This window comes from Vibrio ichthyoenteri ATCC 700023, assembly GCF_000222605.1.
In the GTDB taxonomy this organism is placed as follows: Bacteria; Pseudomonadota; Gammaproteobacteria; order Enterobacterales; family Vibrionaceae; genus Vibrio; species Vibrio ichthyoenteri.
In genome coordinates this window covers 1-51,344 of record NZ_AFWF01000005.1, presented here as the reverse complement: position 1 = coordinate 51,344, position 51,344 = coordinate 1, and the positions used below count along the sequence as shown (strand labels likewise).

48 protein-coding genes are annotated in these 51,344 nt (G+C 46.0%); 10 read left to right on the top strand and 38 right to left on the bottom strand.

Features of this window, described 5'->3' with window-relative positions; genetic code table 11:
• Window positions 1–17: 17 nt before the first annotated feature.
• The 3 genes from RH85_RS00965 to RH85_RS00955 all read right to left on the bottom strand — a co-directional run bounded on the left by RH85_RS00965 (window position 18) and on the right by RH85_RS00955 (window position 3,442).
• The gene (locus tag RH85_RS00965; protein ID WP_006710308.1) at window positions 18–305 is read right to left on the bottom strand and encodes a SemiSWEET transporter; all 288 of its coding nucleotides are present in this window, start codon (window positions 303–305) and stop codon (window positions 18–20) included.
• Window positions 306–360: 55 nt separating this feature from the next.
• Window positions 361–1,698 carry a 6-phospho-alpha-glucosidase gene (locus tag RH85_RS00960; protein WP_006710307.1) on the bottom strand — a complete coding sequence of 446 codons (1,338 nt, stop codon included), beginning with the start codon at window positions 1,696–1,698 and terminating at the stop codon, window positions 361–363.
• Window positions 1,699–1,810: 112 nt separating this feature from the next.
• Window positions 1,811–3,442, bottom strand: coding sequence for an alpha-glucoside-specific PTS transporter subunit IIBC (locus RH85_RS00955; RefSeq protein WP_006710306.1), 1,632 nt, complete (start codon window positions 3,440–3,442; stop codon window positions 1,811–1,813).
• 411 nt (window positions 3,443–3,853) lie between these two features.
• On the opposite strand from RH85_RS00955, the gene RH85_RS00945 reads away from it, so the two are divergent.
• The 3 genes from RH85_RS00945 to RH85_RS00935 all read left to right on the top strand — a co-directional run bounded on the left by RH85_RS00945 (window position 3,854) and on the right by RH85_RS00935 (window position 6,163).
• A complete protein-coding gene (locus RH85_RS00945) occupies window positions 3,854–4,552 on the top strand; it encodes a GntR family transcriptional regulator (RefSeq protein WP_006710304.1) in 699 nt (232 codons plus the stop codon).
• A 180-nt stretch (window positions 4,553–4,732) separates the two neighbouring features.
• Entirely contained in the window at window positions 4,733–5,437 is a 705-nt protein-coding gene (gene aqpZ / locus RH85_RS00940) for an aquaporin Z (RefSeq protein ID WP_006710303.1), read from the top strand.
• 9 nt (window positions 5,438–5,446) lie between these two features.
• Entirely contained in the window at window positions 5,447–6,163 is a 717-nt protein-coding gene (locus RH85_RS00935; RefSeq protein ID WP_006710302.1) for a hypothetical protein, read from the top strand.
• Here RH85_RS00935 and recR read toward each other — a convergent pair.
• The 7 genes from recR to RH85_RS00900 all read right to left on the bottom strand — a co-directional run bounded on the left by recR (window position 6,137) and on the right by RH85_RS00900 (window position 12,134).
• On the bottom strand, window positions 6,137–6,736 hold the full coding sequence (gene recR / locus RH85_RS00930; protein ID WP_006710301.1) for a recombination mediator RecR: 600 nt from the start codon (window positions 6,734–6,736) through the stop codon (window positions 6,137–6,139). The genes RH85_RS00935 and recR overlap by 27 nt on opposite strands.
• Window positions 6,737–6,752: 16 nt before the next feature.
• Complete coding sequence (locus RH85_RS00925; RefSeq protein WP_005600207.1) at window positions 6,753–7,082, bottom strand: YbaB/EbfC family nucleoid-associated protein; 330 nt, start codon at window positions 7,080–7,082, stop codon at window positions 6,753–6,755.
• Window positions 7,083–7,247: 165 nt separating this feature from the next.
• Entirely contained in the window at window positions 7,248–9,425 is a 2,178-nt protein-coding gene (gene dnaX, locus RH85_RS00920) for a DNA polymerase III subunit gamma/tau (protein ID WP_006710300.1), read from the bottom strand.
• A 12-nt stretch (window positions 9,426–9,437) separates the two neighbouring features.
• On the bottom strand, window positions 9,438–9,983 hold the full coding sequence (gene apt, locus RH85_RS00915; RefSeq protein WP_005600209.1) for an adenine phosphoribosyltransferase: 546 nt from the start codon (window positions 9,981–9,983) through the stop codon (window positions 9,438–9,440).
• A gap of 150 nt (window positions 9,984–10,133) precedes the next feature.
• A complete protein-coding gene (locus tag RH85_RS00910; protein WP_050799169.1) occupies window positions 10,134–10,499 on the bottom strand; it encodes a YbaN family protein in 366 nt (121 codons plus the stop codon).
• 42 nt (window positions 10,500–10,541) lie between these two features.
• Window positions 10,542–10,676 (bottom strand): hypothetical protein, encoded by a 135-nt coding sequence (locus tag RH85_RS23585; RefSeq protein WP_005600211.1) that lies wholly within the window; start codon window positions 10,674–10,676, stop codon window positions 10,542–10,544.
• 351 nt (window positions 10,677–11,027) lie between these two features.
• Window positions 11,028–12,134, bottom strand: a complete 1,107-nt coding sequence (locus RH85_RS00900; RefSeq protein ID WP_006710291.1) for a response regulator — start codon at window positions 12,132–12,134, stop codon at window positions 11,028–11,030.
• Between the two features lie 246 nt (window positions 12,135–12,380).
• On the opposite strand from RH85_RS00900, the gene RH85_RS00895 reads away from it, so the two are divergent.
• Entirely contained in the window at window positions 12,381–13,256 is an 876-nt protein-coding gene (locus RH85_RS00895) for a LysR family transcriptional regulator (protein WP_006710289.1), read from the top strand.
• A 79-nt stretch (window positions 13,257–13,335) separates the two neighbouring features.
• On the opposite strand, the gene RH85_RS00890 is transcribed toward RH85_RS00895, so the two are convergent.
• The 4 genes from RH85_RS00890 to fadI form a co-directional block, all read right to left on the bottom strand.
• Window positions 13,336–13,884 (bottom strand): NAD(P)H nitroreductase, encoded by a 549-nt coding sequence (locus tag RH85_RS00890; protein ID WP_006710287.1) that lies wholly within the window; start codon window positions 13,882–13,884, stop codon window positions 13,336–13,338.
• A 129-nt stretch (window positions 13,885–14,013) separates the two neighbouring features.
• On the bottom strand, window positions 14,014–15,237 hold the full coding sequence (trpB, locus tag RH85_RS00885; protein WP_006710286.1) for a tryptophan synthase subunit beta: 1,224 nt from the start codon (window positions 15,235–15,237) through the stop codon (window positions 14,014–14,016).
• A gap of 210 nt (window positions 15,238–15,447) precedes the next feature.
• Complete coding sequence (gene fadJ, locus RH85_RS00880) at window positions 15,448–17,562, bottom strand: fatty acid oxidation complex subunit alpha FadJ (protein WP_006710285.1); 2,115 nt, start codon at window positions 17,560–17,562, stop codon at window positions 15,448–15,450.
• Complete coding sequence (fadI, locus tag RH85_RS00875) at window positions 17,562–18,869, bottom strand: acetyl-CoA C-acyltransferase FadI (RefSeq protein ID WP_006710284.1); 1,308 nt, start codon at window positions 18,867–18,869, stop codon at window positions 17,562–17,564. The genes fadJ and fadI overlap by 1 nt, the downstream gene beginning before the upstream one ends.
• 563 nt (window positions 18,870–19,432) lie before the next feature.
• Between fadI and RH85_RS00870 the strand changes: the two genes are divergently transcribed.
• The 4 genes from RH85_RS00870 (at window position 19,433) to RH85_RS00855 (ending at window position 23,975) form a co-directional block, all read left to right on the top strand.
• Window positions 19,433–20,008 carry a sigma-70 family RNA polymerase sigma factor gene (locus tag RH85_RS00870; RefSeq protein WP_241210343.1) on the top strand — a complete coding sequence of 192 codons (576 nt, stop codon included), beginning with the start codon at window positions 19,433–19,435 and terminating at the stop codon, window positions 20,006–20,008.
• Window positions 20,001–20,732 (top strand): DUF3379 domain-containing protein, encoded by a 732-nt coding sequence (locus tag RH85_RS00865; RefSeq protein WP_006710282.1) that lies wholly within the window; start codon window positions 20,001–20,003, stop codon window positions 20,730–20,732. The genes RH85_RS00870 and RH85_RS00865 overlap by 8 nt, the downstream gene beginning before the upstream one ends.
• Before the next feature lie 271 nt (window positions 20,733–21,003).
• Window positions 21,004–22,326, top strand: a complete 1,323-nt coding sequence (locus RH85_RS00860; RefSeq protein ID WP_006710281.1) for an outer membrane protein transport protein — start codon at window positions 21,004–21,006, stop codon at window positions 22,324–22,326.
• A 344-nt stretch (window positions 22,327–22,670) separates the two neighbouring features.
• Window positions 22,671–23,975 (top strand): outer membrane protein transport protein, encoded by a 1,305-nt coding sequence (locus RH85_RS00855; protein ID WP_006710280.1) that lies wholly within the window; start codon window positions 22,671–22,673, stop codon window positions 23,973–23,975.
• 94 nt (window positions 23,976–24,069) lie between these two features.
• On the opposite strand, the gene RH85_RS00850 is transcribed toward RH85_RS00855, so the two are convergent.
• From RH85_RS00850 to sixA, 23 genes are all read right to left on the bottom strand, one after another.
• Window positions 24,070–24,831 carry an MlaA family lipoprotein gene (locus RH85_RS00850; protein WP_006710279.1) on the bottom strand — a complete coding sequence of 254 codons (762 nt, stop codon included), beginning with the start codon at window positions 24,829–24,831 and terminating at the stop codon, window positions 24,070–24,072.
• A 63-nt stretch (window positions 24,832–24,894) separates the two neighbouring features.
• A complete protein-coding gene (ccmI, locus tag RH85_RS00845; protein WP_006710278.1) occupies window positions 24,895–26,115 on the bottom strand; it encodes a c-type cytochrome biogenesis protein CcmI in 1,221 nt (406 codons plus the stop codon).
• Entirely contained in the window at window positions 26,115–26,594 is a 480-nt protein-coding gene (locus tag RH85_RS00840) for a cytochrome c-type biogenesis protein (protein ID WP_006710277.1), read from the bottom strand. Before RH85_RS00840 ends, ccmI begins: the two co-directional genes overlap by 1 nt.
• Window positions 26,594–27,145 (bottom strand): DsbE family thiol:disulfide interchange protein, encoded by a 552-nt coding sequence (locus RH85_RS00835; protein WP_006710276.1) that lies wholly within the window; start codon window positions 27,143–27,145, stop codon window positions 26,594–26,596. Before RH85_RS00835 ends, RH85_RS00840 begins: the two co-directional genes overlap by 1 nt.
• Before the next feature lies 1 nt (window position 27,146).
• Window positions 27,147–29,105: a heme lyase CcmF/NrfE family subunit gene (locus RH85_RS00830; RefSeq protein ID WP_006710275.1), complete on the bottom strand. Its 1,959-nt coding sequence runs from the start codon at window positions 29,103–29,105 to the stop codon at window positions 27,147–27,149.
• Window positions 29,102–29,587 carry a cytochrome c maturation protein CcmE gene (ccmE, locus tag RH85_RS00825; RefSeq protein ID WP_006710274.1) on the bottom strand — a complete coding sequence of 162 codons (486 nt, stop codon included), beginning with the start codon at window positions 29,585–29,587 and terminating at the stop codon, window positions 29,102–29,104. The genes RH85_RS00830 and ccmE overlap by 4 nt, the downstream gene beginning before the upstream one ends.
• Window positions 29,584–29,790 carry a heme exporter protein CcmD gene (gene ccmD, locus RH85_RS00820; RefSeq protein ID WP_006710273.1) on the bottom strand — a complete coding sequence of 69 codons (207 nt, stop codon included), beginning with the start codon at window positions 29,788–29,790 and terminating at the stop codon, window positions 29,584–29,586. The genes ccmE and ccmD overlap by 4 nt, the downstream gene beginning before the upstream one ends.
• A gap of 2 nt (window positions 29,791–29,792) precedes the next feature.
• On the bottom strand, window positions 29,793–30,545 hold the full coding sequence (locus tag RH85_RS00815) for a heme ABC transporter permease (RefSeq protein ID WP_006710272.1): 753 nt from the start codon (window positions 30,543–30,545) through the stop codon (window positions 29,793–29,795).
• A gap of 107 nt (window positions 30,546–30,652) precedes the next feature.
• Window positions 30,653–31,309 carry a heme exporter protein CcmB gene (gene ccmB, locus RH85_RS00810; protein WP_039948320.1) on the bottom strand — a complete coding sequence of 219 codons (657 nt, stop codon included), beginning with the start codon at window positions 31,307–31,309 and terminating at the stop codon, window positions 30,653–30,655.
• 14 nt (window positions 31,310–31,323) lie between these two features.
• Window positions 31,324–31,944 carry a cytochrome c biogenesis heme-transporting ATPase CcmA gene (gene ccmA, locus RH85_RS00805; protein WP_006710270.1) on the bottom strand — a complete coding sequence of 207 codons (621 nt, stop codon included), beginning with the start codon at window positions 31,942–31,944 and terminating at the stop codon, window positions 31,324–31,326.
• A gap of 218 nt (window positions 31,945–32,162) precedes the next feature.
• The gene (locus RH85_RS00800) at window positions 32,163–32,663 is read right to left on the bottom strand and encodes a DUF2802 domain-containing protein (protein ID WP_006710269.1); all 501 of its coding nucleotides are present in this window, start codon (window positions 32,661–32,663) and stop codon (window positions 32,163–32,165) included.
• Window positions 32,663–33,157, bottom strand: a complete 495-nt coding sequence (locus RH85_RS00795; protein ID WP_006710268.1) for a chemotaxis protein CheW — start codon at window positions 33,155–33,157, stop codon at window positions 32,663–32,665. The genes RH85_RS00800 and RH85_RS00795 overlap by 1 nt, the downstream gene beginning before the upstream one ends.
• A gap of 36 nt (window positions 33,158–33,193) precedes the next feature.
• Complete coding sequence (locus RH85_RS00790) at window positions 33,194–34,294, bottom strand: chemotaxis protein CheW (protein ID WP_006710267.1); 1,101 nt, start codon at window positions 34,292–34,294, stop codon at window positions 33,194–33,196.
• Window positions 34,287–35,063, bottom strand: a complete 777-nt coding sequence (locus RH85_RS00785) for a ParA family protein (RefSeq protein ID WP_006710265.1) — start codon at window positions 35,061–35,063, stop codon at window positions 34,287–34,289. The genes RH85_RS00790 and RH85_RS00785 overlap by 8 nt, the downstream gene beginning before the upstream one ends.
• Window positions 35,064–35,073: 10 nt before the next feature.
• The gene (locus tag RH85_RS00780; protein WP_006710264.1) at window positions 35,074–36,207 is read right to left on the bottom strand and encodes a protein-glutamate methylesterase/protein-glutamine glutaminase; all 1,134 of its coding nucleotides are present in this window, start codon (window positions 36,205–36,207) and stop codon (window positions 35,074–35,076) included.
• A gap of 28 nt (window positions 36,208–36,235) precedes the next feature.
• Window positions 36,236–38,431 (bottom strand): chemotaxis protein CheA, encoded by a 2,196-nt coding sequence (locus RH85_RS00775; protein WP_006710263.1) that lies wholly within the window; start codon window positions 38,429–38,431, stop codon window positions 36,236–36,238.
• Window positions 38,432–38,440: 9 nt separating this feature from the next.
• On the bottom strand, window positions 38,441–39,163 hold the full coding sequence (locus tag RH85_RS00770; RefSeq protein ID WP_006710262.1) for a protein phosphatase CheZ: 723 nt from the start codon (window positions 39,161–39,163) through the stop codon (window positions 38,441–38,443).
• Window positions 39,164–39,208: 45 nt separating this feature from the next.
• The gene (gene cheY, locus RH85_RS00765) at window positions 39,209–39,577 is read right to left on the bottom strand and encodes a chemotaxis response regulator CheY (RefSeq protein ID WP_005600258.1); all 369 of its coding nucleotides are present in this window, start codon (window positions 39,575–39,577) and stop codon (window positions 39,209–39,211) included.
• 45 nt (window positions 39,578–39,622) lie between these two features.
• Entirely contained in the window at window positions 39,623–40,357 is a 735-nt protein-coding gene (locus RH85_RS00760; RefSeq protein WP_006710260.1) for an RNA polymerase sigma factor FliA, read from the bottom strand.
• Window positions 40,350–41,237 carry a MinD/ParA family protein gene (locus RH85_RS00755; protein ID WP_006710259.1) on the bottom strand — a complete coding sequence of 296 codons (888 nt, stop codon included), beginning with the start codon at window positions 41,235–41,237 and terminating at the stop codon, window positions 40,350–40,352. Before RH85_RS00755 ends, RH85_RS00760 begins: the two co-directional genes overlap by 8 nt.
• 12 nt (window positions 41,238–41,249) lie before the next feature.
• The gene (gene flhF / locus RH85_RS00750) at window positions 41,250–42,746 is read right to left on the bottom strand and encodes a flagellar biosynthesis GTPase FlhF (protein ID WP_006710258.1); all 1,497 of its coding nucleotides are present in this window, start codon (window positions 42,744–42,746) and stop codon (window positions 41,250–41,252) included.
• A gap of 30 nt (window positions 42,747–42,776) precedes the next feature.
• Window positions 42,777–44,873, bottom strand: coding sequence for a flagellar biosynthesis protein FlhA (gene flhA / locus RH85_RS00745; protein ID WP_006710257.1), 2,097 nt, complete (start codon window positions 44,871–44,873; stop codon window positions 42,777–42,779).
• A gap of 113 nt (window positions 44,874–44,986) precedes the next feature.
• Window positions 44,987–45,451, bottom strand: coding sequence for a phosphohistidine phosphatase SixA (sixA, locus tag RH85_RS00740; protein ID WP_006710256.1), 465 nt, complete (start codon window positions 45,449–45,451; stop codon window positions 44,987–44,989).
• Window positions 45,452–45,705: 254 nt separating this feature from the next.
• Here sixA and RH85_RS00735 point away from each other — a divergent pair, with 254 nt between their 5' ends.
• Window positions 45,706–48,480: an insulinase family protein gene (locus RH85_RS00735; RefSeq protein WP_006710255.1), complete on the top strand. Its 2,775-nt coding sequence runs from the start codon at window positions 45,706–45,708 to the stop codon at window positions 48,478–48,480.
• Here RH85_RS00735 and RH85_RS00730 read toward each other — a convergent pair.
• On the bottom strand, window positions 48,472–49,068 hold the full coding sequence (locus RH85_RS00730) for a VOC family protein (protein ID WP_006710254.1): 597 nt from the start codon (window positions 49,066–49,068) through the stop codon (window positions 48,472–48,474). The genes RH85_RS00735 and RH85_RS00730 overlap by 9 nt on opposite strands.
• A gap of 211 nt (window positions 49,069–49,279) precedes the next feature.
• Here RH85_RS00730 and argS point away from each other — a divergent pair, with 211 nt between their 5' ends.
• Window positions 49,280–51,013 (top strand): arginine--tRNA ligase, encoded by a 1,734-nt coding sequence (argS, locus tag RH85_RS00725; RefSeq protein ID WP_006710253.1) that lies wholly within the window; start codon window positions 49,280–49,282, stop codon window positions 51,011–51,013.
• Window positions 51,014–51,344 lie beyond the last annotated feature (331 nt).

Here is a 51,344-nt window from a genome sequence, read left to right as displayed (position 1 = left end):
GAACATAACCGCGTTAACTAGACGCTTAATTGAGGTGTTTTCCGCGCTCTGAGAACATCGCGGATTTTTAGCAACAGAATCATGCTCGCCAACATTAAGGTTATCGCATTGGCGATAATAATTGGCCAATCCTGCATCGCAATACCATAGATTAGCCACAGAAATACGCCCAGGACAAAACAACTGTACATCGCCAGTGAAATCGAAGCGGTATCGCCCGTTTTTAGAATATGCAGAACTTGAGGAACAAAGGAGCAAGTGGTACAAAAAGCGGCGATGTAGCCGAGAATAGTGACATCAATCATTATGTTATACCTATAAAAATGCCCCGCATATGCAGGGCATTGATCATCGATTAAACTATTTCATTTCTACCCAGAAATCTTTGTTCGCTTCAAGTAAGTCTTCTAGAATATCTTTTGCTACGCTTGCACTTGGAATGGTTGCCGATAGCGTTAGTGCTTGCCATAAACGTTGCTTAGAACCTTCAACGTGGGCTTTAACCACCAATTTCTCAACCGACACTTGTTGGCTCATCATACCTTTTTGGAACTCAGGGATTTCACCAATTTGTAATGGCTTCGCCCCCGTATTATCAACGATACATGGAATTTCAACCATCGCCGTTGGGTCAAAGTTACTGATCGCGCCATTGTTTGGCACGATAAGCAGCATGCGCTCTTTAGTATTGAAGGCAATCGCTGTCGCTAGGTCAACGATGTACGATGCATGCTCTTCTACTTCAATCGTAGTGTCACTGGCTGTGCCGTTGGCAATAATACGATGGCACTCAGTAAACACTTCTGCCTCACGGCCTTCCATCACTTCATTAGCACGAGTGAACTCTTTGTTTGAGTGCTCAACCACATAGTCTGGGTACATGTAGTATTTTAGGTATGTGTTTGGAATTGTTTCTGGGTCCAATGCATACACATCACGTACTTTGATAAAGGTTTCTTTCCATGATTCATCAGTATGCTGAGCACCACTCAACACGCTTGGTGGCAGGTAACCGTTATCTTTGATGTACTCTTTAATGCGTGGCATTAGATCTTCACCCGTTTTCGCATCTTTAAACTCTTTCCACCAGCCAAAGTGGTTCAAGCCGTAGTACATGATGTCGAACTGTTTACGATCTTCGTAACCCAAAATTTCAGCGATGCGAGTTTCGATACCAATCGGCATATCACAGATATTAAGCACTTTTGAGTTTGGACGCATCACGCGACAAGCTTCAGCTACAATTGCCGCTGGGTTTGAGTAGTTAAGCATCCAAGCATTTGGTGAGTATTTTTCCATGTAATCGATCATTTCGATAACCGCTGGGATAGAACGAAGACCATAAGCCATACCGCCCGCACCACACGTTTCTTGACCGACACAACCGTGGCGTAGTGGAATTTTCTCATCTTGCTCACGCATTGCGTACAAACCTGCACGAATGTGAGCCATACAGAAATCGATATCGGTGAATGCTTCTTCCGGATCGGTGGTGTATGAGAATTCAATATGCGGTGCACGTTCTTTTAGAAGAATTTTACATGCTTCTGCAATCGTTTCCTGACGTTGTGCAAAATTGTCATAAAACTTCAGTTTACGAATTGGAAAACGATCTTGGTTTTCAAGCAGCATCATCACGATACCAGGAGTGAAAGTTGAACCGCCGCCTGCAATAACTACTGAGAATTCTGTTTTCATAATAAGCCTCGTTTAAGGTAGGCGGGATTATTTCCGCCCGAATAAATTGGTTTTGAATATTGATATGTGTTACTAAATTTTTTTAAGCCGTTGTATCTCTATAACCGTTGTTTTAGTTTGCCGTACTGAGTGTTAGCTCTTCCGCCAATGCTTTTTGTTCTTCTTTGTAAGCACTGACGATCTTTTCACATTCTTCTCGAAGCTGAGGGACACTCAGACCGATAATCACTTGTACCGCTTTGCCGTTTTTCACTAAGTTCACCGCACCTGTACTCATGAAGTACTCCGCTGATTGAACTTTGTCTGGGTCAACAACAGTCACTCGTAAACGGGTCGCGCAGTTGCTCAAATCTTCAAGGTTTGCCACACCACCTAACCCTTCTAGTGTTTCAATCGCTTGAATTTGTAACGGGCTTGTACCTTGTTGACCTTTGCCAGTAATACCGTGCTTTTTATTGAAATCTTCTTTGTTATGTAGCTTCATTTCAGCATCACCGCGGCCAGCAATTGGCACATCAAATTTCACAATAAGGAATCTGAAGGTGAAGTAGTAAATAACGGTAAAACAAAGACCTATCGCTATTTGCGCCACAACCATACTGGTGTGATTACCAAGTAAAGGAATCCAGTTACCGGTAGCAAATTCAATCAAGCCGCCACCCATGTTTCCAACCACACCAAAGCTATACATCACCATTGCCATTGCACCAGCAAGGACAGCGTGAATTGCAAACAACCAAGGCGCTATGAATAGAAAAGTAAATTCAAGAGGTTCCGTAATACCCACTAAAACCGCAGTTAACGTTGCCGGGATGAGTAGCGCTGCTACTTTTTTACGGTTTTCCGGTTTTGCCGTGTGGTACATCGCCAAAGCAATACCAGTACAACCAAAGATTTTTGAGTTACCGTGCAGAGCAAACCCACCCGCAGGGAACAGATCTTTCATCGCTTGGCCAGATTGTGTGAAAGCTTCAAGGTTAGTAAACCAGTCCACTGCAATGCCGTTTGGCGTCGCAATATTGCCGTAAACAAAAGGCGCATACACAAAGTGGTGTAAACCAGTTGGTATAAGGATTCGCTCGAGGAAGGTATAAAGCCAAACACCAAACGAGCCTGATTCAACCATGAAAGTTTGTAGACCTAAGATGCCGTGTTGAATCGATGGCCATACGTATAGCGTTAACCACGCCGCCGGTAACATGGCGAAGAAAGAGATCATTGCAACATAAGAAGCGCCTTGGAAAATACCCAAATAGGAAGGCAATTGTTTCTCAAATGTGCGGTTATGAATCCAGGTCACTAAGCCTGAAATAATGATCGCGCCAAAAATACCGGTATCAATGGTCTTAATGCCCGCAATTTCAGTTAAACCCGAAGTACCGCCAATCGGCTGAGAGAAGTCCACGTTGAAGAACTCGCCCCAAAAACCCCCCATCGCACCAACGAAGTAGTTAAAAGTTAGGTATGAAACCATCACTACCATCACCGCTCGTGCATGAGCTGTTTTCGCAAGACCGATTGGTAAGCCAACCGCGAACAAAAGCGCCATGTTGCGGAAGATAGTCCAACCACCTTCTTCAATGACTTGTAACACTTGATAATACAATCCGTTTTTATCAGCAAGATCACCAACAAATACCGGGTTTTTAAGAACAATGGTTAAACCCACTAGTATCCCTACAAATGGAAACAGCAAAACTGGGGTAAACATTGCTCCGCCTAATCGTTGTATCGCACTCAACATGGCAGGGTCCTTAAATTTGTTATTAATATGTTCCAGAGTGTTCCGTCTTTCGACAGGATTTAAATTACTCATAAAAAACCAATAGGACAAATACATAATAAGCAAATCGTGATCGAGTACAAATTAAGGATGTTTAATGGGATTTAGCTCACCAAATAGGACATATTGATAACCTTTATTCGCAATAGAAAATATGATTTCGACTAAGATCAACAAAAGGTCATTGATTTGTTCTATTTTGAGTGCTAATTTTGCGTCATCATCACCCGTTCCTTGGGCTTGCTTGAATAAAGCAAATAGCAACGTGTACTTTGTTGTTATGAATAATTAAGTGAAATGATTGGTATCAGTGGGCGCACTCAATGGTGAACGTACCAGTGAGCAATAAGAGTGAGTTCAGAGAGGTTAATTATGTTGTATAAGAAAGTTATGCAAGAGCTGAAAAGCCGCATCGATTCAAATGAATTTACTATCGGCGACACGCTACCCACCGAAAAAGAGTTGATGGCACATTACGCCGTTAGCCGCATAACCATTCGTAACGCCATTGAAGAGCTGGTCAAATTAGGCATGGTGGAGAAACGTCAAGGCGCAGGCTCCACCATCATTGGCAAAACCATGGTCGGCTCAATGCTCAGTCTAAAAAGTACCAGTGAATATCTGATTGATACTGGTGCCAAGATCGAATACAAGATTTGCGAATTTACCCTAATGGATGCTGACGATGAGCTGGCAGAAATTCTCGAAATCACACCAGGTGAAAAGGTCTACTTTATTCGACGCTTTAAGTTGATCAATGACGCCCCATCGGTTTACGAAGATTCTTACATGCCAATGTCGATGTATCCAAAAATGAACGTCATGTCGATGGAAGGCTCAAAGTACCAATACCTTGAACAAGATCTTGGCTTTGAAATTGACGGCGCATTTCAAGATTTTGAAGCCATTATTCCCGACAAACACATGTGTGACATTCTCGGTGTCAGCCCGAGAAAGCCGCTAATCCAAGTTCTTTCGGTCGGTAAGCTCACGGATGGTCGCATCTTTGAATACACCAAGATTGTCTCAAAACCTGAAACCATAACCTATAAACACTACCTAAAACGTTAAATTTTCCAGCCCTAATCAAGGGAGTAGCAATGCGATTATATCTCTACGCGACTCCCTAAATTCTCTCTTTGCTCTGCCGCTATCAAGTGATTAATTTACGCCTTTCTTCAACTAAAATTACGCAAAGTCACCCATTCTTGGCTATGTTCAGCGAGTACTCTCACAGAGGATCTTGTGATTATGAACAAATTACTTGCCGAAGGTTTTGGCACATTTTGGTTAGTTTTAGGCGGCTGTGGTAGTGCCGTTCTTGCCGCAGGCTTTCCTGAATTAGGTATCGGTTTTGTTGGTGTTGCACTGGCATTTGGTTTGACCGTTATCACTATGGCCTACGCAATCGGTCATATTTCGGGCTGCCATTTGAACCCAGCCATCACCATTGGCCTTTGGGTTGGTGGCCGTTTTGAGGCGAGAGAAGTTGTGCCTTACATCATTGCACAAGTGATTGGTGGTATCGCGGCTGGCGGCGTGCTGTACATCATCGCAAGCGGGCAAGCTGGGTTTGACGTTACAGCCTCGGGGCTTGCATCCAATGGTTATGCCGAACATTCTCCCGGACAATACTCATTAACCGCCGCTTTGGTATGTGAAGTGGTCATGACCATGATGTTCTTGTTGGTTGTTATGGGTTCAACCGACTCAAGAGCGCCGCAAGGCTTTGCTCCCCTAGCTATTGGTCTTTGTCTAACACTGATTCACTTAATCTCCATTCCTGTCACTAACACCTCCGTCAACCCTGCTCGTAGTACCGGCGTCGCCGTCTATGTGGGTGACTGGGCAACCAGCCAGCTATGGCTATTTTGGGTCGCTCCCATCATTGGCGCGGTGATCGGTGCGCTGCTGTATAAAGTGATTGCCGGAGTGAAAGAGATCGAGAATAGCTGAGATTCGAGAATGAGCTTCGCTCTAAAGAACGCTTCGCTGCTAGATTCGAGAGATTCCCGATTGCGCTCCTTCGTCGCTTTCGGGAATGACGTAATTTCGATTCAGGGCTTTCACCGTCACCCTCAAGATCAAGGCACGAGCGAGTTGGGGATCTCTGCTATTTTCTCGATTCTCAAATCTCGATTCCCAGAGCCTTACTCTCCAAGCGAAGCGTTCTCTAAATCCTTCGTCGCTTTCGGGAATGACGTAATTTCGATTCAAGGCTTTCACCGTCACCCTCAAGATCAAGGCACGAGCGAGTTGGGGATCTCGACCACACAACATCTAAAGAAAGATTCCCGACTACGCTCCTTCGTCGCTTTCGGGAATGACGTAATTTCGATTCAGGGCTTTCACCGTCACCCTCAAGATCAAGGTACGAGCGAGTTGGGGATCTCGACCACACAACATCTAGAGAAAGATTCCCGACTGCGCTCCTTCGTCGCTTTCGGGAATGACGTAATTTCGATTCAGGGCTTTACCGTCATCCTCAAGAGCGAGGCACGAACGAGTTGGGGATCTCTGCTATTTTCTCGACTCTCAAATCTCGACTCCTCAATCTCTACTCCCGTATCTCGAAGCGAAGCGTTCTCTAATCGCCTTTCACATGCTCTGAAAACAAAAAAGCCGCTAAAAGCGGCTTTTATCATCAGGGACAAACTAGATTTTATGTCGACCAAGCAATGAGTGGGATAGCGTAGTGCCATCAACCAACTCAAGTTCACCACCAACAGGGACACCATGGGCGATGCGGCTTGCATCCACTTGATGTTCACGACAAAGCTCAGCAATATAATGCGCTGTCGCCTCCCCTTCTACTGTTGGGTTTGTGGCTAAAATCACTTCACTCACGTCACCTCGACGTAAGCGGTAATCCAGCACGTCTAAGCCAATGTCACTCGGTCCAATTCCGTCAAGCGGAGAAAGGTGTCCCATAAGAACAAAGTAACGACCAGAAAACTGGCCTGTGGCTTCGACAGCGGCAATGTCAGCAGGACTTTCCACTACACACATTTGACCATTCACCTGTCGTTTAGGGTTGGTACAAATATGGCAGACTTCTTCCTCTGTAAAAGTGCGGCATTCATTACAATGACCGATTTCTGTCATCGCCTGGCTCAGTGAATCAGCCAGCAATAAACCGCCTTTTCTATCTCGCTGTAACAAATGAAAGGCCATACGCTGCGCCGACTTGGGGCCAACCCCAGGTAGACAACGTAAGGCCTCCATCAATTGCTCCAGCATATGACTGGTGCGCATTAACTAACCTTGTCGATTAGAATGGCATTTTCATGCCTGGTGGTAGTTGCATACCGCCAGTCACTTGAGCCATTTTTTCTTTTTGAGTTTCTTCAACACGACGAGCGGCATCGTTAAATGCAGCTGCGATTAGATCTTCAAGCATCTCTTTGTCGTCTTGCATCAGGCTTTCATCGATATCAACTCGACGAACACTGTGGCTGCCAGTGATGGTGATTTTAACTAGACCTGCGCCTGATTCACCAGTCACTTCCATGATTGCGATTTCTTCTTGAAGCTTTTGCATGCGATCTTGCATTTGCTGGGCTTGCTTCATCAGATTGCCCATACCGCCTTTACCAAACATAGTTATCTCTCTGATTATGTTTACTCATACCGCCTAAATTTAGGTGGTAAAGTATTAGCTTGTGGTTACCTTCATAGATGGGGTCAAAAGCAATAACTTCAACCCTAATCCACGCCGACAGATTTTAAAAACGCGCTATCCAATCATCGCGTCCAATTGATATCGCTAAACCGGCCTTACGCTGTCGCTATCTAGCACAGCCGCAAAACGTGCTTCAATAAATTGTACATGAGGATCAGCTTCTAAACTGTCAAATGCTTGTTGTAATTTCCCTTGATAGAGCGCTTCACGCTGCTCCAAAGGCGTTTGGCCTTTGCTACCAATTTCTACGCTGAGATGACATTCTTCGCCCAATACCAAATTCAAGGCCGCCAGTAACTCAGCTTGCGCTCGGTCAGTGTTCAAATGCGCCTGTTCAGGACGTAATGTTAGCGAGATGGTTGAGTCGTTCTTCTCATAGTATGAATTCAACGCTAATTGCTCTGTTAACTTAGCTGTCGCCAGTTTTGCAATCAGTGCAGACCATGCATTTTGGGCGATCGATTCATCCGCTAATTTTTGCACCATCTCAGGTGTTTTTTCGTGCTCTAACGCCTGCTTGATTTGGGTTGGCGTTAGCTCTTTTTTCTCTTGCTTGTGCTCTTGAGGCGACGTCGGCTTCCACCGATAAGCTTCATCCTTTTGTTCCTCTACCGGAACTGCAGGTAAACCATTTTCAAGCGACGACACCTGCACAGAGCCCGCGTGTTTTTGAGCAACACGATCAAGCACCGATTCTTTTTTAGTAGCAGATGTCGCACTAGCCTTTTTTGAGTCACCGCCTTGGTTACTCGAGCTAGAGCGCTGAGAACGCAGCTGATGTCGCAAACCACCCAAAGAAGGACGAACGGCTGGTGCTGCTTGAGCGTCAGGTGCCGGTTGTGAAACGGGCGCTTGAGGCGTCGTATTCATTGGTGCGGGCGCGTTATCATACGTGTCGTAATACGCTTCCGGTGGCGCCATGTCATACTCTGGTGCCATATTATTCGGCATCGCATCAGAGCTAGGCGGCGCATTATATTGCGGTGCCATTGGCTGCGCTGGCATCGTTGGTGTCGCTGATGTACTTGGTTGAACACTTGGTGCAACTGTAGGTTGCATCGGTGCCACTGAGGACTGAACCTCCGCCGGAGGTGCAATTGGCGCTTGTGGAGCCGGCACTGGTGAGGCCGCTGGCGAAACTTGAGCCACTTCAGTTGAAATTACATTTGCCGTCGCCACTGCAGGTCGAAACGCCATCATACGCAGCACCACCATCTCTAAACCAATCCGTTCAGAAGGTGAAAATGGTAAGTCTTGACGGCCTTTCAAGGCAATTTGGTAATAAAGTTGTACATCTTGCGGCGACAACGCACGAGCCAATAACTCAACTTTTTCCGCATCTGGTTGTGCTTTATCTAGGGTTGATGGCAACGCCTGACATAACGCTATACGATGCAATTGAGCGGCAAGTTGATTAAGTAATCCATCCCACTCCACACCATTTTGAGCCAGATGATTCAAACTATCCATCGCTTGCTGCGGCTGCTTTGAGCTAATTGCTTCAAGTAGATGTAAAGCTTGATCGGTATCGAGCGTTCCCAACATATGGCGAACTAATTCCGCCTGAACTTGACCGTTACCCAGCGCGATAGCTTGGTCAGTTAAACTCAGCGCATCACGCATACTGCCGTCAGCTGCGTGAGAAATTAATCCTAACGCACGTTGTTCAAAATCGAGTTTTTCTTGGTTAAGAACATGCTCTAACTGTTGGTGAATATCATCAACACTGATCGGCTTTAGGTGGAACTGCAAACAACGTGACAATATCGTCACTGGCAGTTTTTGCGGATCGGTCGTCGCTAAGATGAATTTCACATACTCTGGCGGCTCTTCCAGCGTTTTCAACAACGCGTTAAAGCTGTGACGCGAGAGCATATGAACTTCATCGATTAGATAAACTTTGAATCGACCACGTGCCGGCTTGTACTGCACGTTATCGAGCAACTCACGGGTATCTTCTACTTTGGTACGCGAAGCCGCATCGATTTCCAGTAGATCAACAAAACGACCTTCATCGATTTCTCGGCAAGTATCGCACTCACCGCAAGGTGTTGCGGTAATGCCGGTTTCACAGTTTAAACCTTTAGCAAATAAACGACCGATCGTGGTTTTCCCCACACCTCGCGTACCACTAAACAGGTAAGCATGATGTAAGCGATTTTGTGCTAAAGCATTTTCTAAAGCTGTTAATACGTGGGCTTGACCAACCACTTCATTAAACTTGGTTGGTCGCCATTTTCGCGCTAAGGCAAGATAACTCATGAACCGTTCCGATTAGTGACCGTCAAACTCGCAGATGCTGTAAATATTCAGGCCTAATTTTTCTAGACGCTTATCACCACCAATTTCAGGTAGGTTGATAACGAATGCTGCGTGCTCAACTTCACCACCAAGTTGGCGAATTAGCTTTGTTGTGGCTTCAATCGTGCCGCCAGTTGCTAGTAGGTCGTCAACCACTAACACCTTGTCGCCAGCGTTGATTGCATCAACATGAATTTCAAGCGTATCAGTGCCGTACTCAAGCTCATAAGTTTGCGCTACCGTTTCGCGTGGCAACTTACCTGGTTTACGTACTGGAACAAAACCAAGGCCTAATTCTAGAGCCAATGGTGCACCAAACAGGAATCCGCGCGCTTCTGTACCAACCACTTTGGTGAAGCCCATGTCTTTATATTTATCAACCAGCAGTTGAATGGTTGCTTGATATGCTTGAGCGTCTTCTAGAAGGCTGGTTACATCACGAAATAGAATGCCTGGTTTTGGGTAATCAGCGATGCTTTTGATGCTCGCTTTGATCAATGAGATAGTTTCAGTCGTCATAACTCTTTACTTAAAATTGGCTACGCCATCGTAATCATTTTAGCTTACGGCGGGCGAAAATTGATTGTTTCAGCCCGCTATCGAGATAAAAATCGTAGGGGTGAAAAAACAAACGCCCACCAAAAAATGTGGGCACACTTCCCGCCAATCTTAGTGATTTTCTTCTTTATCAGCAAGGTGCTCTATCACAGGTAAGCGAATAAACCAGCTAAGTAAAGCCAACAGCATGATTAGCAGTGCAATCTTTAGCCAATCGTGTGGGACGATATAGATAGAAAAAGAAAAACTGGCGATCATAACCAATGCACCGCGCCATTTTACTTTTTGCGAAACCGCTCGATATTGATGCCAATTGGTAATAATCGGACCAAAAGTCTTATGCTCACTTAGCCAGCGATGAAATCTCGGACTGCTGCGCATGAAGCAGGCGCTTGCGAGCAAGACAAAGGGAGTAGTAGGAAGGATAGGAAGGAAAATGCCTAAGATACCTAGGCACAAGCTTAAGCCACCAATCAGGTTTAAGAAAAAATGACGAATAGCGATGGCTTTGCTCCAAATTTAATTGAAAACCGCGTAGCCATTAAAGACACGAATCCAAGTCAAGGTGGCTGGAAGCGTAGGAATTAAAAGCACTGCGATAAATCCAAGAAAGTAGTAAATATTATAAGGTTCTTTAAAATCTTTGTCTGCCATTGCTCACACTCTATTTTGTAAAAGAAAACTGCAATATCGTCATCACTAAGTCCATCCAAATAGCACTACATCGACAATTCTTGATCGTCTGAGTCGTTTGGAGGCTTAACTGGATACCATACCTCGCCATTACGTCACGGTTAACAAATGGCTGCCAATATATTTCATTATTGTTAACTGCAACTATAGCGTAATGTCATGGCGACAAACACCGATTAACTTTGTGGTTATTCGCTAGCTAGGTATCGCTTGCGCCTGATGTAGATAGGGAAAGAGAAAGAGAAATATAGTGACTAAAGCAAAAAGCAGCGTAAACGCTGCTTTAAAATATGGTAGGTATTGTTGTTCGGGTTACGATTTATTAACCAACTTTCTCGATAGATCCAAACTAAAGCTACTTGCCCCTAAGCGGCTCAAGCTGATGGAGCAACCTTGGTTAATATCGAGCTCTGTCGTGGTGAAATTTTTGACACATTTATCACCCAAACGCACACCGGCTTCAATTTTATGACTTTGATTAGCGCTACGATAAGTCGCTTCAAGGCCAGCGGGCAGTAAACGCATTGTACCTTCAGCAACATCCGCGACACCAAATATGGCTCGAATCGGCATAGCACAATCGGTACAACGAATCCCCTTCTCCAGCAACTCCGCAAGATCTTTTAAATCGGCATTAAAAGATTTCAAGTTGCGTAGATAGTCATGGAATAGTGCGCGCACCAACAGTGTACTAGCCGCGCCATGAGCATATTCACTATCTGAATCAACCAAATAAAACATAAACTGGCCATTCATTAGCCATGCATAGTCAAACACCAACGGCATAATATCGGCAGACTGCAGCAATCTGTAACTGCATTTCCAATCCCCTTGCGAGGTATCTTTCTCAGGAAGTAAAGCATGTAGCAGATCTTTAGCTGAGCTTGGGTTGTCTTCAAGATGACCCAAATGCCAATGAAGTTCTTGTTCTTCGGGCATATCACCACTATCAACGCGGAACCATTGGCTAGAAAAATCGCGCGTATCACCGACGTGACTATCAGAATCTTCTAAGGTGTTCTCAATTGCGTCAGTCAAATTAGTTGGATCGCTAATGGGCTTGGCGAGAAAATCTTTAATACCGAAACGCAGCGCCTTTGCGACATCTGACATCTCTTCTGTTGCTGAGACCACGATAATAGGTAAAGAGGGATACTCTAAACTCACCTCTTCGACGAATTCAATTCCGTTCAATACGGGCATCGCAAGATCACACAAAATTAAATCCGGCTCGAATGAACTCAACTGGCGCAACCCCTCTAGCCCATCTTCCGCTTCCAATACTTTGTAGCCTTGCGCACAAAGTATGGACGTCGTGATGCGACGAAAAATAGGGTCGTCGTCAACGAGTAACACACGCTTTTTCTGAGTTCCAGCCTGGCCGGATTGCAGGACCTGAGCCTCTGATATCTTATGCATGGAAATGCCTCATACAACTTCTTACAACGTAATAATTATGACTTATTGTTATATTTATAAGTAGAATGATCGAACTTCTTAAAAATAGTCGTGAACCTATATTTATACAAATATGCTGAACTCTCACTTTATTGCATACAATATGTATGAAATGCTAAAGATCGCATTACTTGTTGATGTGCCTCAATCTTTAAACGAGATGTTCAATATAAATTAACCCAATTCGTAAAAAAATGTGTCCAGATGATGAAATTAGATGATCTAAACCTGTTTCGACTGGTTGTCGAAAATGGGAGCTACACTGCAACGTCACGAAAAACCATGATTCCGGTTGCAACCATTACGCGACGCATTCAAGCTTTAGAAGATGCGTTGAATTTACGCTTGCTCAACCGCCACGCTCGTAAGCTATCACTCACCGAAGCTGGCGAACGCTTTTATGGTGAATGTTCACCTTTGTTACAGCGTTTGTCTTTTGTCACCGAAGAGATTTCCGACGAATGTCGCGGCGCAGCGGGAAAAATTCGAATTTCATCTCCATCAAACCTCACCAAGCGCATGATGATGCCGATGTTCAATGCCTTTATGCAGCAATTTCCTGATATCAGCATCGAGTTGAACACCAGTAATCACGCCGACCAACTTGATCCTACTGAGTGGGATGTTATTTTCCGAGTGGGTCCACAACGCGATTCAAGCTTAATCGCTCGTAAAATCAGTGCCGTAAAAGACATCCTCGTTGCAAGTCCTGAATATTTACGCGCTCATCACGCTCCAGTTCATGCCGAAGAATTGCATAACCACTCGCTATTGAAAGGTGACCCACTGAAGAAGTGGCAACTGATCAATGAAAGCGGTGAGACCGTCATCAACAATGATAATGGTCGCTTCCAAGCCAATGCGCTCAATGTGGTTCGCAGTGCTTGTTCAGATGGTCTTGGTATTACCCTGATGCCAGATGTGATGATCCGTGAGTTCATCGAAGATGGTAGCTTAATTCAGGTACTCAAAGATTGGAGCGCTAACCCGCGTGATATCTATATGCTTTATAATCATAAAGATCATCTACCGGAGAAAGTGCGTCTATTTATCGATTTTGTGATTGCTTACAATATTCACTAAGCCTTCCAATAAAAGAGCTTGGCTAGTCGCCAAGCTCTTTTTCTATTCAGGTCTGTATATCTCACCCATAACCGGGGAACTAGAGAAACTCGACAAACTTGGCTAAATCGCGTTCCGGTGCTTTCATCGGTGTGCAACCTGGTGTCCCTAAATACAGAAAGCCGACAATCTGGTCCTCTCCCTTCACACCAAATGCATCGCGTACTGAATCATGAAACATCCACTTGCCTGAGCGCCAAAAACCTTGAAAACCTTGCGCGACAGCGGCCATTTGCATCGCTTGTGCGGCGCAACCGGCAGATAAGTGCTGTTCAAAGGCTGGCACTTTTTCGTGTTCTGTTACTTTAGCAATCACAGTGATCACCATTGGCGCTCGAAAAGGTGCGTTACTCGCTTTATCAATCACCGCTTGGTCACTGTTATCAGCTTTCGCCGCTGCGGCCAAAATATCAGCCAGTTTTTGCAGCCCTGTCCCTTGAGCAATGACAAAGCGCCATGGCGTCAAACCGGCATGATCAGGCGCGCGCAAACCGGCACGAATAATGTTCTCTAATGCCTTCCCTTCTGGCGCTGGCGCTGAAAGCCGAGCGATTGAACGTCGGTTAAGCAGTAATTCTAGAGCATCCATAGCATTCCTTTATGTCACTGTACTTTATTTCATCATAACTGCGTTCTAGCCGATTCTGCAATTTCCTGAGTAAAAGTTGTGCATAAAAAAATCGAGCATCAAGCCCGATTTTTATCGCTATCCAATCGGTCATATCAAGGATTCGATACCGTAATCTTTGCCATAGTTTTCAACTACAAAGTCGATATCTTTATCACCGCGGCCTGACAGATTAAGTAGAATCGAACCTTGGATGCCCTGCTTCGCCAGCTTAATGGCATAGGCAACCGCATGTGCCGACTCAATCGCTGGAATAATCCCTTCTAGGCGTGATAGTTCAAAAAAGGCATCAATCGCTTCTTGATCATTGGCAGTGCCATAATTGACTCGGCCGAGGTCTTTCAAATAGCTGTGTTGAGGACCGACGGCAGGATAATCAAGGCCACTCGCTACTGAGTACACTTGCTGCGGCTCACCTTGGCCATCTTTTAACATATAAGATTTAAAGCCATGCATAACACCGGGTTCCCCCAACGTTAAGGTTGCCGCATGCTCCCCTTCTTCGCTGAGCGATCGGCCCGCTGGCTCTACGCCATGAATGGCCACATTCACATCGTCTAAAAAAGCACTAAATAGCCCCATCGCATTAGAACCACCACCCACACATGCCACCAAATTGTCAGGGAGTTGGCCGGTCATTTCTTGAAATTGCACCCGAGCTTCATTTCCGATAATCGATTGGAAATCTCGCACCATCATTGGAAATGGATGCGGACCAACAACGGAACCTATCGCATACAGTTGTGTGATTGGATCGGTCAAATAGGCCTCAAACGCCGCATCTACAGCTTCTTTTAACGTTTTACGCCCATGTGTTGCAGGAATGACATTCGCCCCTAAGATTCGCATACGGACGACATTAGGGTGCTCTTTGGCAATATCTACTTCACCCATATAAATATCACATTCTAGCCCCACCAACGCCGCTGCGGTGGCAAGAGCCACGCCGTGCTGACCGGCACCAGTTTCCGCGATGAGCTTTTTCTTGCCCATTTTTTTAGCCAGCAGCGCCTCACCCAAACAGTGGTTAATTTTATGTGCACCAGTATGGTTAAGATCTTCACGCTTTAAATAGATCTCAACACCATATTTGTTCGATAGATTTTGCGCATGAAAAATAGGACTTGGGCGACCAACAAAATGCTTATACAAACGAGCAAGCTCTAACTGAAACTCAGGATCTTGACGACATTCATTGTAAGCAGAGGTGATATCGTCCATCACTTTCTGTAACTCTTCCGGAATAAAACTTCCGCCAAATTCACCAAAATAGCCTTGCGCATCAGGCAGCGAATAATTGAATGTGTTTTTCATGAGACTCCTTGTCCTACTTAACTAGTACACCTAGCCATAATATGGATAAAGATATATTCCCACAAACGCAATGCGCCACAATAGCTAAGCCACTCACAAATTTTTTCACCACAGCTTAACCCGTTGATTTGACGAAAAGTGGCGATAAAAAAGCGAGCATAACGCTCGCTTTGGGTTGTACATTTTCAACGCTGCTGTGTCAGAACGTCTTTAGTCATAAAAACGACTATTCAAGCTGGCTCTGGTTAGCAATCCATCACATGGCGCAAAACGTTCACCGTATTTGGCTGCATGTTCGTTCATGATTTCCACCAGTTTCACCACTCCTATTTGATCCATATAGCGGAAAGGCCCACCTAAAAACGGCGGAAAACCAATACCAAAGATCGCGCCAATATCGCCATCTCTTGGCGAACGAATGATACCTTCATCCAAACAACGTACCGCTTCATTAAGCATTGGCAGAATACAGCGCATGGCGATCTCTTTTGCTGATAGCTTCGATTCTGGAGTTAGGTTCAGCAGTTTATAGACACTCTTATCTACTTGTTTGTCTTTGCCTTTATAGGTGTAGAAGCCCTTACCACTCTTACGTCCTTTTCTACCGTCATTGAGCAACGTGTCAAAAACCGCAGGACCTTGGAAGCGAGGTCCAAGCTCGCTGACTAAAATCGGCATGATCTTAGCGCCAATATCAACGCCCACTTCATCCAATAAGGTAATCGGCCCTACAGGGAACCCTGCATCCAGCAGCGCATCATCAAGCTGTTCTATCGGTTCACCGGTAAGCAAGATGTTCGCCGCCTCATTCATATAGGGAGCCAAAATACGATTGACATAAAAACCGGCTTTATCTTGCACGACAATCGGCGTTTTTCCTTGCTTGCGCGCCAACTCAACCACCGTTGAAATGGTTTCATCTGAGGTCGTATGATGCGGGATCACCTCCACCAGCGGCATTTTTTCTACCGGGCTAAAGTAGTGTAAACCAATCACATTTTCAGGACGTGCGGCTTGTTCAGCGATTTGATGGATAGGCAGTGAAGAGGTATTAGTAGCAAAGATGGTGCTCGATTTCGCGTTGGTTTCTACCTCTGCCACCATCTGCTGCTTAAGTGCTAAATCTTCAAACACCGCTTCAATCACCACATCGGTATGATTAAAGCTGACGAAATCCGTACCGCCCGAGAGTTGCTGCATTTTGGCTTGCAGTTGCGCTTTGCTCAAAATACGGCGCTTACGTTGCTTTTCAAACAGTTTAAAGTTGTAGTTGAGCGCGTTTAACACCCCATCATTACTGACATCTTTAATACGGGCCGGCAATTTAGCTTTCGCTACCGTAACATGGCTAATACCTGCGCCCATCAAGCCACCACCTAGCACTGCTACCCTTTTAACTTGAACAGGTTTTGCGTCACTGCCATGCTCTTTTTTCATTTCGGTGGTCGCAAAGAAAATAGAACGTAACGCTTTGGATTGGTCAGTCATAACAAGCTCCCCGAACCGCTCCGCCTCGTACGCTAAGCCTTTTTCCAAGCCATGCTCTAAGCCATGACGAATGACCGCCAGAATCGCCTCGGTTGCTGGGTAATTACCACGCGTTTTTTGCTGCGTTTTCTTTGCCGCCTGTTCAAAAATGACTTTGCGACCAAAACCCGTTTGCGCCATGAGTTTCTCTTTGGCCGTCACCTTGTGTTTAGCTTTATCTTTCTTTTCAACCAACTGTTTCGCCACGTCGAGCAAGATACTAAGCGGCACACAGGCATCAACCACGCCAAGCTTGTGCGCTTTTTTCGCACGTAATTGCTTACCGGTTAACATCATATCCAGCGCTGGCAACAAGCCAATCAAGCGCGGTAAACGCTGTGTTCCACCTGAGCCAGGCAATAAGCCAAGCTGCACTTCCGGCAAACCAATACGTGTTTTGTCATCGTCACTACAAACACGATAATCACACGCTAACGCAAGCTCCAATCCACCACCGAGACAAGGGCCATGAATAGCGGCAACCACCGGAAAAGCAAGACTGGAGAGTTTATTGAACATCTCCTGTCCTTTAGCCGCAAGCGCTTGCGCTTCTTGTGCATTTTGGCATGCATCAAGCATGCGAACATCGGCACCCGCGACAAAATTATCCGGCTTACCCGAATGAATAATCAAGCCTTGCAAAGCGCCTTTATGCTGTTCAAGTTCAGCGAACACTTGCTCCATTTCTTCAGCAAATGCCGCTTGAAGTGTGTTCATTTTTTCGTTGGGAACATCAATACATAGCCAAGCAACGTTCTGCTCATCAATGGTGAGATTAAATGCTTTAAGATTCGTCATTATTCAACCTCCAAAATCATGGCTGCGCCCAAGCCACCAGCTGCACATGCAGTATTTAACGCCAAGCCGCCGCCACGTCGTTTCAACTCACGCAGCGTTTGCGTCATCATACGAGCGCCGGTCGCGGCAAATGGGTGACCATAAGCGATGGAGCCTCCGAGTACGTTAAATTTATCCATATCGATTTCACCAATTGCCTTACTACGGCCGAGCTGCTGTTGGGCAAATTTATCGCTAGCAAACATTTTCACATTAGATAATGCTTGAGCGGCAAACGCCTCGTGCATGTCAATCAAGGTCAAATCAGCCAACGTAATTCCAGCGCGATCAAGGACAAGCGGAGTGGCAAATGACGGCCCCATCAACATGTCCTGTTCAACACCAATCGCGGAGAAAGCGTAAGAACGAATATAGCCAAGGATCTCTAAGCCCAATTCCTTCGCTTTGCCTTCGCGCATTAACATGATAGCTGCCGCGCCATCCGTTAACGGTGTGCTGTTAGCAGCAGTTACACTACCGTACTGACGATCAAAAGCCGGTCTAAGTTTGGCGTAACTCTCTAAGGTAGAATCGTGGCGAATGTTGTTGTCTTCCGCCAGCCACTTTTTATATGGAGCAGGAAAGGCACTCATTACCTCACCGGCAATCTTGCCTTCTCGCCATGCTTGCGATGCGAGGGTGTGAGAACGATGGGCCAAAGCATCTTGTTCAGCACGGCTAATACCATGGCTTTTCGCCATTTGTTCCGCCGTTTGTCCCATAGAGAGTCCGGTTGAGTATTCCGCAACCGCGGGCGGCACTGGCATCAGATCTTTGAGCGAGAAGGATTTAAGAATATGCAGCTTTTGCGTCATGGTTTTGGTTTTGCTTAAGGCCAGCAAATTCGCAGCCATGGCTTTGGAAACTCCAATAGGCAGGACTGAAGAAGAATCTGCACCACCAGCGATGCCAACATCGATGGTTCCCGCCATGATGCTTTCCGCTACATTGACTGCGGCTTGAAAGCTGGTGGCACAAGCGCGAGTCACGCTATACGCATCGGTATGAATCGACATCCCCGTGCCTAACACAATCTCTCGTGCAATATTGGGCGCTTCAGGCATTTGCACCACTTGCCCAAACACGACCTGCTCAATCAATTTGGCATCAATATCGGTGCGAGCAAGCATTTCGCTCACCACCATCTTGCCCAAATCAATCGCAGGCACTTGGCTAAACTCGGTGCTTTGACGCGCAAACGGCGTGCGCAGCCCTGCAACAATCGCGACTCGTTCGCCATTGCGAGTCGTTACTTCCTGCTTACCCATTGTTTCTCCTTACAATAAGTGCCAACCAAAACGAGAATTTTATCTATGACTCATTTTAGTTCATTTAGAGGTCTGACCAGAATTATTGTAATGTGTTTGTTAAATCAATCAAACATCTGTTTGAATAAACGTGATTTACAAAGCAATAGAATCGCTAACTAAATGAAAATAAAGCGTTGTCGCCAAGTAAAATTTGGCTATATTTATGGCAACTAATCGGAACGTGAGTAAATTTTGGCAAAAAAAAACCACACAATGCTGTGTGGTCGGAATGTATAAAGCAATTAACTCACGCCAATTGAAAATAATCAGTTTCCTGATTAGGAGAAAGTAAAGTCAGCCTTCAAAAGGAAGTGTCATCTTGCTCAACTCGTTAGTGAAACACTAACTAGATGACAAGATGTACTATAACCGCTGAGTTGTTATGGTTTTTGAATTAGATCAATTTTTGATTCGATTTTTGACTATAGAGTCAGCTAATTGACATTAAATAGCCCAGATCCGCCTATTTTTATCCGTCACTTCCCTTTGAAGACCCTCGAGATTTAATCCCAAACCCCGTTTTGGAGGCTTTTGTGGCAATTTTAGAAATTTTTGGGAAGAAAAAGCCGAAACGTCCGGTCGACTTTGATATGGACAGACAAAGAAAATATGAAGCGCTCGTACGCGCCTATCATCGTGACTTATATCGTTACGCCTATTGGTTGTGCAAAGATCCAACCATTGCCGAAGATTTAGTGCAAGAAACCTGCCTCCGCGCATGGAAGTCACTTGATAGCCTGCAAGATGAGAAAGCCGCTAAGTCATGGCTAATCACCATTTTGCGCCGCGAAAACGCTCGCCGCTTCGAACGGAAACAATTCGACTTGGTTGATATCGATGATCACAGTAATGAAGCGAAAGTCAGTGACGATGCGCATCATCAATCCGAATGGATTCATGCCCAAATCATGAAACTGGAAGTCGATTATCGAGAACCACTGTTTTTACAAGTGGTGGGGGGCTTTAGTGGTGATGAAATTGGCCAAATACTAGAGCTGAATAAAAATACCGTGATGACACGCCTTTTTAGAGCACGTAACCAACTCACAGAGATGATGGAATCCGCAGAAACACAAAAAGGAGCGCACAATGGATGAATTAGAATTTCGCCGTCAAATTATGTCCGATCCTAAACATCGGAATAACGACATCATTGATGCAATACGCTCTAGTGACGGCAACAGTAAGTTTGTAGACGACATCAATGAGCTGGATGCGCAAATCGCCAAAGCAATGAATGTTGATGTACCAGATGATCTTGCTGACCGCATCCTGTTCAATCAAAGCTCACGCCAGCAAAGTAATGTGATTAAGCCGAACTTTATCAAACGCAGTATGGCAATGGCGGCCTCTGTGGCGTTTGCCTTCGGTTTACTGATTGGCCAAATCAATTGGGGCAATATCTTAGTGACGCCAGCTCAAGCCAGTCTTGCGGATACCGCCATAGAACATGTGATCGCCGAAAAGCCTTTTGTGGCCCATTTGGATGAGCAGGTCAGTTCTGCACAGATTAACGCCAAGATGGTGCCTTTTCATCGCCAATTAGAGCAATCGTTCCCATACCATGTTTACTATCTTAACCACTGTGGCTTTGGGGATTCCAATGCGCTGCATATGGTGTTCCAAGGGGAACATGGCAAAGTGACGTTATTTCTCACCGGCATTTCCAGCAGCAGCGTGCATGATTTCACCAAAGAGGGCATGTCAGGCGTGGTAGAACCGGTCGGTAACGCCAGTTTGATTTTGGTCGGTGACGATGGCGAAGATGTATCGACTATCGCGAAAAGCATCATCAATATCATCAAACCTATGCCAATTTAAGGCAACTTGATGCAACTAAAGCCTGAACTCCCAGTTCAGGCTTTAGTTGCCTATCGTTTGGTAAAAAACCGCATAAAACTAGAGTTAAAACTCTAAAATGACGACTTTAACAGCATTTTCCCTGCCATTACCCATCATTTCCGCAATTTTATCATCAAATTAGACAATGGTCGGATTTCTATATTCTATACTTCAGACTAATATCAGCCCCAACTGAGCATTTGCTCAAAAAACAGCGCCCGTATAGAGGCGACTAAAAAGGAAAAGCACAATGAACAACTCGCGTCTGTTTAAAAAGACACTGTTAGCAGTGACGATCGCAACAACAACTCTCGCCTCTCAGCAAGCTTTGGCTGCTGGTTTCCAACTTAACGCACAATCAGCAACCGGCATTGGCCGTGCATTTGCTGGTGACGCGGTTATTGCTGATAACGCATCAGTAATGGCGCGTAACCCGGCAGCAATGGCTCTATTTGATAAAATGGAACTGTCGCTCGGTTTTGAAAGCATCACTACGATGATCGAAGTAAAAGATGCTACGTACACAAACAACCTTCCTACTTTAGTTGGCGGTCAACCAAGCGTGCTAGATGTGCCGGATACTGATGATGTCGGTTCTACGTCTATAGCACCCAATATTCACCTTATCGTGCCAGTTAATGACCAATTTGCTTGGGGTGTCAATGCCTACTCGAACTTTGGTACTAAAACCGAATTCTCCAACGATTACGTAGCTAGTGAATACGGTGGTTTAACTGACGTTAAAAGCTTCAACTTTGGCCTAGCAGGCTCATACCGCCTTAACGAGCAATGGAGTTTTGGTGCGGGCTTAGATCTAATTTATGGTCAAGGAACCATGAAAAGAGAAGCCAGCCAATCATTTGGAGCTGGCGTACCCGGCGTGATTCCAAGTGCGGGAACTGCTTTCGTCGACGTAGATAAAGCAGATGGCTTCGCGGTTGGATTTAACGTGGGTATGGTATTTGAGTTAGATGAAAATAACCGTTTTGGCTTATCTTACCGTTACAGCCCAGAATTTGAAGCAGAAGACGATAAAGGTCAAAAAATTGTCCTACCTCTACCAGATATCGCTGAATTCTCCGGTTACCACAAAATTGAAGATACTAAGTTCGCGGTGCATTACTCAATCCAATATATTGGTTGGAGTGCTTTCGACAAAATTGAGTTTGATAACCTTCAGGGTTCCCCTCTTGGGACAAGCTACGACAAACCGTATGAATGGCAAGATGGTTGGCACTACGCGATTGGCGGTACTTACTACCTAAACAACGATTGGACGCTACGCGCTGGTTACATGTACGACACCAGTGCACAAGATAGTCTGACGTCAATCTCAGTACCAGATTCCGATCGCCAATGGTTCTCAACTGGTTTCACTTACCATATTGATACTTCGTCAAACATCGACTTTGGCTTTACCTACCTGATGGGCGACGATGTTCAAGTTAATGAGTCACTGTCCACGGAGCTTCCTGCAGCTCTAGGTGGTGGCTCTGCTGAGATTTCAAATGTATCTGCAACAACTCGTGCTAACGCAATCCTAGTGGGTCTGCAGTACAGCCGCAGCTTCTAATCGCTCACGCTGACATACACTATACAAGGGCTGGTTTTCCAGCCCTTTTTATTAGCTAAAAACTACCATTCTGGATCTTCCGCAAAGCACGACTCTCATTTCAGCGAACACTCAAACCTTCTGATTAAGCGCACACTTGTACAACAAAATACAAATTTAACAACACAAACGTTCGCTGAAAAACCAAGTGGTCTAACCACTTTTCTGGTTTTTTACACTGCAAAAGCTCGTTTTATTTATTTTTTATCCTGAATTTACTGTTTACACTGTTTTCTATTTTTAAAGTAAATGCTCTAAAACTACCATCTTGCCACGAATTCCAAACATATTCAGCGAACATAACAATGAAAACGAATAAGTCTCTCCTATCACTTGCCGTAGCATGTGGCCTAATGTCAGTGGCAACAACTGCAAACGCAGCGGGTTTCCAACTTGCAGAATACTCAGCGACGGGTCTTGGCCGTGCATACGCTGGTGAAGCTGCAATGGCAGACAACGCGAGCTCACAATGGCGTAACCCTGCATTGCTAATGCAACTAGAAGGCACTCAAGTTTCTGTTGGCGCTATTTATGTTGACCCGAATATTGATATCAAAGGCACTTCGACTCATCGTGGCACACCATATTCAGCTCGTTCTGATGATTTTGCTCACGATGCGGTAATTCCAAACTTCTACTTATCACACAAGTACAATGACCAGTTTGCGCTGGGTTTTGCACTAGGCACTAACTACGGCATGGAAACGGACCTAGGTGCAGATTTTGCTGCAGCGAACCACGGCAACCAAGCAAGTGTCATTACCAAAGAAGCCAACCTAAATGCTGCATATCAGTTGACTCCAGCGGTAAGCATCGGTGGTGGTATTCGCTATGTAATCGCAGAAGGTAGCTTTGGTGCAGTAGTTTCTGAGCATGGGGGTTTAAATCTAGGTCCTATTATCAATGCAAAGCCGGGTGACAATTTAAAGTACATGGAAGGCGATGACAAAGCATGGGGTTGGCAACTAGGTTCTGTTTGGCAGATCAATGAGGCTAACCGAATTGGCTTTACCTACAAATCTGAAGTAAACCTTACTCTGACTGGCCATGCGGAAGGTTTAGGCTTTAATCGCACAAATCCAACAGCACATAAGAGTGGATCAATGGATCTTACTCTGCCCGCAACGGCTGAAATTGCAACATTCCATCAAATCACAGAAAAAGTAGCTGTACATACCAGCATTAACTGGACTGATTGGAGTAGCTTCGAAAAATTGGTAGCGGATTTCCCAGGTGAAGAATCCAGCTTAATTAAAGAAGAGAACTGGGAAGATAACTACCGCTTTGCAATCGGTTCGACTTACCAATACAACAATAAGCTACAATTGCGCACGGGTGTGGCTTACGATACCTCTGCGGTAAGTGAAGAACACCGCACCGCAACCATCCCTGAGACTGACCGTCTATGGCTAAGTATTGGTGCAGGTTACCAATGGTCTGAGCAACTGTCTCTTGATGCGGGCTTTACCTACATCATGGCCAAAGACGCTAAGATGCATGAGACAGATCCTAAACTACTAGTAGGTGCGGATACGTTCGGTGGCAGCTTCGAAGGTGAAGTGACTGGCAGCATCTGGCTAATCGGTGTACAAGCGAACTACACGTTCTAATTTGCCGTAAACGCTTTAGATAGTTAAAAAGAAAGGCTTGGGATTCCCAAGCCTTTTTTATTGCTGATCAATTAAACTACAAAGACAAAGCAAACTACAGATCGTCGAGATACTCGTCGAGGTAGGCCTCTTCATCGTGATCGATCTCTTGTTGCTGAGTTTCGATCTCAGCTTTGAAGTCTTGGTGCTGAATATAGACTTCACGTGTCAAGGCATATGGATCTGGCGAGTTTTCTAGCATCGACTCTTGCGTCACCAATGCCGCTCGAGTTTCCATCCCCTCAAACGCCCACTTACCTAACCCTGCCCAGAAATTCAGTAGTGACAGCGGTAAGTACGCACTATCGGCAAAGCTGGCAGTCTCTCGTACCGTCCAAGGGCCATAACCCGGCACCATCACATAAGGGCCATTACCTACGCCCCAGTGACCAATGGCGTCACCCAGTGCTTTTTCATTGTGATCGGTAATACCGGCATCAGAGGCGATATCAATTAAACCCAACAAACCAAAAGTGCTGTTTATCCAAAATCGATTAAAGTGGTCAAGGGCTTTACCGCCATTCCCCATAAGTAAGTTGTTGACCATGCTCGATGGCTCATCAAGGTTACTGAGGAAATTAGAGATACCGATACGCACTGGGCGCGGAGTGTAGTTGACGTAAGTCAGTGAAACGGGGCGAACGAGATACGGATCGAGATAATCGTAGTTCAATGCCCACATACTGCGGTTGAATCCTTCGATAGGGTCGCTCACATTAGACGCTGATGACGCTTGCTCTTCAGGCGCTGTGGCGCACCCTGCCAGCAAGGCAACAGAAAGCAACGATGTCCATACCTTAGGCTTAAGGCTCTTCATTGATATTTTTTCCATAAAAAAAGGCCGGTAGATTACCGGCCTAAGTTTACGCATTATTTTCCGCTATTGGTACTGTCTATCCACAATTACCGCTACCGCTTGACCCATTTTAGTGGCCTGGCTCTCACCAAACCAGTCACCTTGTGAGGTCGCAACGTTACCGTCGTTATCAATACGAACACGTACCATGTAGTCTTCTAGCTGCGACAGCTTACGACCTTGTACCATGCTGTTGCTATCATCCAACACCACCGTTCGTGGAAACGAACCGAGAGGATAACGAGCCGCCGCCACGGGCATTGGCGCACCATCAGCCGTATGTACTGACACAATCAGCGCAGCATCAGGACTGGCATTAACCGTATCGGCAAGCGTAATCGCCACTGACACTGATGCGCCCGTTACCGCTTTATCACCCATTTGATTTTTGGCATTAGTAATACTGCGATCGAGCATTTGATAACGCTCGTCTTGCGGGCCAATCATCTGTTGCATGATGCTCCAGTAACGCACTGCGGCAGAGAAGTCTTTACGTTCATAGGCGTCAAAGGCCAATAATGAGAATACACGCACATCCATGTAATTCATTTGTACCAGTTTACCGAGCAATGAACGCGCTTTATCTTGATCAACGTCATCTTGCGACAGCATCAGCGCTTGCGCATAACCTAACATTACATCAGGGCTGTTTGAATCCAGCTTGTAAGCTTTATTCATCGAACCGATTGAGGTATCAACATCACGGTTAGCCAATGCAATACGTCCAAGCAGCAACCAGCCCGTTGCATCGTTCGGTTGATGGTGCAGACGGGTACGCAGTGCTAACGTCAAGTCACGCATTTCATCTTCGCTCAAAGCTGCGCCTTCTGGAGACATTAGCTTCTTCGACAGTGCTGGTAAGTTGTCGTTAACTTGTTGCCATTCCACTACATCATCAGCCGCGCCAAATTTGTAGTACAAACCATAAGAAAGAATCACGGTCAGTAACATTGAAGGCACGATAACCAGCCATGGGTTGATACTGCTTTCAACCTTGGTTTGGTCTTGCGACGGAATATCATCAAGCAAAGACTGCTTAAGGTCAGCAATCAACTCTTGCTGATCATCCATCAGCCCTTCTTCATTTTCGACTTCAAGCTCGGTTAAGCGATCCTTATACAGCGCTTTATTGAGCTCATCACGCAGTGCTTGGTCGGTATTTTCTTTGCGGTTAATGAATGGCCATGCCACCAATATACCGCTCAGAGCCACCAGAATGATTGATGCAATCCAAAATAAGGTCATTACTGCTTGTCTCCATCATTCTCTTCATCGAGCAGAGCTTTCAGTCGCTGCTCTTTGTTCTCATTCCATTTATCATCAGCTGGCTGAGGTTGTTTCGCTTTGCGGCTACGCACAACGATAAGACCGAAGCCAATCACGACCACAGAAAGTGGCCCCAACCATAAAATAGAGGTTGCGAGTGTAAATGGTGGATTGTAAGTCACGAAATTACCGTAACGCGCAATCATATAGTCTACGATTTCACCTTTCGACTTACCGTCTTTGGTCATCTCGTACACTTTGTGGCGCAGATCTTGAGCCAGTTCCGCGTTAGAATCTGCGATGGTATTGTTTTGACATTTTGGACAACGCAGTGTGTTACCGAGATCTTTAAACTGCTGCTCTTGCTCCAAGGTTTCAAATTCATACACTTCAATCGTCGCATGAGCGGCCATTGAAAAAGTGAGGGCGGCAAACAGCGCGATACACCATTTTTTCATTATTTCGCCTCCTCAACCAATTGTTGATACATAGGTTGTAGGGTTTCTTTCCAGTTACGTGAATTCACATCACCAACATGGCGATAGCGAATCACACCATTGGCATCAATCAAAAACGTTTCTGGTGCGCCATAGACGCCCAAATCTAACCCCAGCATACCGTTACCATCAAACAAGCTGATTAAGTATGGGTTGCCCAAATCATTAAGCCATGTCACGGCTTTATCACGCTGATCTTTATAATTAAGACCAATGATTTTCACCCCTTGTCCTGCCAACTCATTGAGGTAATGGTGCTCGGCATAACAAGTTGGACACCACGTTGCCCAGACATTTAGCAGCAAAGGCTCGCCTTTGAAGATCGCTTGATCGTAAAGCTTACCCGGCTCAGCTAAGTCTTCGAGACGAAACTCAGGAACATGCTTGCCCACTAGCACTGACTCTAGCTTGGTTGGGTCATCCCCTTCTGAGTTTCGCACTAACTGGGTAGTAAAGACTGCAACCAACGCCAAGAATGCCAGCAGTGGAATAAACAATAACTTCTTATTCATATTATGCCTCCTGCTTCTTGGCTGGTTTACGGAAACGGTAACGTCGGTCACTGATCGCAACGCAGCCGCCAAGCGCCATAAAGACTGAGCCTGCCCAAATCCAGTTTACAAACGGTTTGTAGTACAGGCGCACTGCCCATGACTGACCGTCATCAAGACGATCGCCCAAGGCTACGTATAGATCGCGCGTGAAACTGCGATCAATTGCCGCTTCGGTCATCATCGAACGCGCTGTTTTATAGAAACGTTTTTCTGCATGTAGAGTATTGATGTACTTACCATCTAACGTTACTTCAAAATCCGCGATGTAGCCGTCATAGTTCGGGCCGTCGTGATCGCGAACACCAGAGAAATGGAAGTTGTAGCCTTCAAGCTGGAAGTTATCGCCCGGAGACAAACGTACATCACGCTCAATACTGTGTGTTTGCACCATTGCAATACCGATGATGGTCACGGCTAAGCCGATATGACCCAACATCATTGCCCAGTGGCTACGTTGTAGCTTACGTACACCCACAGCAAAGCTGTGACGGTGAGTCGCGCGCTGATGTAGTTCAAACCCGTGTAGCAACACGATCCACATTGCCATCAACCAACCTAAGTAGGTCATGAAGACGAAGTAATCAGAGAACATCCAGTTGAAAAGTCCAGCCAGCAACACTGAGCCGATACCACTAATGATCATCGGTTTAGCCAATGCGCTCAAATCGTCACGCTTCCAACGGATCAGAGGCCCGATACCCAATACAAACGAGAATGGGATCATTAGCCACGCGAACAACATATCGAAGAATGGTGCGCCGATAGAAACCGAGCCTAAGCCTAACTGTTTGTGGACCAGCGGTAACAATGTCCCCACCAGAACAACCATTAGTGCCGCCATCAACAACACATTGTTGGCAAGCAGAGCGTTCTCACGCGAAGCAAGTTCAAAGTTACCACGCACTCGAACCGACGCGCCTTTCACGGCAAACAACAGTAGCGAACCACCGATTACGAATACGAGGAATGCCAGAATAAACATACCGCGTGATGGATCGGAAGCAAACGCGTGTACTGAAACCAGAATACCTGAACGTACTAAGAAGGTACCCAGTAAGCTCAATGAGAAAGCTGAGATAGCAAGTAACACTGTCCACGCTTTAAAGGTGCCACGTTTTTCTGTCACCGCAAGTGAGTGCATCAATGCCGTACCCGCAAGCCAAGGCATGAAAGAAGCATTTTCTACTGGGTCCCAGAACCACCAACCACCCCAGCCAAGTTCATAATAGGCCCACCATGAACCTAGTGAGATACCTAGCGTTAGAAATAGCCACGCCGCGGTTGTCCAAGGACGAGACCAACGTGCCCACGCCGTATCTAAACGACCAGTCATCAGAGACGCAATAGCAAAAGAGAAAGCCACTGAGAAGCCAACATAGCCCATGTACAGCATTGGAGGGTGAATAATCAAACCCGGATCTTGCAGCAGTGGGTTTAGATCACGACCATCCACAGGGAAGAACGGCAGTGTGCGCAGGAATGGGTTAGAAGTCAGAATGATAAACAGTAAGAAACCAACACTGATCATCCCCATCACAGCCAATACGCGTGCAACCGACTCTTGTGGCATGCCACGGCTAAAGGTTGCGACTGCAACAGTCCAACCAGCTTGAATAAGAACCCAAAGCAGCAATGACCCTTCATGGGCACCCCATACTGCGGTTAGGCGATAGTACCAAGGCAGTAGAGTATTCGAGTTGTTCGCAACATAGCTTACAGTGAAATCGTTGCTATAAAATGCCCACAGCAGAACGGCGAACGAAAGAAATAGGAGTAAGAACATCGCCCACGAAAGCGGTCGGGCGGAGTTCATCAGTAAGGTATTATTACGCGATGCCCCTACCAATGGCAGAATGCTTAATAGCACAGCCATGGCAAGCGACAAAATCAGCGCAAAATGACCAATTTCAGCAATCATTGACCGCTTCCTTGTTTTTGAGAATCTGTGTACTGAAGCGGTTGATGGGTTTTTTCCATCGCTTCTGCTATTTCAGGCGGCATGTATTCTTCGTCATGCTTCGCCAACACTTCATGTGCTTCTATCGTTGTTGCATCCACCAACACGCCTTGTGCCACAATGCCCTGACCTTCACGGAATAAGTCAGGCAAGATGCCGTCATAAACCACAGTGACCATCGGGCCTACATCGTGCAAGTCGAAAGAGACTCTTAACGATTCAGGATCGCGTCTCACCGAACCCACAGCCACCATGCCACCGATACGCAAGCGCTGACCAACCGTCGGTTTTGTGCCATCCGGTTTACCTTGCACCAATTCAGTTGGCGTATAGAACAAATCCATATTCTGGTTTAAAGCATAAAGCATTAGGCCCACAGTTGAACCAACACCAAGAACAATGGCTAGAACAATAGCGAGCCGCTTTTTACGTCTTGGGTTCATAGAGTGTTCTCCAAATTCTTCGCCGCATCAATACGAGCTTGGCGCTCGATCTTTGCCTGAACTTCGTTAAGTAATGTTGTGTGGCGACGAACACTGCTAATCAGCAATATGATCATCGACACGAAAGTAATACCAAATGCACTCCACACGTAGCTGGCATAGCCACCCATCGCTAAAAGATCACTCAAAGAGTCAAAATGCATGCTTAGTTACCTCTCTGAGTTGAGCGAGATGACAGAGCAACCACCCACGGGCGATGGCTCTCTTTACTTATGATCTCATTACGTAAACGGATCATAGTGACGGTACCAAAGAAGAAGGCAAAACCTGCGATATTAAGCAATAGCGGCCATAGCATATCGTTAGAAATCGAAGGCTTATCGAATTTAGTAATCGTGGCACCTTGGTGCAAGGTGTTCCACCACTCCACTGAGAAGTGAATGATCGGCAGGTTGATAATACCAACAATGGCCAAAATACCCGCCGCTTTTGCCGCTGTTTTTTGATCATCAAACGCGTGGTAAAGCGCAATCACGCCTAAATAAAGGAAAAGCAGAATTAATTCTGAAGTAAGACGAGCATCCCATACCCACCAAGCACCCCACATTGGCTTGCCCCAAATCGCGCCGGTCAATAAGGCGATAAAGGTATACAGCGCGCCAATAGGCGCCATCGCAAGGGCGGCCATGTTAGACATGCGAACTTGCCAGACTATGCCAATAAATGCTGCGATCGCCATAGACATGTAGACGCCCATCGACCAAATCGCGGATGGTACATGTATGTAGATAATTCTAAAGCTATCGCCTTGTTGGTAATCGGAAGGTGCAAAAGCAAGCCCCCAACCGGTGCCAAGCACCAAACAAGACAATGCCAGAACGGCAAACCATGGTAGTAACTTACCGCAAAGTCGGTAAGTCGATTCAGGCTTAGCGTACGGATGGAGCCATTTCCACATCGTCATTCTCACTCTTTACTTCATTTTCAACTAAACGTCATAGCGCCTAGCTATTAATAGTTTTGTAATTTATATACTGGGAAATTTTCGTGCTTGATCAAAAACAATTAATTTACACTTACACGCAATGCGGCACTAATCGCGAACGGAGTTAACGTTAATGCCCCCATAAACATTGCGCCTAATACCGCCAATTGCCCGTTATAAGCCATACCGAGAGAAGCGGCATCGATTGCTGATGTCGCAAAAATCAATACGGGTATATACAACGGCAATATCAACAAACTCAATAACACGCCGCCTTTTTGTAGCCCTACGGTCAACGCAACACCGATTGCGCCGATAAAACTCAGTGTTGGTGTACCCACTAACAAGGTCAAAACAACCGCAAGCCATGTATCAAAATCTAGTGACAACAATACAGCCAACAAAGGACTAATTAAAATTAGAGGTAAGCCTGTGAGCACCCAGTGCGCGATCACTTTTGAGATCACCATCAGTGGCAGTGGCACAGGCATCAACATCATCTGTTCCAGCGCACCGTCTTGAAAATCGTCACGCAATAGTCGCTCTAACGACAACAGTGCAGACAAGAGAGCCGCAACCCACACAATCCCCGCCGCAATTCGCGCCAATAAGTTTGGCTCAGGCCCAATACTTAACGGGAACAAGGTAATAACAATGATGAAAAACCACAAAGGGTTAAATACATCCGCTTGGCGACGAAACGCGATTAACAGCTCACGTCGAATAATGGAGTTCATAATGCCAAACACAGTTAACCACCCAACTTAATTTTTCTCAGTTTTGGATTATCAGCAAACATATCTTGGTGGGTAGTCAAAACCACAATGCCACCTTGCTCAGCATGCTTAAGAAACAACGCTTCGAGTACTTTAACACCCTGCTTATCGATTGCCGTTAGTGGCTCATCTAAGATCCACAGTTTATGATCGCTTAACCATAAACGAGCTAACGCAACACGGCGTTGCTGACCGGCAGAAAGCTGCGCTACTGGTACATCTTCTCTTCCCGCTAAACCTACCTTAATCAAAGCATTATAGATCGTCTCTTTATCGGCCGGTTTTTTACTATGGATCGAAATGTAAAATCGCAGGTTTTCATACGCGGTTAGCTCTCTTTTGATCCCCGTTTGATGGCCTAAAAACAACAAATCTTGATGGTATGCATCGCGGTTTGATTCAATCGCTTCATTGTTCCAAAAAATTTCGCCATCATCTCGGTCACCCAATCCTGTGACGATACGCAGCAAGGTTGTTTTGCCGGTACCGTTACGACCCTCGATTTGAACCAGTTCGCCACTCTCTATTTTAAAAGACAGAGATTCGAACAAAACTCTTTCATCGCGAATTGCCGTTAATTGTTTTACTTCAAGCATGTGCAGTCACTAAGGAAATTGGAGTGAATATCTTACCACAGCCACTTTTTGACAACATAGTGCTAGAGCTTTACGAATCACGAAACTAAGTAAGAAGTTATTAATATTTATCTATAATTTGACTCAATTGTCATTATTTGGCTACATACGATCATACCAATCCCTCAGTAGTGGCTTAGCCGGATCAAAAAAGGATGCCTAGTGGCATCCTTTTGGTATTACTTCCCTTGCATCCGACGTCGTTTTAACAACGATGGGTCGTGCATGCCTTCAAGAGGCGGGATTTTTTCGCGACCTGACAATTTGTTTTGCAAAGACATCATTAACTCCGCCTCTGCTTTTGGCAGTTCACACTCTTCTATCAGTTCATTCAAATCCGCACCAAGCTGAACCATTTTGGTTGCTCGCGAATACATACGGCCGTCACCGTCCGCCTGTTCTAGCTCTTTAATTCTCTGGAGAAGATGTTGAATAATATCTTCTTGCTCGCTGACCTTTTGGCCTAAGCCGATCACCACTGAACGAACCTCTAAAAGCTGCTTATTGGCTTTTTGTAGCTCTCTTTCAAGGTGACGGTGTTGTTGCCTGACCTGCTCAGCAGCAAGACGCTGGTTGCGTTTCGCTCGCAATACGCTAAATAGCAATATGAGTAATACAAACGTTATCGCTCCTGCGGTAATCGCAGGAGCTTCACTAAGCCAGCTAGTATCAATATTCATTACAGATGAGCCATCTCATCCCATTCTTCGTCAGAAAGAAGCTTGTTCAAATCAACCAAGATCAGTAGCTTGCCTTCGCGGTTGCTCACACCTTGAATGAATTTCGCACTTTCATCTGTACCAACGCTTGGCGTCGTATCAATTTCAGAAGAACGTAGGTAAACCACTTCCGCAACGCTGTCGACCAGAATACCGATAACTTGGTGCTCAGATTCGATAACGATAATACGAGTGTTATCGGTGATTTCACCTTCCATCAAACCAAAGCGAGAACGTGTATCGATAACAGTCACAACGTTGCCACGAAGGTTGATGATACCAAGAACATAGTCTGGTGCACCCGGTACTGGAGCAATTTCCGTATAACGTAGAACTTCACGTACTTGCATTACGTTAATGCCGTAAGTTTCTTCTTCTAATTGGAACGTCACCCACTGAAGCACTTCGTCATTTGACTGATCTTTTCTCACTTCAACTTCGCTAGTATGAGACATACCTTAACCTCTCTAAGCCCTTATCGGCGTACATTTCTAATAGTCTAATGCTTTTACATCAAGTCCAGCATTTAGCATAGTGATCAATGCTTCAACATGGATCAAAGCGCACATTTTTTCTTTCACCATGCCTGCTAGCCATGGTCGTTTACCTGCTGTTTCTCGCCAGCGAACCTTTTCAGCATTGAGGAGCTCTGTCCCCATCAGCTGTGTTGAGGCTAAGCCCCAAAGACTCGAACCGAGCATAACAATATATTTGTATTCTTCTTTGTAGTCGTCGTTGGCTAACTTATCCGCCATCACCCACTTCGCAGTATCAACCACATCATATTGGGCTTCACGAGTCGACTGTAAACCGAGATACCAAGCTGGTCGCCCGATCAGGTGACTCAGTGTCGACAATTGGTGGATACCACCAAGCTCGTCGAGCGGCACCGCAAACGTAACACCGTTAACATCAAAATAGAGCACCTGAAAATCTTGCTCGCGTTGGGTACTTTGCCAAGTGCTGGTAAGTAGGCCGCCCGCTTGCGTTTCTGGAATACTCTGTATATCAGTTTCGAGAGCAGGCTCTGAATCAATCACCTCATGAGCAGAAACTTGTGTTGCAGAAACTTCAACTGCAGGGGCAATCGGCTCAACATAGGTCGGCTCGATTTCCTGCATAATTGCTGGCTCTTCAACGGTTTCAGCGTAAGGCTCTAGATCCCACTCTTGAATTTCTTCCGTTAACTCTTTGGCCTGAACCTCTTGGGCGATCTGGACGGTATTTTGGTCCATCACTTCATCCAGCTCAAGATCTTCAACTGGATTAGAGGCTTCAAGTTGTTTTAGTAACCGTTCAACATCTTCAAGATTCGGTACTTCAATTTCAGCCGTTATCGGATGATAAAAGTACGTATCTTCAGTAACTTGAATCATTGGCTCAAGCGCATAGTCATCGATTGCTGGCTCTGGCTCTGGCTCTGGCTCTGGCTCTGGCTCTGGCTCTGGCTCTGGCTCTGGCTCTGGCTCTGCAAGCATAGTGTCATCCACATCGGGGGTCACAAGTGCTTGTAACTCTTCATCTTCAAATAATAATGAATTGAAGTAGTCATCTAACGCTTTTTCACTGGAAAGTTGTATCTCTTCACTCATTAATCGCCAGCCTCTCTAGGTGCAAAAGCAATTGTTTATAAGCAAAGACACCTCGACTGCCTGAGGCAAAGTGAGAAACCGGCAAATGCTTAATACTTGCATCTCTAAATTTGGTATCAATCGGTACCGCGGATGACCAAACTTGATTTGGGTAATCTTTCTTAAGCTGCTGCAACGTTTGTAGCGATGCCCGCGTTCGCTTGTCATACATGGTTGGAATGATGGTGACTTTAAACGCTTTATTACGCGATTTTTGCATAATCGCCAACGTTCTCACCATACGCTCAAGCCCTTTCATCGCCAAAAATTCCGTTTGTACTGGAATCAATATGCGATCACTGGCCGCGAGAGCATTAACCATCATAACGCCAAGAATCGGCGGACAATCAATAAGAACATAGTCATAGTGATTCTTAACCGCGGCTAAAGCGCGTTTGAGAATCAAGCCCATTCCACTCCGGTTGCCCATCACACGGTCCAGTGTCGCTAATGACATATGCGCTGGAATGATATCAATACCTTGAATATCACTGTCCATGACCAGTGGCATCACGGAATGCTCGGTAAACTCTTTTAATTGAAACAGATCGAACAAGCTAGAAGGCACGTTATCAGAGTCATAACCCAAATAAGTCGTGAGGGAGCCATGTGGATCAGTATCCACTAGTAATACTCGCTTACCTTGTTTGCTTAACAAACCAGCCAACGTAATGGTGGTCGTCGTTTTACCAACGCCACCTTTCTGGTTTGCAATACTCCAAACGATCATTGCCTTACCTCTAAGCTAGGCCGACTTCGACCAACATACGTTCAGCAATTCGCTCTAACGGAAGATCTTCGGTTGAAATCCCCGCCTTTGCCACCGCTTGAGGCATGCCGTACACAACACAGCTTTCTTCGTCTTGCGCCCAAATGGTTGCACCTGCTGTTTTCAGCATACGTGCACCTTCGCGCCCATCCGCACCCATACCTGTGAGCACCATAGACAAGACTTTATCTGCGTAGACTTTTGCTGCACTACCAAACGTTACATCCACGCATGGCTTGTAGTTCATGCGCTCGCCGCCATCAATGATGCGTAATTTAGCAGAACCAGGACGACCTTCGACCATCATCTGTTTACCACCTGGAGCAAGATAAGCAACGCCCGGTCTTAGAACATCGCCGTCGGCCGCTTCTTTCACTTCAATCTTACACAGTGAATTTAAGCGACTGGCAAATGCCGCGGTAAATGTTGCTGGCATATGCTGAATCAGCACGATTGGGTGTGGGTAGTTTGCTGGCAACTTAGTCAGTATTTTCTGCAGAGCAACAGGACCACCGGTGGAGGTGCCAATTGCCGTCAATTGATATTTTTTACCACTGGCTTTGAAGCGTGCTGCAGGTGATACCGGACGAGCGGTAGGCGCTGCGGTTGGTGCACTGCGCAATGCTGACGTCGTCGCTCTTGCCGTGGTCGCTGTCGAAGCAGCCGCTGGGACAGTGCGCGGTGCAGCAGGGCGACGCATAAAATTACGACGCGCAGCAATTTGAATCACACGTTGTTGCAGTAGGCTAACCGCCTCATCACGGTTGCGCGCAATGTCTTCAAACTTTTTCGGTAAGAAATCCAGAGCGCCCGCATCCAAAGCATCTAAAGTGGCTTTGGCGCCATCGTGGGTCAACGATGAAAACATCAAAATAGGAATAGGATTCGATGCCATGATTTCACGAACGGCAGTAATACCGTCCATCACAGGCATTTCAATATCCATCGTAATAACGTCAGGTTTAAGCTGCAGCGCTTTCTCTACTGCTTCTTTTCCGTTGGTCGCGACGTCTAGAACTTCTAGACGCGCGTCGGAATTAATAATCTCGCTGACTCTACGACGAAAAAAACTAGAATCGTCGACGACTAAAACTCTTATTGCCATGATTTTCCTTTAATTGTTCAACGATTACTTAGATTCGAGAAGCTGATGCATAGCGTTTAAGCAAATCAGGCACATCTAAAATCAAGGCAATATGTCCATCGCTGGTGATCGTTGCACCCGCCATACCTGGCGTACCTTGCAGCAGATTATCGAGCGGCTTAATCACGACTTCTTCTTGTCCAATTAAGGTATCGACCACAAAACCGACACGCTGGCTGCCTAACTGCACAATAACAACATGACCGTGGCCTTTACGTTGCTCGACAAAGCCTGCACGTGGCGCTAACCAGTTTTGTAAATAGAACAGTGGGATAGACTTATCGCGAACGATAATGGTCAATTGGCCATCAACCACGTTAGTGCGGCTAAGGTCTAGGTGGAAGATTTCGTTCACGCTCGCCAATGGCAAGGCAAATGGATGTCCTGCAACACCAACCATCAAGGTCGGTAGTATCGCAAGAGTCAATGGTACCTTGATGGTAATCTGAGTACCTTTGCCCATCTCTGAATCAATATCAATCGAACCGTTTAGGGTATTGATGGCCGTTTTCACTACGTCCATACCGACACCACGGCCTGAGATATCTGAGATTTTCTCTTTACTCGAGAAGCCCGGCATAAAGATAAGGTTGAAACACTCTTTGTCGGTCAAGCGTGATGCTGCATCTTCATCCATCATACCGCGTTTAACTGCAATGCCACGCAACACGTCAGGGTTCATACCGCCGCCATCATCAACGATCGCAAGCTGGATATGATCACCTTCTTGTGCAGCGGATAGAATCACTTTACCGGTGCGTGATTTACCCGCTTTTACGCGGTCTTCCGGCATTTCGATACCATGGTCAACTGAGTTTCGCACCAAGTGGATCAATGGGTCCGCAAGTGCTTCTACTAAGTTTTTATCCAAATCGGTATCTTCACCACGCATTTCTAGCGTGATGTCTTTATTCAAGCTACGCGCAAGATCACGGACCACGCGAGGGAAACGGCCAAATACTTTCTTAATTGGCTGCATACGCGTTTTCATCACCGCGCCTTGTAGATCGGCGGTCACGACATCAAGGTTAGATACCGCTTTTGACATTTCTTCATCAGCGCTATTTAAGCCAAGGCTCAATAATCGGTTACGAACCAATACCAACTCACCCACCATATTCATGATGATATCGAGCGTTGAGGTGTCTACGCGTACGGTCGCCTCAGCTTGTTGTTTTTTCGCCGGTACTGGTGCATCTTTCTTCACCGGAGCAGGCGTAGCAGCAACAGGGGCTGGAACCACTGGTGGTGGAGCAACCGCTTCTGGATCTGCGACAACTGGAGCTTCTACTTGCGCAACCGGCTTAGTGGCCGCTTCAAGCTCTTCTGGACTTGGGCCTTTGCCTTGTCCATGCAATTCGTCGAGTAATTTTTCAAACTCGGCGTCAGTCATCAGATCTTCATCGCCAGAGCTTGCCGCAGGTGCTGGAGTTGGCGCTGCCGGTGCAGGAGGCGCACTCGCAACAACGTTTTCTTCTTTACCCGGACCTTTGCCTAAGCCATGTAATTCATCCAATAACTTTTCAAATTCATCATCGGTAATATCGCCACTGCTTTCCATCACTGGCGCAGGTGCAGCTTGAGGAGCAGGTGCTGGCGCCGAACCACCGGGCGCAGTGCCTGAACCATGCAACTCATCAAGTAGCTTTTCAAATTCGTCTTGCGTAATCTCGTCGATTGAGTTTGCCGACTCACTCACTGCCGCAGCCACAGGTGCTGGCGCTTCAACGACAGGGGCAACTTCAATCACAGGTTCAGCTGCTACTGGTGCAGCTACGACAGCCTCTTCTGCTGAAGCAGGCTTGCTTAGACGATGTAATTCATCAAGAAGGGATTGTTCTGAAGGAGGTAGAGGTTCGCCGTCTTGAACTGCTTGAAACTGTAGGTTAACAGCGTCCAATGCACGTAGCATTGTATCCATTAGGTCTGCAGTTACTTTACGTTGCCCATTACGTAGAATATCAAACACGTTTTCGGCACCGTGACAAGTATCAACCAGTTCGGTTAGCGCCAAGAAACCAGCCCCACCTTTTACCGTGTGGAAACCACGGAAAATGGCGTTAAGTAGATCTTTATCATCCGGGTTGTTTTCAAGCTCTACCAACTGCTCTGAAAGCAGCTCTAGAATCTCACCCGCCTCAACTAAAAAGTCCTGAAGAATATCTTCGTCTAATTCGTAGCTCATAAGTTACCTCTAAAACCCAAGACTTGAGAGTAAGTCATCGACTTCGTCTTGTGATGAAACCGCATCCGCCCTTTCGTGAGGGTTTAATATTGGCCCTTCAGGATCAGTTGATGCTTTTTTCTTGTTGTTAGTTGCGTCTGATTCCGGTTTGTCGTCACCGAACGCCGTAAGAATATCACCGAGGCGAACTTCAACCTCGTGCACTAACTCAATGACACGACGAATAATTTGTCCGGTTAAGTCTTGGAAATCCTGAGCCATTAGAATGTCAGTCAACAGACTGTGTAACTCACTACTGTTCCCTTCAACTTGTCCCAATAGTTCATCAATTCGATGGCAGAGAGCTTTAAATTCCGTAAGCTCAATCTTGCCATGCATCAACTCATTCCATTGTGGACGCACCTTTAATAAGCCGTCATGAAGGTTGTCGGCAATCGGCATACATCGATCCACCGCATCCATGGTTTTGTTCGCTGCAACTTCTGTTTTTTCAATGACGTATTGGAGGCGTTCCCTTGCATCAGGAATTTCGTCATTGGTAAGTTCAGCGATACGGTCATCAAGGCGAAATTGCCTAATCGACTCTTGTAACTCACGAGTTAGTTCGCCGATTTCTTGCAATTTTGGTTCGCTTGTCGCGTCGTTGATATTTTTTACAAGAGCATCTGCTTCCTGCTGCTGACCACTTTCTAACAGTTCAACAAGTTGTTTTGCCTGTTCTAATGAAATCATTACTAATTGGCCTTTGTCGCCGAATAGCTACAGTCAAAAACTTGACTATAAACGCTCAAAAATTTTGTCTAATTTCTCTTTCAGTGTTGCCGCTGTAAATGGTTTTACGATGTAGCCATTCACACCAGCTTGAGCTGCTTCGATGATTTGCTCACGCTTCGCTTCTGCTGTGATCATCAATACAGGTAGGTGTTTTAGTTCCGCATCTGCGCGCACATGCTTAAGCAAGTCAATACCTTGCATGCCTGGCATATTCCAGTCAGTCACGACAAAATCGAAATCGCCCTTCTTGAGCATAGGCAATGCTGTTAAGCCGTCGTCCGCTTCTTGGGTATTATTGAAACCCAAATCACGAAGTAGGTTTTTAACGATACGGCGCATTGTTGAAAAATCGTCAACAATAAGGATTTTCATGTTTTTATTCAAAATTGCCTCCACTGAGTATGATTTCAGTGATTTCTAGTCATTATTTGTCCACGCACTTAACTTAGTGCGCAAACGTTGCATTGATTGGCTCAGGATTTGGCTAACGCGTGATTCGCTAACTCCAATCACTTCACCGATTTCTTTTAGGTTCAACTCTTCGTCGTAGTAAAGAGATAGCACTAAAGCTTCACGCTCTGGTAAAGATTTTATCGATTCTACCAGAGCTTTACGGAAAGATTCATCCGCAACACCTTGAAACGGTGTATTTTCTTCTGAGTCATCATCGGATTTGATGACATCGTCAGAGACGCCCAAGTCTTCGATCCCTACTAAGCGAGAACAATTTATGTCTGCCAATATGCTGTGGTATTGATTCAGACTCATCCCAACAAAATTTGCCACTTCGGCGTCTGTCGGGTCTCGATTTAGTTGTCCTTCTAAAGTTGCAATGGCTTGGTTAAACTCGCGACTGTGTTTATGCACTGAACGCGGTACCCAGTCTCCACGACGAATGTCGTCAAGCATAGCGCCACGAATGCGGATTCCAGCATAGGTCTCAAAACTTGCCCCTTTGCTACCATCATAATTCTTTTGCGCTTCAAGAAGGCCAATCATTCCCGCTTGAATAAGATCTTCAACCTGAACACTTGGTGGCAAACGGCCAAGCAAGTGATGAGCAATACGTTTCACTAACACCGAGTATTTTTCTAAAAATACTCGTTGGCTGTTGTGATTGCCGTATTGGTCGTAGGTCAATGCCTTATTCACCAAATGGTTCCTCTACTGATTCTGTTCGATTTAGTAATCGTTCAACGAAAAATTCCAAATGTCCGCTTGGAGTTTTCGGAATTGGCCAAGTTAACGCCTTGTTCGCAAGCGAACTTAACGCTAATGCAGCAGGCGAACGCGGAAAGGCATCCACCACAATTTTTTGTTTTTTAACCGCTTGTCGCACTTTATCATCTAGTGGGATACATGCGACTAGATCAAGGCTCACATTCAAGAATCTCTCTGTGACTAAGGTCAACTTTGCAAACAATTCTCGGCCTTCACGGTAACTTCTGACCATATTTGCAACAATTTTGAAGCGTTGAACCTGATGGTCCTTGCTCAGTAGTTTGATCAACGCATAGGCATCCGTGATGGATGTTGGCTCATCACAAACCACTACCACGACATCTTGGGCTGCGCGTGAAAAGCTGATCACCATATCGGAAATACCGGCTGCGGTATCAATCAACAGCACATCCATTTCATCTTCTAGGCTACCAAAAGCACGAATCAACCCCACATGTTGCGCGTGGCTTAGTTCGGTCATCGCCTGAGCACCTGAAGTGGCAGGAATGATTTTGATACCGTAAGGGCCTTCAACGATCGCATCTGCCAACTCACATTCGCCGGCAAGCACATGGCCTAGGTTACGTTTTGCTCTGATGCCCAACATGACGTCTACGTTGGCCAGACCTAAGTCTGCATCAAGAACCGTTACCTTTTTGCCTTGGCGAGCCATGCAAATTGCAAGGCCGAGAGTCACATTTGATTTACCCACCCCACCTTTACCACCGGTGACCGAAATAACCTTGGTTAATGATGGCTGTGTTAGGCGGCGTAATCCGCTTGCTTGGTCTTGTATCATATTCTCTGTCATAATCGTCGCCGCCTAGAACCTTTCTGCTTCACTATTCCAATAGTGAGGTTCATCGTCCGCCGATTTCTCTAATAAATCATTCGCTTTCGCCACCATATACTTGGGCTGAGCTATGACGATATCTTCTGGTACGCGCTGTCCGTTCGCGATATATGCTACAGGCAGTGCATTTTGTACTACGACACTGACAAACTCACCTAAGCTAAGTGACTCATCGAGCTTGGTTAAAATACAGCCTGAAAGTGGTATACGTTTAAAATGATCGATGGTTTCTTGTAATACTTTCCGTTGTGCGGTCGCTGGTAATACAAGGTAACTGTGAATCACTTCATCGCTATTTTGCATTAAGGTATCAAGCTGCTCAGAAAGTCGAACATCTCGCTGCCCCATACCGGCCGTATCCACTAGTACTAAACGACGATGGCGTAACTGGTATATTACATCGGCTAACTCGTTGGAATCTTTAGCTACTTTTACTGGGCAACCCATGATTCGGCCATAAATAGCCAATTGTTCATGTGCTCCGATACGGTAAGTATCTGTCGTCACCAGTGCCACGTTATCAGAACCAAACTCCATAGCTGCACGAGCCGCAAGTTTAGCGACGGTGGTGGTTTTCCCCACTCCGGTTGGGCCTAATAGCGCAACGACGCCACCACGTTTTAAAATATCTTGTTTTGAAATAGGTACTTGGTCGGCAACAAGGCCAAGCAAGGCTTTCCATGCTTTTTTCGGTGGCGTATCTTCTGGAATGTAACAAGCCAACTGATCGGCCAGTTCAGAGGATAACCCCATACGCTCTAATCGTTTGATCAGCATGGCGCGCAATGGTTCGCGACGCTCTACTTCTTGCCACATCAAGCCTGAGACTTGGTGCTCCAATAGGCGACGAATTGAGGTCATCTCTTCGCGCATATCGGTCAATTCTTCGTTCGATACTGCTTGCTCTCGCGGTTGTCCACGCTCATAGCGGGATGGATCGAGTTTCGGCGCAGGGCGCTCAATACGGCGATCTTCAGCGATCAGGCGTGCAAGCGGGGAGTCTTCTTTGAGTTTGATATCACTCGCTGAAGATTGATGGCGAAGCGAATTTTGTCGCTTTAGTAACGCAGTCAGCGAATCTTCACCGGGCGAGTTTTCCGGCTCTTCATATCCACCTTTGCTGGTACTGTATTGTTTGAGCATGCTGGCAAAACGCTTGGTCATTGAGCGACCATTTTCTGCGCTTGCATTTAAGCTGACGCGATCGTCATCTAATTGGCGAGACTCCTCGCGCAGTGCCAAACTTGGTGAGATTTGAGTTTGCGGTTGCGCTTGAGCAGTGCGTGGTCTTGAACCATAACTACTGCTCGACTTAGCAGCCGCAGAATCGCCATCAACTGCAGCGACAATCTCTACACCACCAGCGACTTTTTTATTCGACATGATCACTGCATCGACCCCAAGCTCTTCTTTCACTTGGAGTAATGCCGTTCTCATATCTTTGGCAAAAAATCGTTTAATCTTCAAAGTCGATATCCATTATTGGTCGTAACAGAACTAATTACCTACCGCTTGTACGATGCGAATCTGCTTCTCATCAGGGATCTCTTGATAAGAGAGTACGCGCAATGTCGGTATCGTATTCTTGACGAATTTCGCAAGAGTCGAACGTAGTACGCCTGAGGTAAGCAATACCGCCGCTTCCCCTTTTAGCTCTTGTTCTTGCGTTGCTTGACTTAATGACATTTGCAAACGCTCGGCAAGGCCAGGCTCAATACCGGCAGACTCTCCTCCGGATGCTTGCATTGTTTGATGCAAGATTTGTTCCAGCTCAGGAATCAGCGTTATTACCGGCAATTCTGGCTCTATACCATTGATTTCCTGAACAATTAATCGTTTTAGCGAGATGCGTACTGCCGCTGTAAGAATGTCAGCTTCTTGACTCTTGGCCGAGTATTCAGACAAGGTCTGCACTATAGTGCGAATATCTCGGATCGGCACCCCTTCATTGAGCAAGTTCTGCAGCACTTTCACTACCACGCCTAGTGGTAACTGATCAGGCACGAAGTTTTCAACCAATTTTGGTGTGCTGCGCCCCAGCATTTCCAGCAGGTTCTGTACTTCTTCATGGCCAAGCAGTTGCGAGGCATTGTTGGTTAGGAGCTGACTTAAATGCGTTGCCAATACGGTGGATGAGTCCACTACGGTGTAACCCAACGCTTGCGCATGTTCACGGTAATCTTCACGAATCCATGTCGCTTCTAAACCAAAAGCGGGGTCGATAGTCACTTCGCCTTCTATCATGCCATAGACTTGTCCAGGGTTGATGGCAAGCTCTTGGTCAGGGCGAATCTCAGCCTCACCGACTGCCACGCCCATTAACGTGATGCGGTAGCTGTTTGGGGTTAATTCGAGGTTGTCACGAATGTGCACCGCAGGGATCAAAAAGCCGAAGTCTTGCGATAGCTTCTTACGTACCCCTTTAACACGTTCCAGCAGTTCGCCACCTTGGTCTCTATCGACCAACGGAATAAGACGATAACCCACTTCAAGACCAATAATATCAACGGGTTGTACATCTTCCCACGATAGTTCTCTAGGCGTGGATGGCTCGGCTTCTTGTAAAGCAGGTGGATTGGCTTTTTCTTCGATTTTTTTCTGCTGTTTACGATGCATCCAGTAAGCACCGCCACCTGACATCGCCGCTAAGAGCAAGAAAGCGAAGTGTGGCATACCCGGAACGATACCCATGATAAACATGATGATCGCAGTAACCGTCAGGGCTTTCGGGTTATCAAACAGTTGGAAGACCAGCACTTCGCCCATGTCTTCATCGGTATTTTGACGCGTCACCATGATAGCCGCGCCAATAGACAGTAGTAGAGATGGGATCTGTGCAACCAAACCATCACCGATGGTCAGTAGCGTGTAAATCTTCATCGCTTCGCCAAAACCCAGTCCATACTGCGCCATACCGATAGCAAGGCCGCCGATGATGTTGATGAAGAGGATCAAAATACCTGCAATGGCATCGCCTTTAACAAACTTAGAGGCACCATCCATCGAACCATAGAAGTCCGCTTCTTTGGTTACTTCTTGGCGACGGGTTCGTGCTTGGTCTTGGTCAATCAAGCCAGCATTCAAATCGGCATCGATCGCCATTTGTTTACCAGGCAAGGCATCCAAGGTAAAGCGGGCGCTTACTTCCGAAATACGGCCAGCACCTTTGGTAACAACCATAAAGTTGATGATCATCAAGATGATGAACACCACAAGACCGACGGCATAGTTACCACCGATAACAACATTACCAAATGCTTCGATTACGTTACCCGCGGCACCTGGCCCTTCGTGACCATAGAGCAAAACCACACGCGTTGAAGCAACGTTCAATGCCAAACGCAATAGCGTGGCGATCAGCAAAACCGTCGGAAAAGCCGCAAAGTCTAGCGGGCGTCGGGTATAAACCGTAACCAGTAGAACTACCATCGACAAAGCGATGTTGAAGGTGAAGAATAAGTCGAGCAAAAACGCAGGGATGGGTAGAACCACCATCGCCAAGGTCGACAACACCATAACTGGTGCGCCGATAGCAGGTATTGCTCGCTGGGGTATCGGAGGTAACTTATCCGCAAATGGCAGAGAAAACTTCATAGACTCGGGCTAATTCGACTAAAATTAATGGCTTGCACAAACAGTAACTCATTTATGCAAATTTTAGTCCACCGAAAATGTCAAAATTATGGCACTACGATGGGCTTGGCGTTTTACGGATTGATATTCCAAACTAAATTACCGCGGCACGCTTCAAGATCGTACTCAATACTGACGAGTCCTGAGGTTGGGAACATAGGCGGAGCCATATCAGTCACAAAATCGGCCGTTAGATAACCCACTAACGGAAGGTGCGACACCAAAAGCACCGATTGTAACTGTTCTACTTCAGCAATCGCTCGAATATATTCAACTACGGTCATCGAGTCACCATAAGGCGTAATGTCTTCACACTGCTCCACCGACTTCGCGTCAAACAAAGGCGAGATTTCTTGCCACGTTTGTTGTGCACGTAAGTAGGGACTTACCAGCACTTTGTCAAACTGCTGCGTACCTTGAGCCACACAACGTTGAGCGACCGAATAAGATGTCGAACGACCATAAGCGGTTAACGAACGTTCTTCATCACTTGAAGCAAAGTGTTCAGCTTCACCGTGGCGCATTATGACGATTTTCATATTATATCCTGTTGTGTGAGATCGAAGACTTTCTCACAACATCTCTTGGGCATGAGTAATAAAATTAATTATATCAAGTAACTTGCCAAAGACTCGGACTTTCTTAACAATCTTAAGGGTAAGCTCGAGGTTTTTGTTTCAATCTGTTTTTAACCATTGATTTACTTTGGTGTGATTCAACATAAGATTGAAAATTGGCAGCCATAAAAAACGCGTACATACTTACTGTCTACGCCAACGCATGGAGAATAATTGTGCATGTAAGCCCAAATGATACAAATCAATACCGATATCACACCCTAAGCAATGGATTAAGAGCGCTATTGATTCACGATGTACATGCACAAAAATCAGCGGCGGCACTTGCGGTGAATGTCGGCCATTTTGATGATCCTATTGAGCGTCAAGGCATGGCCCATTACCTTGAGCATATGCTGTTTCTTGGTACTGAGAAATACCCTAAGGTGGGGGAATTTCAAAGCTACACTAGCCAACATGGCGGCAGCAACAACGCTTGGACAGGAACCGAACATACGTGTTTCTTCTTTGATTGTGACCCGAACGCCTTTGAAAATAGCTTAGATCGCTTTAGCCAATTTTTTAGTGCACCGTTGTTTAACGCCGAAGCACTCGATAAAGAACGTCAAGCCGTCGACTCTGAATACAAGATGAAACTCAATGACGATTCTCGCCGCTTGTACCAAGTCAATAAAGAGATCATCAATCCAGACCATCCGTTTGCTAAATTTTCAGTTGGTAATCACGAAACGTTAGGTGATCGTGACGGTAAATCCATTCGCGATGAAATCATTGCCTTCCATCAACAGCACTACTCTGCTGATTTGATGACATTAGCGTTGATCGGCCCACAAACTCTCGATGAATTAGAACAATGGGCTGATGAAAAATTTGCCACCATCGCTAATCTAAATCTTGCCGGCAAAGAGATTCAGGTCCCCTATACGGATCTGAGATCCACCAGCATTTGGGTTAATGTTGAACCGGTCAAAGAGATCCGTAAGCTGATCTTGACCTTTCCGATGCCAAGCATGGATAGCTATTATCGCACTAAACCACTTTCCTACTTTGCCCACTTACTTGGCTATGAAGGTGAAGGCAGTTTGATGCTCGCACTTAAAGATGCGGGATGGATTACATCATTGTCAGCCGGAGGGGGCGTGAGTGGTAGTAATTATCGCGAGTTTACTGTTAGCTGCACCCTCACCCAACAAGGCCTTGAGCATACCGATGAGATAATTCAGGCCATTTTTAACTACATTGCGGTGATCAAAGCCCGTGGTCTTGACGACTGGCGTTACTATGAAAAACAAGCCGTACTAGAATCGGCATTTCGCTTCCAAGAGCCGACTCGTGCAATGGACTTGGTCAGCCATCTCGTCATTAACATGCAGCATTACGCCAGTGAAGACACCATTTACGGTGACTTTATGATGGCAGAATACCAGCCAGAATTACTCAAAGAGTTGGCTCAGCAATTTACGATTGATAATCTACGCGTAACCTTGATTGCCAAAGAATTGCATTACGATGAAGAAGCAAAATGGTATTTCACCCCATACTCTGTCGTTCCTCTAAGCCAACAACAGCGTGAGTTTTACCAGCAACCATCACAAATCACCATGGCGTTGCCTGACCGCAATCCTTTCATCTGCTATGACCTAACACCCAAAGCGTTAGAGACAGAATCCGAAGTCCCTACACTACTGCAGGATTTACCTGGGTTTAAATTGTGGCATTTACAAGACAATGAATTTCGCGTGCCAAAAGGGGTGATGTATATCGCTATCGATAGCCCTCACGCGGTGGCCAACCCAGTGAATATCGTCAAAACTCGCTTATGTGTTGAGATGTTCCTCGACGCCTTAGCAAAAGAAACCTACCAAGCCGAAATTGCCGGAATGGGCTATAACCTTTACGCACATCAAGGCGGCGTAACACTGACTATTTCAGGCTTCAGTGAAAAGCAGCCAGAACTGCTAAAAATGATCCTAAAGCGCTTTGCTAATCGAGAGTTTAGTAAAAAGCGTTTCGACACGATTAAAACTCAACTATTAAGAAATTGGCAAAATTCAGCGCAAGATCGTCCTATTTCGCAACTTTTTAATGCAATGACGGGGATCTTGCAACCCAACAACCCTCCATACGCAGCCCTAGTGGAAGCATTAGAAAGCATTGAAGTCGACTCTCTCTCCCATTTTGTCCAAGCGATTCTGGCCGAGTTGCATGTAGAAATGTTTGTTTATGGTGATTGGACTCAAAGCGATGCTTTGGTGTTGGGTGAAACATTAAAAGAAGCGATGCGCGTTCAGGATCAGCAATATGAAGAGGCTCTGCGCCCTCTGGTGATGCTCGGTAAGAATGGGACGTTCCAGCGAGAGATTGTGTGCAATCAAGAAGATTCTGCGATCGTGGTTTACTATCAATGCGACGATACCGACGCAAAAAATATTGCGCTTTATTCGTTAGCCAACCATCTGATGTCGGCGACCTTCTTCCATGAAATTCGTACCAAGCAACAGTTAGGCTATATGGTCGGTACTGGTAATATGCCGCTAAACCGACATCCCGGTATCGTGCTGTATGTGCAATCACCAAATGCTGCGCCCAATGAGTTAATCAGCTCCATCGATGAGTTCCTCAATGCGTTTTATATGGTGCTGTTAGAGTTAAACGAATATCAGTGGCATAGCAGTAAGCGGGGTCTATGGAATCAAATTGCGACTCCCGATACCACTTTGCGTGGACGAGCCCAGCGTTTATGGGTCGGCATTGGTAATAAAGATGAGGATTTCGGTCAACGTCAACGGGTTCTTGCCGAACTGAAGAAGCTCTCACGCACCGATATGATTCGATTTGTCGTTAACGAGCTGAAACCTCGTACCGCCAATCGATTGATCATGCATACCCAAGGCAATGCGCATCAAACTTGTGCACCATTAAGCCTTGGGCAAGAAATTGGCTCAATTGAAGAGTTTCAACTGAGGCCAAAAGACATCGAATTAGGCTAATTCTGAGGCAACAATCGCTTTTAATGTATGGGGGTGGAGCTTAATGCACACCCCTTGGTACTTAAACGCCACAGTCGGGTTATTAAGGCGCTCTCCTTCACCTTTCGGACTCGATAATTTTACTTTCACACCCACATCAGCCAATTGTTCAAAACGCGCCGCAAATGCTGGAAATTGACGTTTTAAATCAAGCAAATACTCTTCTGCTGTTTGAGCTGATGACGGAATGACAAATTCCATGTGTTCCCAACTCTCAATAGGGTAGCTTTTCCCCGGCGCCGGATAAGGTAATTCCAGACATTCTATCTCCCACCCATTGCTGATTAATGGCGTGTCAAAAGCGATTACCACAATTGGTCGACCGTTAATTTCTGCCTGAGAGATCACCTGACCGTAATCAGACCACGCTTGATGCGCTTGCTTAGCCATCTCAGCATCATTAATTCGCAGTGCGATATGATCCGCTTGAAACAACGAAAGATCGATCTCTATTAGCTCAGCCAAAGCGTCAATTTTTGCGGTAAACGAAGGCAAATCTTGTCGCATTTGTAGTGGAGTTAAGCGTTTAGCTTCCAATTGTGTCGGCATTTCTGTTCTCATTTTTATGTGGAAATGGGGGCCGCTATAGTAATCGCAAACCTCGTTAATTTCTATTGGCTATAAAAAGTCTAAATTTCACCTTATCCTCTCTATATGACAAGCAATAAAATTGTTATCATTAGCGCCATTTTTGTGAACTCCAACAGAACTCAGCCATAATCATGTTGAGTTCTTCGTCCTTGAAATGAAGGAAACGCGTGTGAATATCCAAGCACTGATTAATGACAAAGTATCTCAGGCTCTCGAAGCCGCTGGCGCACCTGCAGGCAGTCCTGCCGTTGTTCGCCAATCTGCAAAAGCACAGTTTGGTGATTACCAAGCAAATGGTGTCATGGGCGTTGCTAAGCAACTTGGCACTAACCCTCGAGAATTTGCGCAAAAAGTACTGGATGTTCTAGACCTAGACGGTATCGCGAGCAAAACAGAAATCGCAGGTCCTGGTTTCATCAACATCTTCCTATCTGAAGAGTTTCTAGCCAAGCAAGCAGAAGCAGCATTGACTGACGCTCGTTTAGGCGTAACCGCTGAAGCAGCACAAACCATCGTGGCAGACTACTCAGCACCAAACGTTGCGAAAGAAATGCACGTTGGTCACTTACGTTCAACCATCATCGGTGACGCAGTGGTCCGCACGCTTGAATTCCTTGGCCATAACGTAATCCGTGCTAACCACATTGGTGACTGGGGTACTCAGTTCGGTATGCTGATTGCAAACCTTGAGCGTGTACAGCAAGAGTCTGGCGAAGTATCTATGGAACTTTCAGACCTTGAAGCCTTCTACCGTGAATCGAAGAAACTGTACGATGAAGACGAAGAGTTTGCAGCGAAAGCACGCGCTTACGTGGTAAAACTGCAAGGTGGTGACGAGTTCTGCGCAGAAATGTGGAAGAAACTGGTTGATGTTACGATGATCCAAAACCAGCGTAACTACGATCGCCTTAACGTATCACTAACTCGTGACGACGTAATGGGTGAGAGTAAGTACAACGACATGCTGCCAAAAATCGTTGCTGATTTGCAAGCTCAAGGCCTTGCGGTTGAAAGCGAAGGTGCGCAAGTTGTCTTCCTAGACGAATACAAAAACAAAGATGGCGAAGCAATGGGTGTTATCGTGCAAAAACGCGATGGCGGCTTCCTATACACCACCACAGACATCGCTTGTGCAAAATACCGTTACGAGCAACTCGGCGCGGACCGCGTGCTTTACTTCATCGATTCTCGCCAGCACCAGCATCTAATGCAAGCGTGGACTATCGTACGCAAAGCAGGTTACGTTCCAGAATCAGTTTCTCTTGAGCACCACGCATTTGGCATGATGCTAGGTAAAGATGGTCGTCCATTTAAAACTCGTGCCGGTGGTACTGTTCGTCTTGCTGATCTTCTAGATGAAGCAGAAGAACGCGCAGCACAGCTGATCGAATCGAAAAACCCGACGCTAGACGCAGAAGAAAAAGCAACGATTGCTAACACTGTTGCTATGGCTGCAGTGAAATACGCTGACCTTTCTAAGCACCGCACCACTGACTACGTGTTTGACTGGGATAACATGTTGGCATTTGAAGGTAACACTGCGCCATACATGCAATACGCTTACACTCGCGTTGCTTCTATCTTCGCCAAAGCCGGTGTATCAATGGATGAGCTGCAAGGCGATATTCTGATCACAGATGAAAAAGAAAAAGCACTAGTGGCAAAACTGCTTCAGTTTGAAGAAGCGGTACAATCGGTAGCACGTGAAGGCCAACCACACATCATGTGTGCTTACCTATTCGAACTAGCAGGTCAATTCTCTAGCTTCTACGAAGCATGCCCAATCTTGGTTGCTGAAGATGAAGCGGTTAAGCAAAGTCGTTTGAAAATGGCTGCACTAACAGCGAAAACCATCAAGCAAGGTTTATCACTTCTTGGTATCGATACGCTAGAGCGTATGTAAGCGAGAAGCGAGAAGCGAGAAGCGAGAAGCGAGAAGCGAGAAGCGAGAAGCGAGAAGCGAGAAGCGAGAAGCGAGAAGCGAGAAGCGAGAAGCGAATAATTGTGAGGGTTGACGTGAAAGCGTCAACCCTTTCTTTTTTTGAGGATCGAGAAAGATAGAGAGTCGAGCACGAGCTTCGCTCTATGGAACGCTTCGCTTTTAGAATCGGGAGGTAGCTTTGCTAGCTCTCCCTACAAAATTGATCCCCAACTCGCTCGTGCTCGTGCCTCACTCTTGAGGATGACAAACTTTAATACTGTCGCGGCTTTTGTCTACGGAAGAGCAAGCCCTT

Excerpts from the sequence above, each read along its gene's own strand:
- RH85_RS00965 (WP_006710308.1), bottom strand. The coding sequence starts at position 305 with ATGATTGATGTCACTATTCTCGGCTACATCGCCGCTTTTTGTACCACT.
- RH85_RS00960 (WP_006710307.1), bottom strand. The coding sequence starts at position 1,698 with ATGAAAACAGAATTCTCAGTAGTTATTGCAGGCGGCGGTTCAACTTTC.
- RH85_RS00955 (WP_006710306.1), bottom strand. The coding sequence starts at position 3,442 with ATGTTGAGTGCGATACAACGATTAGGCGGAGCAATGTTTACCCCAGTT.
- RH85_RS00945 (WP_006710304.1), top strand. The coding sequence starts at position 3,854 with ATGTTGTATAAGAAAGTTATGCAAGAGCTGAAAAGCCGCATCGATTCA.
- aqpZ (WP_006710303.1), top strand. The coding sequence starts at position 4,733 with ATGAACAAATTACTTGCCGAAGGTTTTGGCACATTTTGGTTAGTTTTA.
- RH85_RS00935 (WP_006710302.1), top strand. The coding sequence starts at position 5,447 with ATGAGCTTCGCTCTAAAGAACGCTTCGCTGCTAGATTCGAGAGATTCC.
- recR (WP_006710301.1), bottom strand. The coding sequence starts at position 6,736 with ATGCGCACCAGTCATATGCTGGAGCAATTGATGGAGGCCTTACGTTGT.
- RH85_RS00925 (WP_005600207.1), bottom strand. The coding sequence starts at position 7,082 with ATGTTTGGTAAAGGCGGTATGGGCAATCTGATGAAGCAAGCCCAGCAA.
- dnaX (WP_006710300.1), bottom strand. The coding sequence starts at position 9,425 with ATGAGTTATCTTGCCTTAGCGCGAAAATGGCGACCAACCAAGTTTAAT.
- apt (WP_005600209.1), bottom strand. The coding sequence starts at position 9,983 with ATGACGACTGAAACTATCTCATTGATCAAAGCGAGCATCAAAAGCATC.
- RH85_RS23585 (WP_005600211.1), bottom strand. The coding sequence starts at position 10,676 with ATGGCAGACAAAGATTTTAAAGAACCTTATAATATTTACTACTTTCTT.
- RH85_RS00900 (WP_006710291.1), bottom strand. The coding sequence starts at position 12,134 with ATGCATAAGATATCAGAGGCTCAGGTCCTGCAATCCGGCCAGGCTGGA.
- RH85_RS00895 (WP_006710289.1), top strand. The coding sequence starts at position 12,381 with ATGAAATTAGATGATCTAAACCTGTTTCGACTGGTTGTCGAAAATGGG.
- RH85_RS00890 (WP_006710287.1), bottom strand. The coding sequence starts at position 13,884 with ATGGATGCTCTAGAATTACTGCTTAACCGACGTTCAATCGCTCGGCTT.
- trpB (WP_006710286.1), bottom strand. The coding sequence starts at position 15,237 with ATGAAAAACACATTCAATTATTCGCTGCCTGATGCGCAAGGCTATTTT.
- fadJ (WP_006710285.1), bottom strand. The coding sequence starts at position 17,562 with ATGACGAATCTTAAAGCATTTAATCTCACCATTGATGAGCAGAACGTT.
- fadI (WP_006710284.1), bottom strand. The coding sequence starts at position 18,869 with ATGGGTAAGCAGGAAGTAACGACTCGCAATGGCGAACGAGTCGCGATT.
- RH85_RS00865 (WP_006710282.1), top strand. The coding sequence starts at position 20,001 with ATGGATGAATTAGAATTTCGCCGTCAAATTATGTCCGATCCTAAACAT.
- RH85_RS00860 (WP_006710281.1), top strand. The coding sequence starts at position 21,004 with ATGAACAACTCGCGTCTGTTTAAAAAGACACTGTTAGCAGTGACGATC.
- RH85_RS00855 (WP_006710280.1), top strand. The coding sequence starts at position 22,671 with ATGAAAACGAATAAGTCTCTCCTATCACTTGCCGTAGCATGTGGCCTA.
- RH85_RS00850 (WP_006710279.1), bottom strand. The coding sequence starts at position 24,831 with ATGAAGAGCCTTAAGCCTAAGGTATGGACATCGTTGCTTTCTGTTGCC.
- ccmI (WP_006710278.1), bottom strand. The coding sequence starts at position 26,115 with ATGACCTTATTTTGGATTGCATCAATCATTCTGGTGGCTCTGAGCGGT.
- RH85_RS00840 (WP_006710277.1), bottom strand. The coding sequence starts at position 26,594 with ATGAAAAAATGGTGTATCGCGCTGTTTGCCGCCCTCACTTTTTCAATG.
- RH85_RS00835 (WP_006710276.1), bottom strand. The coding sequence starts at position 27,145 with ATGAATAAGAAGTTATTGTTTATTCCACTGCTGGCATTCTTGGCGTTG.
- RH85_RS00830 (WP_006710275.1), bottom strand. The coding sequence starts at position 29,105 with ATGATTGCTGAAATTGGTCATTTTGCGCTGATTTTGTCGCTTGCCATG.
- ccmE (WP_006710274.1), bottom strand. The coding sequence starts at position 29,587 with ATGAACCCAAGACGTAAAAAGCGGCTCGCTATTGTTCTAGCCATTGTT.
- ccmD (WP_006710273.1), bottom strand. The coding sequence starts at position 29,790 with ATGCATTTTGACTCTTTGAGTGATCTTTTAGCGATGGGTGGCTATGCC.
- RH85_RS00815 (WP_006710272.1), bottom strand. The coding sequence starts at position 30,545 with ATGTGGAAATGGCTCCATCCGTACGCTAAGCCTGAATCGACTTACCGA.
- ccmB (WP_039948320.1), bottom strand. The coding sequence starts at position 31,309 with ATGAACTCCATTATTCGACGTGAGCTGTTAATCGCGTTTCGTCGCCAA.
- ccmA (WP_006710270.1), bottom strand. The coding sequence starts at position 31,944 with ATGCTTGAAGTAAAACAATTAACGGCAATTCGCGATGAAAGAGTTTTG.
- RH85_RS00800 (WP_006710269.1), bottom strand. The coding sequence starts at position 32,663 with ATGAATATTGATACTAGCTGGCTTAGTGAAGCTCCTGCGATTACCGCA.
- RH85_RS00795 (WP_006710268.1), bottom strand. The coding sequence starts at position 33,157 with ATGTCTCATACTAGCGAAGTTGAAGTGAGAAAAGATCAGTCAAATGAC.
- RH85_RS00790 (WP_006710267.1), bottom strand. The coding sequence starts at position 34,294 with ATGAGTGAAGAGATACAACTTTCCAGTGAAAAAGCGTTAGATGACTAC.
- RH85_RS00785 (WP_006710265.1), bottom strand. The coding sequence starts at position 35,063 with ATGATCGTTTGGAGTATTGCAAACCAGAAAGGTGGCGTTGGTAAAACG.
- RH85_RS00780 (WP_006710264.1), bottom strand. The coding sequence starts at position 36,207 with ATGGCAATAAGAGTTTTAGTCGTCGACGATTCTAGTTTTTTTCGTCGT.
- RH85_RS00775 (WP_006710263.1), bottom strand. The coding sequence starts at position 38,431 with ATGAGCTACGAATTAGACGAAGATATTCTTCAGGACTTTTTAGTTGAG.
- RH85_RS00770 (WP_006710262.1), bottom strand. The coding sequence starts at position 39,163 with ATGATTTCATTAGAACAGGCAAAACAACTTGTTGAACTGTTAGAAAGT.
- cheY (WP_005600258.1), bottom strand. The coding sequence starts at position 39,577 with ATGAAAATCCTTATTGTTGACGATTTTTCAACAATGCGCCGTATCGTT.
- RH85_RS00755 (WP_006710259.1), bottom strand. The coding sequence starts at position 41,237 with ATGACAGAGAATATGATACAAGACCAAGCAAGCGGATTACGCCGCCTA.
- flhA (WP_006710257.1), bottom strand. The coding sequence starts at position 44,873 with ATGAAGTTTTCTCTGCCATTTGCGGATAAGTTACCTCCGATACCCCAG.
- sixA (WP_006710256.1), bottom strand. The coding sequence starts at position 45,451 with ATGAAAATCGTCATAATGCGCCACGGTGAAGCTGAACACTTTGCTTCA.
- RH85_RS00730 (WP_006710254.1), bottom strand. The coding sequence starts at position 49,068 with ATGCCGACACAATTGGAAGCTAAACGCTTAACTCCACTACAAATGCGA.